This is a genomic window from Streptomyces sp. TAA486 (assembly GCF_000426165.1).
Window position 1 is genome coordinate 171,857 of sequence record NZ_KE384503.1, and the last position, 55,872, is coordinate 227,728.

General features: G+C 68.6%; 57 protein-coding genes and 2 pseudogenes (2 of these 59 only partly in view). 35 read left to right on the forward strand and 24 right to left on the reverse strand.

What is annotated here, in order from left to right:
• Together I004_RS36755 and I004_RS0128530 are read right to left on the reverse strand one after the other, a co-directional pair.
• A protein-coding gene (locus tag I004_RS36755) for a hydantoinase B/oxoprolinase family protein (protein WP_051345550.1) crosses the window boundary here: on the reverse strand, positions 1-466 show its 5' portion. Its footprint begins 3,296 nt before the window's first position; only the first 466 of its 3,762 coding nucleotides appear in the window; the start codon lies at positions 464-466; its stop codon lies beyond the left edge, outside the window.
• A gap of 21 nt (positions 467-487) precedes the next feature.
• The gene (locus I004_RS0128530) at positions 488-1,000 is read right to left on the reverse strand and encodes a flavodoxin domain-containing protein (protein WP_028438265.1); all 513 of its coding nucleotides are present in this window, start codon (positions 998-1,000) and stop codon (positions 488-490) included.
• A 363-nt stretch (positions 1,001-1,363) separates the two neighbouring features.
• Between I004_RS0128530 and kdpF the strand changes: the two genes are divergently transcribed.
• The 6 genes from kdpF to I004_RS0128565 all read left to right on the forward strand — a co-directional run bounded on the left by kdpF (position 1,364) and on the right by I004_RS0128565 (position 9,375).
• Positions 1,364-1,453, forward strand: coding sequence for a K(+)-transporting ATPase subunit F (gene kdpF / locus I004_RS39255; RefSeq protein ID WP_037978219.1), 90 nt, complete (start codon positions 1,364-1,366; stop codon positions 1,451-1,453).
• A 2-nt stretch (positions 1,454-1,455) separates the two neighbouring features.
• A complete protein-coding gene (gene kdpA / locus I004_RS0128545) occupies positions 1,456-3,117 on the forward strand; it encodes a potassium-transporting ATPase subunit KdpA (RefSeq protein ID WP_028438266.1) in 1,662 nt (553 codons plus the stop codon).
• Positions 3,118-3,230: 113 nt separating this feature from the next.
• Positions 3,231-5,318 carry a potassium-transporting ATPase subunit KdpB gene (kdpB, locus tag I004_RS0128550; protein ID WP_028438267.1) on the forward strand — a complete coding sequence of 696 codons (2,088 nt, stop codon included), beginning with the start codon at positions 3,231-3,233 and terminating at the stop codon, positions 5,316-5,318.
• Complete coding sequence (gene kdpC / locus I004_RS0128555) at positions 5,315-5,920, forward strand: potassium-transporting ATPase subunit KdpC (protein WP_028438268.1); 606 nt, start codon at positions 5,315-5,317, stop codon at positions 5,918-5,920. The genes kdpB and kdpC overlap by 4 nt, the downstream gene beginning before the upstream one ends.
• Before the next feature lie 96 nt (positions 5,921-6,016).
• Positions 6,017-8,647, forward strand: coding sequence for a sensor histidine kinase (locus I004_RS0128560; RefSeq protein WP_028438269.1), 2,631 nt, complete (start codon positions 6,017-6,019; stop codon positions 8,645-8,647).
• Positions 8,648-8,697: 50 nt separating this feature from the next.
• Entirely contained in the window at positions 8,698-9,375 is a 678-nt protein-coding gene (locus I004_RS0128565; protein ID WP_028438270.1) for a response regulator, read from the forward strand.
• Positions 9,376-9,560: 185 nt separating this feature from the next.
• On the opposite strand, the gene I004_RS0128570 is transcribed toward I004_RS0128565, so the two are convergent.
• From I004_RS0128570 to I004_RS0128585, 4 genes are all read right to left on the reverse strand, one after another.
• Positions 9,561-10,376: an ABC transporter permease gene (locus I004_RS0128570; protein WP_028438271.1), complete on the reverse strand. Its 816-nt coding sequence runs from the start codon at positions 10,374-10,376 to the stop codon at positions 9,561-9,563.
• Between the two features lie 49 nt (positions 10,377-10,425).
• Positions 10,426-11,442 carry an ATP-binding cassette domain-containing protein gene (locus tag I004_RS0128575; protein WP_028438272.1) on the reverse strand — a complete coding sequence of 339 codons (1,017 nt, stop codon included), beginning with the start codon at positions 11,440-11,442 and terminating at the stop codon, positions 10,426-10,428.
• Positions 11,443-11,510: 68 nt separating this feature from the next.
• A complete protein-coding gene (locus tag I004_RS0128580; RefSeq protein ID WP_028438273.1) occupies positions 11,511-12,356 on the reverse strand; it encodes a DUF4097 family beta strand repeat-containing protein in 846 nt (281 codons plus the stop codon).
• Positions 12,357-12,454: 98 nt separating this feature from the next.
• Positions 12,455-12,970, reverse strand: a complete 516-nt coding sequence (locus tag I004_RS0128585; protein ID WP_028438274.1) for a toxin-antitoxin system HicB family antitoxin — start codon at positions 12,968-12,970, stop codon at positions 12,455-12,457.
• Between the two features lie 600 nt (positions 12,971-13,570).
• On the opposite strand from I004_RS0128585, the gene I004_RS0128590 reads away from it, so the two are divergent.
• Positions 13,571-14,491 carry a type II CAAX endopeptidase family protein gene (locus I004_RS0128590; protein ID WP_078511894.1) on the forward strand — a complete coding sequence of 307 codons (921 nt, stop codon included), beginning with the start codon at positions 13,571-13,573 and terminating at the stop codon, positions 14,489-14,491.
• A gap of 107 nt (positions 14,492-14,598) precedes the next feature.
• Here the strand turns inward: I004_RS0128590 and I004_RS0128595 are convergent, their stop codons facing one another.
• Positions 14,599-15,699, reverse strand: a complete 1,101-nt coding sequence (locus I004_RS0128595) for a hypothetical protein (RefSeq protein ID WP_158677137.1) — start codon at positions 15,697-15,699, stop codon at positions 14,599-14,601.
• A 306-nt stretch (positions 15,700-16,005) separates the two neighbouring features.
• Here I004_RS0128595 and I004_RS0128600 point away from each other — a divergent pair, with 306 nt between their 5' ends.
• On the forward strand, positions 16,006-16,659 hold the full coding sequence (locus I004_RS0128600; protein WP_028438277.1) for a class I SAM-dependent methyltransferase: 654 nt from the start codon (positions 16,006-16,008) through the stop codon (positions 16,657-16,659).
• A 138-nt stretch (positions 16,660-16,797) separates the two neighbouring features.
• Here I004_RS0128600 and I004_RS0128605 read toward each other — a convergent pair whose 3' ends face one another.
• The 4 genes from I004_RS0128605 to I004_RS37805 all read right to left on the reverse strand — a co-directional run bounded on the left by I004_RS0128605 (position 16,798) and on the right by I004_RS37805 (position 19,396).
• Positions 16,798-17,502, reverse strand: coding sequence for a DUF1775 domain-containing protein (locus I004_RS0128605; RefSeq protein WP_028438278.1), 705 nt, complete (start codon positions 17,500-17,502; stop codon positions 16,798-16,800).
• A gap of 54 nt (positions 17,503-17,556) precedes the next feature.
• Complete coding sequence (locus tag I004_RS36765) at positions 17,557-18,276, reverse strand: hypothetical protein (RefSeq protein WP_051345552.1); 720 nt, start codon at positions 18,274-18,276, stop codon at positions 17,557-17,559.
• A gap of 101 nt (positions 18,277-18,377) precedes the next feature.
• A complete protein-coding gene (locus I004_RS0128615; RefSeq protein ID WP_051345553.1) occupies positions 18,378-18,653 on the reverse strand; it encodes a hypothetical protein in 276 nt (91 codons plus the stop codon).
• A 176-nt stretch (positions 18,654-18,829) separates the two neighbouring features.
• A complete protein-coding gene (locus tag I004_RS37805; protein ID WP_051345554.1) occupies positions 18,830-19,396 on the reverse strand; it encodes an MTB12 C-terminal domain-containing protein in 567 nt (188 codons plus the stop codon).
• 616 nt (positions 19,397-20,012) lie between these two features.
• Here I004_RS37805 and I004_RS0128625 point away from each other — a divergent pair.
• Entirely contained in the window at positions 20,013-20,738 is a 726-nt protein-coding gene (locus I004_RS0128625; protein WP_028438280.1) for a spermidine synthase, read from the forward strand.
• Between the two features lie 30 nt (positions 20,739-20,768).
• Here the strand turns inward: I004_RS0128625 and I004_RS36775 are convergent, their stop codons facing one another.
• Complete coding sequence (locus I004_RS36775; protein ID WP_028438281.1) at positions 20,769-20,954, reverse strand: hypothetical protein; 186 nt, start codon at positions 20,952-20,954, stop codon at positions 20,769-20,771.
• A 417-nt stretch (positions 20,955-21,371) separates the two neighbouring features.
• On the opposite strand from I004_RS36775, the gene I004_RS36780 reads away from it, so the two are divergent.
• The 7 genes from I004_RS36780 (at position 21,372) to I004_RS36785 (ending at position 28,018) form a co-directional block, all read left to right on the forward strand.
• Positions 21,372-22,655 carry a cation:proton antiporter domain-containing protein gene (locus I004_RS36780; RefSeq protein ID WP_051345555.1) on the forward strand — a complete coding sequence of 428 codons (1,284 nt, stop codon included), beginning with the start codon at positions 21,372-21,374 and terminating at the stop codon, positions 22,653-22,655.
• Positions 22,642-23,127, forward strand: coding sequence for a CBS domain-containing protein (locus tag I004_RS0128640; protein WP_028438282.1), 486 nt, complete (start codon positions 22,642-22,644; stop codon positions 23,125-23,127). Before I004_RS36780 ends, I004_RS0128640 begins: the two co-directional genes overlap by 14 nt.
• On the forward strand, positions 23,124-24,428 hold the full coding sequence (locus I004_RS0128645) for an ArsB/NhaD family transporter (RefSeq protein ID WP_028438283.1): 1,305 nt from the start codon (positions 23,124-23,126) through the stop codon (positions 24,426-24,428). The genes I004_RS0128640 and I004_RS0128645 overlap by 4 nt, the downstream gene beginning before the upstream one ends.
• Before the next feature lie 12 nt (positions 24,429-24,440).
• Positions 24,441-24,902, forward strand: coding sequence for a DUF3040 domain-containing protein (locus tag I004_RS40580; protein ID WP_078511895.1), 462 nt, complete (start codon positions 24,441-24,443; stop codon positions 24,900-24,902).
• Positions 24,903-25,181: 279 nt separating this feature from the next.
• Positions 25,182-25,691: a hypothetical protein gene (locus I004_RS0128650; RefSeq protein WP_158677139.1), complete on the forward strand. Its 510-nt coding sequence runs from the start codon at positions 25,182-25,184 to the stop codon at positions 25,689-25,691.
• A 123-nt stretch (positions 25,692-25,814) separates the two neighbouring features.
• The gene (locus tag I004_RS0128655; protein ID WP_486580556.1) at positions 25,815-27,332 is read left to right on the forward strand and encodes an FAD-dependent monooxygenase; all 1,518 of its coding nucleotides are present in this window, start codon (positions 25,815-25,817) and stop codon (positions 27,330-27,332) included.
• 47 nt (positions 27,333-27,379) lie between these two features.
• On the forward strand, positions 27,380-28,018 hold the full coding sequence (locus I004_RS36785) for an acyl-CoA-like ligand-binding transcription factor (RefSeq protein ID WP_051345557.1): 639 nt from the start codon (positions 27,380-27,382) through the stop codon (positions 28,016-28,018).
• A gap of 133 nt (positions 28,019-28,151) precedes the next feature.
• Here I004_RS36785 and I004_RS38685 read toward each other — a convergent pair whose 3' ends face one another.
• Complete coding sequence (locus I004_RS38685) at positions 28,152-28,571, reverse strand: ATP-binding protein (RefSeq protein WP_028438286.1); 420 nt, start codon at positions 28,569-28,571, stop codon at positions 28,152-28,154.
• 1,082 nt (positions 28,572-29,653) lie between these two features.
• Here I004_RS38685 and I004_RS0128670 point away from each other — a divergent pair.
• Together I004_RS0128670 and I004_RS0128675 are read left to right on the forward strand one after the other, a co-directional pair.
• The gene (locus I004_RS0128670) at positions 29,654-30,001 is read left to right on the forward strand and encodes a MerR family transcriptional regulator (protein ID WP_028438287.1); all 348 of its coding nucleotides are present in this window, start codon (positions 29,654-29,656) and stop codon (positions 29,999-30,001) included.
• A 200-nt stretch (positions 30,002-30,201) separates the two neighbouring features.
• Positions 30,202-30,399, forward strand: coding sequence for a hypothetical protein (locus I004_RS0128675; RefSeq protein WP_158677140.1), 198 nt, complete (start codon positions 30,202-30,204; stop codon positions 30,397-30,399).
• Between the two features lie 948 nt (positions 30,400-31,347).
• On the opposite strand, the gene I004_RS0128680 is transcribed toward I004_RS0128675, so the two are convergent.
• The 3 genes from I004_RS0128680 to I004_RS0128690 all read right to left on the reverse strand — a co-directional run bounded on the left by I004_RS0128680 (position 31,348) and on the right by I004_RS0128690 (position 35,733).
• Positions 31,348-33,378: a hypothetical protein gene (locus I004_RS0128680; RefSeq protein WP_028438289.1), complete on the reverse strand. Its 2,031-nt coding sequence runs from the start codon at positions 33,376-33,378 to the stop codon at positions 31,348-31,350.
• A 40-nt stretch (positions 33,379-33,418) separates the two neighbouring features.
• The gene (locus I004_RS0128685) at positions 33,419-34,660 is read right to left on the reverse strand and encodes a carboxylate--amine ligase (protein ID WP_028438290.1); all 1,242 of its coding nucleotides are present in this window, start codon (positions 34,658-34,660) and stop codon (positions 33,419-33,421) included.
• Between the two features lie 182 nt (positions 34,661-34,842).
• Entirely contained in the window at positions 34,843-35,733 is an 891-nt protein-coding gene (locus I004_RS0128690) for a universal stress protein (protein ID WP_051345559.1), read from the reverse strand.
• Between the two features lie 511 nt (positions 35,734-36,244).
• Here I004_RS0128690 and I004_RS0128695 point away from each other — a divergent pair.
• The 5 genes from I004_RS0128695 to I004_RS0128715 all read left to right on the forward strand — a co-directional run bounded on the left by I004_RS0128695 (position 36,245) and on the right by I004_RS0128715 (position 40,325).
• On the forward strand, positions 36,245-37,117 hold the full coding sequence (locus I004_RS0128695) for a universal stress protein (RefSeq protein ID WP_486580642.1): 873 nt from the start codon (positions 36,245-36,247) through the stop codon (positions 37,115-37,117).
• A gap of 115 nt (positions 37,118-37,232) precedes the next feature.
• On the forward strand, positions 37,233-38,084 hold the full coding sequence (locus I004_RS0128700) for a universal stress protein (protein WP_028438293.1): 852 nt from the start codon (positions 37,233-37,235) through the stop codon (positions 38,082-38,084).
• Positions 38,085-38,276: 192 nt separating this feature from the next.
• A complete protein-coding gene (locus I004_RS0128705; protein WP_028438294.1) occupies positions 38,277-38,789 on the forward strand; it encodes a flavodoxin domain-containing protein in 513 nt (170 codons plus the stop codon).
• A 104-nt stretch (positions 38,790-38,893) separates the two neighbouring features.
• Positions 38,894-39,496: a CBS domain-containing protein gene (locus I004_RS0128710; protein WP_028438295.1), complete on the forward strand. Its 603-nt coding sequence runs from the start codon at positions 38,894-38,896 to the stop codon at positions 39,494-39,496.
• Positions 39,497-39,650: 154 nt separating this feature from the next.
• Entirely contained in the window at positions 39,651-40,325 is a 675-nt protein-coding gene (locus I004_RS0128715) for a CBS domain-containing protein (protein ID WP_028438296.1), read from the forward strand.
• A gap of 139 nt (positions 40,326-40,464) precedes the next feature.
• Here the strand turns inward: I004_RS0128715 and I004_RS36790 are convergent, their stop codons facing one another.
• Positions 40,465-41,040: a hydrogenase maturation protease gene (locus tag I004_RS36790; RefSeq protein ID WP_051345560.1), complete on the reverse strand. Its 576-nt coding sequence runs from the start codon at positions 41,038-41,040 to the stop codon at positions 40,465-40,467.
• A 177-nt stretch (positions 41,041-41,217) separates the two neighbouring features.
• Between I004_RS36790 and I004_RS0128725 the strand changes: the two genes are divergently transcribed.
• The 5 genes from I004_RS0128725 to I004_RS0128745 are packed head-to-tail and all read left to right on the forward strand — an operon-like array spanning position 41,218 to position 45,904.
• Positions 41,218-42,393 (forward strand): 4Fe-4S dicluster domain-containing protein, encoded by a 1,176-nt coding sequence (locus I004_RS0128725; RefSeq protein ID WP_037978359.1) that lies wholly within the window; start codon positions 41,218-41,220, stop codon positions 42,391-42,393.
• On the forward strand, positions 42,390-42,878 hold the full coding sequence (locus I004_RS0128730) for a cyclic nucleotide-binding domain-containing protein (RefSeq protein ID WP_028438298.1): 489 nt from the start codon (positions 42,390-42,392) through the stop codon (positions 42,876-42,878). Before I004_RS0128725 ends, I004_RS0128730 begins: the two co-directional genes overlap by 4 nt.
• Complete coding sequence (locus tag I004_RS0128735; protein WP_486580561.1) at positions 42,872-43,717, forward strand: FAD/NAD(P)-binding protein; 846 nt, start codon at positions 42,872-42,874, stop codon at positions 43,715-43,717. The genes I004_RS0128730 and I004_RS0128735 overlap by 7 nt, the downstream gene beginning before the upstream one ends.
• A 1-nt stretch (position 43,718) precedes the next feature.
• Positions 43,719-44,522 carry an NADH-quinone oxidoreductase subunit B family protein gene (locus I004_RS36795; RefSeq protein ID WP_037978224.1) on the forward strand — a complete coding sequence of 268 codons (804 nt, stop codon included), beginning with the start codon at positions 43,719-43,721 and terminating at the stop codon, positions 44,520-44,522.
• A complete protein-coding gene (locus I004_RS0128745; protein ID WP_028438300.1) occupies positions 44,519-45,904 on the forward strand; it encodes a nickel-dependent hydrogenase large subunit in 1,386 nt (461 codons plus the stop codon). The genes I004_RS36795 and I004_RS0128745 overlap by 4 nt, the downstream gene beginning before the upstream one ends.
• A 90-nt stretch (positions 45,905-45,994) precedes the next feature.
• Here the strand turns inward: I004_RS0128745 and I004_RS38690 are convergent.
• A pseudogene (locus I004_RS38690) lies at positions 45,995-46,126 on the reverse strand (rhodanese-like domain-containing protein); the annotation flags it as partial.
• A gap of 97 nt (positions 46,127-46,223) precedes the next feature.
• On the opposite strand from I004_RS38690, the gene I004_RS0128750 reads away from it, so the two are divergent.
• The 5 genes from I004_RS0128750 to I004_RS0128770 all read left to right on the forward strand — a co-directional run bounded on the left by I004_RS0128750 (position 46,224) and on the right by I004_RS0128770 (position 50,477).
• Positions 46,224-46,502, forward strand: coding sequence for a metal-sensitive transcriptional regulator (locus tag I004_RS0128750; RefSeq protein WP_028438301.1), 279 nt, complete (start codon positions 46,224-46,226; stop codon positions 46,500-46,502).
• Positions 46,503-46,727: 225 nt separating this feature from the next.
• On the forward strand, positions 46,728-47,051 hold the full coding sequence (locus I004_RS0128755) for a rhodanese-like domain-containing protein (RefSeq protein ID WP_028438302.1): 324 nt from the start codon (positions 46,728-46,730) through the stop codon (positions 47,049-47,051).
• Positions 47,048-48,472 carry an MBL fold metallo-hydrolase gene (locus tag I004_RS0128760; protein WP_028438303.1) on the forward strand — a complete coding sequence of 475 codons (1,425 nt, stop codon included), beginning with the start codon at positions 47,048-47,050 and terminating at the stop codon, positions 48,470-48,472. The genes I004_RS0128755 and I004_RS0128760 overlap by 4 nt, the downstream gene beginning before the upstream one ends.
• 122 nt (positions 48,473-48,594) lie before the next feature.
• The gene (locus tag I004_RS0128765; protein ID WP_199779481.1) at positions 48,595-49,386 is read left to right on the forward strand and encodes a sulfite exporter TauE/SafE family protein; all 792 of its coding nucleotides are present in this window, start codon (positions 48,595-48,597) and stop codon (positions 49,384-49,386) included.
• A gap of 212 nt (positions 49,387-49,598) precedes the next feature.
• Complete coding sequence (locus I004_RS0128770) at positions 49,599-50,477, forward strand: potassium channel family protein (protein WP_028438305.1); 879 nt, start codon at positions 49,599-49,601, stop codon at positions 50,475-50,477.
• Between the two features lie 162 nt (positions 50,478-50,639).
• On the opposite strand, the gene I004_RS0128775 is transcribed toward I004_RS0128770, so the two are convergent.
• The gene (locus I004_RS0128775) at positions 50,640-51,065 is read right to left on the reverse strand and encodes an arsenate reductase ArsC (RefSeq protein ID WP_028438306.1); all 426 of its coding nucleotides are present in this window, start codon (positions 51,063-51,065) and stop codon (positions 50,640-50,642) included.
• A gap of 20 nt (positions 51,066-51,085) precedes the next feature.
• Positions 51,086-51,724, reverse strand: a complete 639-nt coding sequence (locus I004_RS0128780) for a low molecular weight phosphatase family protein (RefSeq protein ID WP_028438307.1) — start codon at positions 51,722-51,724, stop codon at positions 51,086-51,088.
• 74 nt (positions 51,725-51,798) lie between these two features.
• Here I004_RS0128780 and I004_RS0128785 point away from each other — a divergent pair, with 74 nt between their 5' ends.
• Positions 51,799-52,113 (forward strand): metalloregulator ArsR/SmtB family transcription factor, encoded by a 315-nt coding sequence (locus I004_RS0128785; RefSeq protein ID WP_028438308.1) that lies wholly within the window; start codon positions 51,799-51,801, stop codon positions 52,111-52,113.
• Positions 52,110-53,225 (forward strand): ACR3 family arsenite efflux transporter, encoded by a 1,116-nt coding sequence (arsB, locus tag I004_RS0128790; RefSeq protein ID WP_028438309.1) that lies wholly within the window; start codon positions 52,110-52,112, stop codon positions 53,223-53,225. Before I004_RS0128785 ends, arsB begins: the two co-directional genes overlap by 4 nt.
• Before the next feature lie 28 nt (positions 53,226-53,253).
• Here the strand turns inward: arsB and I004_RS40585 are convergent, their stop codons facing one another.
• The 4 genes and pseudogenes from I004_RS40585 to I004_RS36805 all read right to left on the reverse strand — a co-directional run.
• On the reverse strand, positions 53,254-53,730 hold the full coding sequence (locus I004_RS40585) for a GNAT family N-acetyltransferase (RefSeq protein ID WP_037978364.1): 477 nt from the start codon (positions 53,728-53,730) through the stop codon (positions 53,254-53,256).
• 111 nt (positions 53,731-53,841) lie between these two features.
• Positions 53,842-54,513, reverse strand: a pseudogene (locus tag I004_RS40590) (methyltransferase domain-containing protein); the annotation flags it as partial.
• A 12-nt stretch (positions 54,514-54,525) separates the two neighbouring features.
• Positions 54,526-54,864, reverse strand: a complete 339-nt coding sequence (locus I004_RS0128805; protein ID WP_028438310.1) for a metalloregulator ArsR/SmtB family transcription factor — start codon at positions 54,862-54,864, stop codon at positions 54,526-54,528.
• Positions 54,865-55,095: 231 nt separating this feature from the next.
• Positions 55,096-55,872 carry the 3' portion of a hypothetical protein gene (locus tag I004_RS36805; protein WP_028438311.1) on the reverse strand. 273 nt of this gene lie beyond the right edge of the window, so only the last 777 of its 1,050 coding nucleotides appear in the window; its start codon lies beyond the right edge, outside the window; it ends in the stop codon at positions 55,096-55,098.

Genomic DNA, 55,872 nt, shown 5'->3' on the forward strand with positions numbered 1-55,872 from the left:
GTCGCAGCTCGGGCGCGAGCGCGTCGAGATCCGGGGCGCGCAGGACCGTGCCGTCCGCGGTGATGCGTTCGTCGACCTCGATCACCCGCTGGTAAAGGGCCCGGGGGAGCGTGATCGCCCTGTCGAAGATGCGGGGACGGTTCTGGTAGCCGATGCGCAACGCGTCGCCGAAGCCCCGTGTGACGACCAGGGCCGTGCGCTCGCCCTTGCGTTCCAGCAGGGCGTTGGTGGCGACGGTGGTTCCCATCCGCACCGCTTCGACCCGGCCGCCGGGCACGCTCGCGCCCTCCTCCCGGCCGAGCAGCGTGCTGATCCCTGCCACGGCGGGGTCGTCGTAGCGGTCGGGGTTCTCCGAGAGCAGCTTGTGCGTCAGCAGGGTGCCGTCGGGGCGCCTGGCCACGATGTCCGTGAAGGTGCCGCCCCGGTCGACCCAGAACTGCCACCGTCCTCCGGCGCCGTCCGTCACGTCCGTTCCGTGTCCCACGCGTCAGACCCGGGCTCGCTCCGAGCGGAGTCGGGCAGCGATGTCGCCGCCCCAGGCGCTCACTTCCTGCTGGTCGCGAAGGTCGCCTCCCGGTCCCTCTCCGAGGATCCGACCGGCGAGGACGCCGCGCGCCCCGTCCGTGAGCCGGCCGCCGAACGTACGGTGCTCCTCCGCCCCGAGCCTCCTCGCGATCCGCGCCACGCGCCGCGGAGGCGGTATCGGCTCGTCCCTGCCGGAGGTGCTGCGACGCCCGCTGCTGAAGAGCCACACGGGCATGCGCAGCAGCTGACGCCGGTGAAGCGCGGCGAATCGCTTCGCGTCGTGGCGCCACCGTCCGACGTACACCGCGGAGCCCAGTACCACCGCGTCGTAGCGGGTCAGGTCGTGCGCCTTCTCCGCGGCGGTGATGTCCGCCTCCAGCCCTCGGTCGCGCAGCGTCTCGCCGATCCACGCGGCGATCTCGGCCGTGGACCGGTTCCTGCTGCTGTAGGCGACGAGTACGCGGAGCAGAGACATCGAGTCACCCCATCGTTGGTGCTCTCTCCCCAGGGTCGGCCCTTCCGGCACGGTGTGCCAGGCCCGGTGGGCCCTGTAGGGGGCGGGCCGAAGGTCCCTGTCGGTCCGCGGTGGCCGCGTCCGGCCCCGCGACGTCAGGGCGACGTCAGGGCGACGTCAAGATCGCCCGTTGGGGCGTCAGAGGTTCGTCAAGGGCGGCCGCGCCGGGTCCCACGGGGAGTTTCCTCATGCGTGAGCTCGCGACCGCGGGCATCAACGGTCCGAGTTTCCCGGGAGCAAGCGAATGGCCGATCTGGCTTTCGTCGTCACCGTCGTCGCGGTGTTCGCGCTGGTGGTTCTGGTCGCCGGAGGGGTGGCGAAGCTGTGAGCGCCGAGAGCATCGCCGGTCTCGTCCTGGCCGTCCTGGTGCTGGGCTACCTGATCGTCTCGCTGATCTTCCCGGAGAGGTTCTGACGATGAACCAGACCCTCGCGGTCGTACTCCAGGTCACGGCACTGATCGCGGCGCTGGTACTCGTGCACAGGCCCCTGGGCGACCACATGGCCCGCGTCTACACCTCCACCCGCCACCTCCGCGTGGAACGGTGGATCTACCGCGCGATCGGCGCGAACCCCTCCGCCGAGCAGCGCTGGCCCGCCTATCTGCGAGGCGTCCTCGCCTTCTCGGCGGTCTCCGTCCTCTTCCTGTACCTGCTCCAGCGGCTTCAGAACCACCTGCCGCTGTCGCTGGGCTTCCAGCCGATCCCGCCCGACCAGGCCTTCAACACCGCGGCCTCCTTCGTCACGAACACCAACTGGCAGTCCTACTCCGGCGAAGCGGCCATGGGGCACCTGGTGCAGACGGGTGGGCTGGCGGTGCAGAACTTCGTGTCCGCCGCCGTCGGCATGGCCGTCGCCATGGCGCTGGTGCGGGGCTTCGCACACTCGCGTACGGGCGAACTGGGCAACTTCTGGGCCGACTTGGTGCGCGGCACCGTACGCATCCTGCTGCCGGTGGCGACGCTGGCGGCGGTCGCACTCGTCGCGGCCGGAGCGGTGCAGAACTTCGCGTCGCCGCACGAGATCACCACGGTGACGGGTGCCACCCAGCACCTGCCCGGCGGCGCGGTGGCCTCCCAGGAGGCGATCAAGGAGCTCGGCACCAACGGCGGGGGCTTCTTCAACGCCAACTCCGCCCACCCGTACGAGAATCCGGACGCGCTCACGAACCTCTTCGAGATCTTCCTGCTGCTGGTCGTCCCGTTCTCGCTGCCGCGCACTTTCGGCAGGCTCGTCGGCAGCGTCAAGCAGGGGTACGCGATCGTCGCCGCGATGGGGGTGATCTGGCTCGGAGCGGTGATCGCGGTGACGGTGCTGGAGTCCGCCCATCCCGGCGGCGCGGCGCAGGCGGCCGGCGGAGCGACGGAGGGCAAGGAGACCCGCTTCGGCGTCGGCGCGTCCTCGCTGTTCGCGGTCTCCACGACCATGACGTCGACGGGCGCGGTCGACGCGGCCCATTCGTCGTTCTCCGCGCTCGGCGGCGGGGTGCTGCTGCTCGGCATGATGCTCGGCGAAGTGGCGCCCGGCGGCGTCGGTTCGGGCCTGTACGGGATGCTGATCATCGCGGTGATCGCCGTCTTCATCGCCGGGCTCATGGTGGGACGGACGCCCGAATACCTGGGGAAGAAGATCCGCCACAGGGAGATGAAACTCGCCGCCTGCTACATCCTGATCACCCCGGCGCTGGTGCTGGCGTTCACCGGCACGGCCCTGGCGCTGCAGACCCCGCAGAACTCGATCCTCAACTCCGGGCCGCACGGCTTCTCCGAAGTGCTGTACGCGTACACCTCCGCGGCCAACAACAACGGCAGCGCCTTCGCCGGACTGACCGCGGACACGCAGTGGTTCAACACGACTCTCGGTCTGACGATGCTGCTCGGGCGGTTCCTGCCGATGGTGTTCGTACTCGCCCTGGCGGGATCGCTCGCCGGCCAGCGGCCGGTCCCGGCGAGCGCGGGAACACTGAAGACGCAGAAGCCGCTCTTCGCCGGGTTGCTGGTGGGCGCGGTGCTCATCGTCGCCGGGCTGACCTTCTTCCCCGCCCTCGCCCTGGGCCCGCTGGCGGAAGGGCTGTCATGACCATACGCACCGGACGTACCGGCAACATCCCCGCACCTTCAGGTCCTCGTCCCCGTCCCCCTCAACGTCCACTTCCCCGTCCCGGGACACCAGCAGCGGAGGGCACCACCCCCATGTCTTCGGCCGGAACCGCCCCACACCCGGCGGCCTCGCAGAACACACCGCCCGGCATGTTCGATCCCGGGCAGCTGGTGACGTCGCTGCCGGACGCCGTGCGGAAACTGGACCCGCGCCTGATGATCAAGTCGCCCGTCATGTTCGTCGTCGAGATCGGCTCGGTGCTGACCACGGTGCTGGCGATCGTGGATCCCGGCTGGTTCGCATGGTCGATCGCCGTATGGCTGTGGCTGACCGTGATCTTCGCCAACCTCGCCGAAGCCGTCGCCGAGGGACGCGGCAAGGCCCAGGCCGACACACTGCGCCGCGCAAGGACCGGCACCATGGCCCGCCGCCTCGCCGACGACGCCACCGAGCACAGCGTCCCCGGCAGCGAGCTGCGCGTCGGCGACGTGGTGCTCTGCGAGGCCGGTGACACCATCCCAGGCGACGGCGATGTCATCGAGGGCGTCGCCAGCGTCGACGAATCGGCCATCACCGGTGAATCCGCGCCGGTGATCCGCGAGTCCGGCGGCGACCGCTCGGCTGTCACGGGCGGCACGAGGGTGCTCTCCGACCGCATCAAGGTCAGGATCACCACGAAGCCCGGTGAGACGTTCCTGGACCGGATGATCGGTCTCGTCGAGGGCGCGGCCCGTCAGAAGACGCCGAACGAGATCGCGTTGAACATCCTGCTCGCGTCGCTGACGATCGTCTTCCTGCTGGCCACGGTCACGCTCCAGCCGTTCGCGGTGTACGCGGGCGCCGAGCAGTCCACGACCGTGCTCACCGCGCTGCTCGTCTGTCTGATCCCGACGACGATCGGCGCACTGCTCTCGGCCATCGGCATCGCCGGCATGGACCGGCTCGTGCAGCGCAACGTCCTCGCGATGTCGGGCCGGGCCGTCGAGGCGGCCGGCGACGTCACGACGCTGCTGCTGGACAAGACCGGGACGATCACGCTGGGGAACCGCGAGGCGGCGGCCTTCGTGCCGCTCGGGAACGCCGACCCCGGCGAACTCGCCGACGCCGCGCAGCTCTCCTCGCTCGCCGACGAGACCCCCGAGGGCCGCTCCATCGTCGTCCTGGCCAAGGAGAAGCACGGCCTCCGCGCCCGGGACGAGGGCGAGTTGGGCAACGCGCAGTTCGTCCCGTTCAGCGCGCAGACCCGAATGAGCGGCGTCGACGTCGCGGAGAACGGCAGCGCCTACCGCGTACGCAAGGGAGCCACCGAAGCCGTGACGGTGTGGGTGACCGAGCGCGGCGGCACGGTCCCGGAGGACGCCCGCAACGAGGTGGAGGCCATCTCCACCTCCGGCGGGACCCCGCTGCTCGTGGCCGTCGAGGACGGCCGTGGCGCCCGCGTCCTCGGCGTGATCCACCTCAAGGACGTCGTCAAGCACGGCATGCGCGAGCGCTTCGCCGAACTGCGCAGCATGGGCATCCGAACGGTGATGATCACCGGTGACAACCCGCTCACCGCCAAGGCCATCGCCGACGAGGCCGGGGTGGACGACTTCCTCGCGGAGGCGACCCCCGAGGACAAGATGGCCCTGATCAGGCGGGAGCAGGGGGACGGGAAGCTCGTCGCGATGACCGGTGACGGCACCAACGACGCCCCGGCGCTGGCTCAGGCCGACGTGGGCGTCGCGATGAACACCGGCACCTCGGCCGCCAAGGAGGCCGGGAACATGGTCGACCTGGAGTCCAACCCGACGAAGCTGATCGAGATCGTCGAGATCGGCAAGCAACTGCTGATCACGCGCGGCGCGCTGACGACCTTCTCCATCGCCAACGACGTGGCCAAGTACTTCGCGATCATTCCCGCGATGTTCGTGACGGCCTACCCGGGGCTGGAGGCGCTGAACATCATGCGCCTGACCAGTCCGCAGTCCGCGATCCTCTCCGCGGTCGTCTTCAACGCACTCGTGATCGTCGCGCTGGTGCCGCTCGCGCTGAGAGGGGTGCGCTACCGGCCGATGAGCGCCGACGGAATGCTGCGCCGCAACCTCGGCATATACGGCCTCGGCGGGCTGATCGTCCCCTTCATCGGCATCAAGGTCATCGACTTGCTCATCTCGCTCCTCCCGGGGGTCGGATCATGAACGCGTCCATCCGCAACGGCTCACGTCTCGCATGGGCGGCGCTGAGGGCGCTGCTCGTACTCACCCTCGTCACCGGCGTCCTGTACCCGCTGGTGGTGACGGGCGTCGCCCAGGCCGCCTTCCCCGGCCAGGCCGACGGCTCCATCGTCCGCAGCGGCGGCAAGGACGTGGGGTCCTCGCTGATCGGCCAGACCTGGAACGGCAAGGACGGCAAGCCCGCACCGCAGTGGTTCCAGCCCCGGCCCTCCGCCGGTGACTACGACGCGCTCGCCTCCGGGGCCTCCAATCTGGCGGCCACAAGTCCGCAACTGCGCAAGGACGTCGAGGCCCGCACGGCGCGGATCGCCGACTTCAACGGGGTACCGCGCTCGGCCGTGCCGACGGACGCGGTCACTGCCAGCGGATCGGGCCTCGACCCGGACATCTCGCCCGCGTACGCCAGGATCCAGACCGACCGGGTCGCCGAGGCCCGTCACCTCGACCCGGCCGAGGTCCGCGGCCTGGTCGACCGGCACACCGAGGGCCGCGTCGCCGGCTTCCTGGGCGAGCCGACGGTCGACGTCCTGGAACTGAACCTCGCCCTGCGCGACCTGCGCGGCTGAACCCGACCGAACCACCGACCTCAGCGGCGGCCGTGACCCGTACTCCGTGATCATCCGGCCGCCGTGACCCCCACCCACGTGGAAGACAATGGAGCCATGGCCCGCGGCAAACTGCGCATCTACCTGGGAGCCGCCCCCGGTGTCGGCAAGACCTACGACATGCTCTCGGAGGCGCACCGCCGTCTGGAGAGGGGCACGGACGTCGTCGTGGGCTTCGTCGAATGCCACGGGCGCCCGCGTACCGAGGTGCTGCTCCACGGCCTGGAAGTCGTCCCGCGCCGTGAGGCGACCCACCGCGGGGCGGACTTCACGGAGATGGACCTCGACGCCGTGCTCGCCCGCGAGCCCGCCGTCGCCCTCGTCGACGAGCTGGCCCACACGAACGTCCCCGGCTCCCGGAACGAGAAGCGCTGGCAGGACATCGAGGAGCTGCTCGAGGCGGGAATCACCGTGATCTCCACCGTCAACATCCAGCACCTGGAGTCCCTCACCGACGTCGTGGAGTCCATCACCGGGGTGCGGCAGCGCGAGACGGTGCCCGACGGGGTCGTCCGCCGTGCCGACCAGATCGAGCTGGTGGACATGTCACCGCAGGCGCTGCGCAGGCGCCTGGCGCACGGCAACGTCTACGCGGCGGACAAGATCGACGCCGCCCTGTCGAACTACTTCCGCCCCGGCAACCTCACCGCACTGCGCGAACTCGCCCTGCTGTGGACGGCGGACAGGGTCGACGAGTACCTCCAGCAGTACCGCGCCGAGAAGGGCATCTCCTCGCCATGGCCCGCCCGCGAACGCATCCTGGTGGGCCTCACCGGCGGCCCCGAGGGCCGCACCCTGATCCGGCGGGCGACCCGTATCGCGGCGAAGGGCTCCGGCAGTGAGATCCTCGCCGTCTACATCTCCCGCAGCGACGGGCTGACTTCGGCCTCGCCGGAGGAACTCGCCGTCCAGCGCACCCTCGTCGAGGATCTCGGGGGCACCTTCCACACCGTCGTCGGCGATGACGTCCCCGACGCGCTGCTCGCATTCGCCCGGGGAGTCAACGCCACGCAGATCGTGCTCGGCACCAGCCGGCGGAAGGCCTGGCAGTACGTGCTCGGTCCCGGGGTGGGAGCAACCGTCGCGCGCGAGTCCGACCCCGACATCGACGTGCACATCGTCACGCACGAACACGCCGCCAGGGGCCGGGGGCTGCCCGCCGCACGCGGGACGCGTCTCGGGCGCAGCCGCCTCGTCGCCGGCTGGCTGACCGGCACGGCAGGGCCCGCCCTGCTCACGCTGCTGATCACCGCCGTGGGACCGGGGCTCGGCCTCGCGAACGAGATGCTGCTCTTCCTCACGCTGACCGTCACCGCGGCCCTGCTGGGCGGGCTGCTCCCCGCCCTCGCCTCCGCCGTCGTCGGGTCGCTGCTGCTGAACTACTTCTTCACCGCCCCCGTCCACACCTGGACCATCTCCGACCCGAAGAACATCCTCGCCATCGTGATCTTCGTGGTGGTGGGCGTCGCGGTGGCCTCCGTGGTCGATCTGGCAGCCCGCCGCACCCACCAGGCGGCACGGCTCCGCTCGGAGGCCGAGATCCTCAGTCACCTCACGGGCAGTGTGCTGCGCGGGGCGGTTCCCGCGGAGCGAGAGGTACGAGAGGAAGCTCCCTCCGCAAAGGAGCGACGAGTCGGTACCTCGCCGACGGTGGAGGGGGAAGGATCGGAGCTGGCCGTCCTGCTGGAACGCGTCCGTGAGACCTTCGGCATGGAGTCCGCCGCCCTGCTGGAACGCACCGGCGGGCGGGGCGGCTGGAGATGCGCCGGAAGCGTCGGGCCCGACCCGGCGGAGCAGCCCGACGATGCCGATGTGGACGTCCCCGCCGGGGACAGCACGGCACTTGCCTTGCGGGGCAGGGTGCTGCCCGCCGAGGACCGCCGCGTCCTCGGGGCGTTCGCCGCACAGGCCACCGCCGTCCTGGAACGCCGGCGGCTGATCGCCGAGGCGGAACGGGCCCGCCGGCTGGAGGAGACCGACCGCATCCGCACCGCCCTGCTCGCGGCGGTCTCGCACGATCTGCGCACACCGCTCGCCGCCGTCAAGGCATCGGTGTCCTCGCTGCGTTCCGACGACGTCGCCTGGTCCGAGGCGGACGAGGCCGAACTCCTCGCCGCCATCGAGGAGGGCGCCGACCGGCTCGACCACCTCATCGGCAACCTGCTGGACATGAGCAGACTCCAGACCGGTGCCGTCACCCCGCTCATGCGCGAGACCGACCTCGACGAAGTCGTACCGCTCGCGCTCAGGGGCGTGCCCGAATCCGCGGTGAGGCTGGACATCCCCGAGACCCTGCCGATGGTCACCGCCGACAGAGGGCTCCTGGAGCGCGTCGTCGCCAACGTCGTCGAGAACGCCGTCAAGTACAGCCCCCGTGACAGGCAGGTGCTGTTGTCCGCCAGCACGTTCGGCGACACCGTCGAGCTGCGCACCATCGACCGCGGCCCCGGCGTGCCCGACACGGAAAAGGAACGCATCTTCGAGCCGTTCCAGCGCCGGGGCGACGTCCCGCGCGGCGACGGCGTCGGCCTCGGACTCGCCGTCGCCCGCGGCTTCGCCGAGGCCATGGGCAGCTCGCTCACCGCGGAGGACACCCCGAGCGGCGGCCTGACCATGGTGCTCACCCTGGCGACCGCTCCCGGCAGGCCACCTGCCCGGCCCGACCTTCCCGCGGGAGTCACCTCATGACGCGATCCACGCGACCCCAGGCAGACACGCCACGGCCCGAGGGGGGACGGATGCCGCGGGTCCTCGTCGTCGACGACGAACCTCAGCTCGTACGGGCCCTCACGATCAACCTGCGCGCCCGCAAGTACCGCGTGGACTCCGCCCACGACGGTGCCACCGCCCTTCAACTCGCCGCCGCCGGGCACCCCGACGTGGTCATCCTCGACCTCGGGCTGCCCGACATCGACGGCATCGACGTCATCAAGGGCCTGCGCGGCTGGACGCGGGTGCCGATCATCGTGCTGTCCGCGCGCCACACCTCCGACGAGAAGGTGGACGCCCTCGACGCAGGCGCCGACGACTACGTCACCAAGCCCTTCGGCATGGACGAACTCCTCGCGCGCCTGCGCGCCGCCGTCCGCAGGGCGACCCCGGCCGACGAGGAGGACGTGGTCGTCGAGACCGAGACCCTGAGCGTCGACCTCGCGGCCAAGAAGGTCAGGCGCGACGGCAGCGACATCCGGCTCACGCCCACCGAATGGCACGTACTCGAAGTCCTCGTACGCAACTCCGGGCGCCTGGTGACCCAGAGGCAGCTGCTGCGGGACGTGTGGGGCCCCACGTACGAGACGGAGACCAACTATCTGCGTGTCTACATGGCGCAGTTGCGCCGCAAACTCGAACAGGACCCGGCGCACCCGCGGCACCTGATCACCGAGGCCGGCATGGGCTACCGCTTCGAGCGGTAGCCGGGCCCCGAGTCCTGCCGGCGCGCCGGACGAGGCCAGCCCCCCACCGGCGTTCCGCCCGCACCGTGACCACGTCACGGCAGGCGGAGAACGCCGACGGGCGGCGTGCCCCGACGCGGTGCCGGAGTACGCCGCCCCTGGAACGGGACGGGCTTGCGGGCACGCGGCCCGCAGGCCCGAGTCCCCTACTTCGGGTCGCGGTTGAACAGCGACTGGGACCAGACGTGGCCGAGGACGGCCAGCCCCACGCACCAGGCCACGGCCAGCCACCCGTTGTGGCCGATCTCGCTGCCGAGCAGCAGGCCGCGCAGGGTCTCGATGGCCGGGGTGAAGGGCTGGTACTCGGCGACCGGCTGGAACCAGCCCGGCATCGCGTCGACCGGGACGAACGTGCTGGAGATGAGCGGCAGGAAGATCAGCGGCATCGCGTTGTTGCTGGCCGCCTCGGCGCTCGGACTGGACAGGCCCATCCCGACCGCGATCCAGGTGAGCGCCAGGGAGAACAGCACAAGCAGCCCGAGCGCCGCGATCCACTCCAGGACCGTGGCGTCCGTGGACCGGAAGCCGATGGCCGCCGCGACGGCCCCGACGAGGACCACGCTCATCACGCACTGCAGCACACTGCCGACGACGTGCCCGATGAGCACCGACCCGCGGTGGACCGCCATCGTGCGGAAGCGGGCGATGATGCCCTCGTTCATGTCCATCGCGACGGACACCGCGCTGCCGATCGTGGTGCTGCCGATTGTCATCAGCAGCAGGCCCGGGACGAGGTAGGCGATGTACTCGGACCGGTCCGCCCCGCCGCCGCCGATCCCCGCGCTCATGGTGTCTCCGAAGATGTAGACGAAGAGCAGCAGCATCACCGGCGTGAGCAGCAGGTTGAGCGTCAGGGACGGATAGCGGCGCACGTGCAGCAGTTTGCGGCGCAGCATCGTGGACGAGTCGCGCACGGCGAGGGAGATCCGGCTCGGGCGGGCGGGAGCCAGAGAAGTACTCATGGGCGCAGTCCATTCCTTGGAAGGGTGGCGGGGGGCGACGGCTGGGAGCTCATCGGACAGCCTCCTTCGGCTGGTCGGTCCGGTCGGTTCGGCTGGGCTCTCCGGCACCGGTGAGGGCGAAGAACACGTCGTCGAGGTCGGGCGTGTGCACGGTCAGCTCGTCCGCGTCGATGCCGGCGGAGTCGAGCCGGTCGAGGACGGAGCGCAGCTCGCGCTGGCTGCCGTCGCTGAGGATCTGCAGCGACAGCGCCTCGTCGTCCCGGCCGGCCTGGTCCAGGGCGGAAGCGGCCGACCGGTACGCCGCCGGATCGGAGAACCGGAGCCGGACGTGCCCGCCGGGGATCAGCCGCTTCAGCTCGTCGGCGCTCCCCTCGGCCACGATCCTGCCGTCGTTCAGCACCGCGATCCGGTCGGCGAGTTCGTCGGCCTCGTCCAGGTACTGCGTGGTGAGGAAGACGGTGACGCCGTCGGAGACGAGCTCGCGGATGATCTGCCACATGGTGTGACGGCTTCGCGGGTCGAGGCCGGTGGTCGGCTCGTCGAGGAAGATGATCTGCGGCTCGCCGACCAAGGTCATGGCGATGTCCAGGCGCCGCTTCATGCCACCGGAGTAGCTCTGGGCGGGCTTCTTGGCGGCGTCGACGAGGTCGAACCGCTCGAGCAGCTCGGCGGTGACCCGCCGCCCCTCGCGCTTGGACAGGTGGTGCAGGTCCGCCATGAGGAGCATGTTCTCCTCGCCGGTGATCAGCCCGTCAACGGCGGAGAACTGCCCGGTGACACCGATCGCGGCGCGCACCCCGCCCGGTGACGTGGCGACGTCGTGGCCCGCGACCTGGGCCTGCCCGCCGTCGGCGGTGATGAGCGTGGAAAGGATCTTCACGGCGGTGGTCTTGCCGGCGCCGTTGGGCCCGAGCAGCGCGAACACGGACCCGGCAGGGATACGCAGATCGATGCCGTCGAGGACGGTCTCGTCGCCGTACGACTTGCGCAGACCGATGGCGGAGACGGCGGCCGGCGTCGGGTGACGGCCCTTGCTCTTATACGTGGGCATGACAGATGAAGCCATGGAATCCTCCCGTGAGAAGGCAGCTGAAGTGGTTGGCGGAGTAGACGAGTTGAGGCCGTCTTCCGGCGTCAGGCCCTCGCGCGGCGGATGTCGATGTTGCCGTGCCGGGTGCGGGCGCGGACCTCGACGGTGTCGTCGGTCTTCTCCGGGGTCTCGGACGCCGTGAGCGTGTTGCGCACCTGCCCGGAGCCCGAGCTGACGTCGAGCCAGGCGGCGGTGCCCTCGCGGACGCCGATGTCGATGGCTCCGTAGGCGGTCTCCAAATGGACTGTGCCGCGGGCCACTTCGTCCACCCGCAGGGTGCCGTGTGCGGTGGTGGCGGCGACGGAGTCCTCGGCCCGGCGGATCTGGATGTCGCCGTTGGCGCCGCTCACGCGAAGCTCTCCGGTCGCTGCGCCCACGGTCGTGGTGCCGTGCGAGTTCTTCAGTACGGCCGGGCCGTCGACGAGGCCGACGCGCATGCTGCCGGAACTGGTGGTGATCTCGGCCAGGCCCTCGACCCGTTCCACGGTGATGGAGCCGTGCGACGCGGTCAGTTGCAGCGGACCGGTCGTGTCGAGGCGTACGTCGCCGGACGAGGTCTTCACGCGGACCGCTCCGAGCCGGCCCTCGCCGAGCACCTGGACCCAGGCGCCGGTCATGTCGACGCGTGAACCCGTGGGCAGTTCGACGGTCACGTCGACGGTGCCGGTGCGGCCGAACAGATAGCGCTGCCTGGGCGTTCTGACGGTCAGTACGCCGCTCGCGCAGGTGACCTCGGTCTGTTCGGCCGTGCGCACGTCCTGGTCCTTGGCGGGGTCGCGGGGCCGCACCTCCACGACGGTGTCGATGCGGTCGCCCGCGCTGAACTGGAGGGAACCGGCCTCCACGTGCGCCGTGGCCGAGATCGGTTCGGGAGTGTCGAAAGTAGGCATAGCTGTCCCGTCCTCTTGGGTCTCCATGACGTCCCCGCTGGTGGGACGTGGTGTGGGTGCTGCGTTGTTCAGGTGCTGCGGTGCGGGCGGGCGCGCAGTCAGCGCACCCAACCCGTGAAGCTCTGTCCGATGCTCTGGGTCTTCTCCGTCGCACGGGGCCGCGTGCCGCCGTCGACCGCGGCCGACACGGCCCGCACCAGCCACGCGTTGACCGACAGGCCCTCGCGTGTGGCGGCCTCCTCGGCTCGGGCCTTGAGCTGGGCGGGGAGACGGAGGTTGACGCGGGCGGTGCCGCCCTCGTCGCTGTCGGCGGGTCCCGAGGTCTTGTGCGGTTCGACGGGCCCGGCCGGCTCCGCCGGGCCACTGTCGGCGGGCGGTGGCGTCACCACGAAGTCGGGGTCCAGGCCGCGCAGCCGTACGTCGACCGATCCGGGCGCGAGCTCGCGGGTGATCTCGCCCATCGCGGCGGAGAGCACATTGAGCATGGTCAGACGAGTCGCCGACTCCAGGGGAGCGGTGAGCCGATCGGCCAGCTCGCGGGCCTCGTCACCGCCGGCTTCGGCGGCCACCGCGAGTTCACGGCGGAGGGTGTCGACATACGGGGTGAGATCCATGACGTCATAATGGCACCATTATGGCGCCATGTGCAAGCGCGGACGGCACCCGATGCGGAGCGAGCTCGAAGGGAGCTGGCCTGAACTGGGAAAATGCGGCGAGATCGAGTCGCACCACAGTGGCGCCATGGGCGTTCATGCGCCTCTCCGGGAGACGGATTGCACCCCGGCGGCACCGTTGTGGTGCCACTTGGCGTCGCGCGGCGCCACCTCGGCATCACCTGGCACCAATTGATGCCATGCGGGCGCCATCAGAGGTGGCCTGACCCGCCTCGCACTCCGCCAGAGGCCCGCGGAGCCCGTACTCAAGACCGGCGGTCCCCGGTCCGCGAGCAGCAGTGGAGTAGCAATTACTCAGGCGTGACAACCGGTGCCGCCACAAGAATCCTCCGAGTCGCACGGACACCCGTGCGCACAGGCCTCGCGCCGACCGGCGAGGCGTTGCCCGAGGCTCCCCCTCTGCACACGGCGCGGGGCGGGCCCCTGCCCTCTGCGCAGATGTGCTGAAGCCCCAATCCAAGCTGTCGCGTCGATGGCCGGTCGAGGAGATTGCCGAGTCGCAATCGACGACCACCTGTCCCGGAACTCGGAAAGGAAGACATGAACAGCGCAACTCGATCGGTGGGGGCCGGATTCACCCGCCCGAACCCGCTGCTGGACGGCATGCAGACGGCTGCCCGGCCCACTGGTCCGGCCCTCTCCATCGTCATGGGCCTTGTCATCTTCGGCGTGGGATCAGTGCTCCTGGCGTCCGTGATCGTGGCGCTGGAGGGCACCACCCAACAGGGGGGCTTCCGGGAGACGTTGCTCGCGCTCCTCGGCGGCTTTCTTCCGCCCCTGCTGCTCCTCCTTGTCTGGGTGCGGTGGAAGGAAGGGCGCAGTCCGGCCACACTGGGCTTCCAGACATCTCGTGCCGGCAGGTCGATCGGCTTCGGTGCCGGACTCGCACTGGTGATGTTCTCGCTGCCGGTGTTCCTGAATGTGGTCTCGGGTCACATGCACTTCGCGATGCACGACGGCGCGTGGGTTCGATGGCCCCAACTGGGCGCGGTCCTGGTTCTCCTGCTCGCGTTCACCGTCCAGGGCAGCACGGAGGAGATATTCACCCGGGGCTACCTGTTGCAGGCGGTGAACCGGAAATGGGGGCTGGGATCGGCGATGGTGACGCAGACCGTCTTCTTCAGCGCCATGCACCTCGCCAATCCTGCAGCGCTGCGCCCGCTTCCCCTCGTCAATCTGGCACTGGTCGCTGTGTTCCTGGGCTTCTGGGCCGTCAGGGAAGGCGGCCTCGTGGCCGTGTGCGCCTGGCATGCGGTGTGGAACTGGACACAGGGCAATGTGTTCGGCATTCGCGTGTCGGGGAACGAGCTGCAGAACTCGCTGCTGACCGTCAAGGAATCGTCGGACGCGAGCGCGTTGCTCACCGGTGGCGGTTCCGGAGTCGAGGGCTCGGTCCTCGTCACTCTGGTGCTGTCCATCGGAATCATCTTCGCCTGTCGCGCCTGGCGCCGGCGTCCTTGAGATCCGCTCCGGGCTTCGACACCGCCACCCTCGGCCCCACCTGAGCCGAGGGTGGCGGGCTCACCGGATCGGGGGTCCGACCCGGCGCAGAAGCACCGTCAGTCCTTCTACGCCGCGACGGGTTCGGGTGCCCGCCGCGTCGCTTCGGCCCACCGCCTCAGGCTCTCTTCCAAGTCGCTGACGATCGGGCGGAAGAACTCGCTGCGCGCATCGCGATCAGTCATCGTGCTCACCACGAAGTTCGTCGCCCCGAAGCCGGCGAGAAGTGCGGCACACCGCAGCAGAGCCTGCGGGACACCGGGGATGACCGAGGCGCTGGGCTCGGCCCCCACCCACGTCTCCGCGGTCTGCGGATCGACGGCGACGACACCCAGGACGGTGAAGAAGGCGAAGATGACAACACCGACGACTGTGGCCTGGACGAGCTGACGGGTCGCCAGGACAGTCAGCACGTTGCGCACCTGCCGCCTGCTGAGATTCACGTCTTCCAAGGCGTCGAGTTCGTCCCGCAGGTGGCTCGCGCCGGCCGCCGTGGCGACCAGGGCGAACAGGCACAGGACCAGCACGGTGCGCAGCCAGGTGAGATGGGCGCCGAGCTGCCACATCTCTCCTGCGAAGAAGCCGAGGAAGGTGACGAAGAGCATGGCGGGGAGAGCCCGGCCATGAAGCCGCCCTGAGTTCCTGAGATCGCGCAAGGACTGCATGAAGGCGATCCGGATGAGGGCGACGACACCGAACTGCACTCCGGCATAACTGACTGCCAGCCAGATGATTGCGGCAGCTGTGGAGAGGACGCCGACCAGGAATGCGGCAATCCCCGGGGAGATGCCGCCGACCTCGTTGCTCGTGTCGACCCACACCTCCCGGTCGGCCGCATAATGCAGCAGAACGACCGCTCCGGGCAGAGCGAGGAAAAGCATCGTGATCCCGGGAACCACGCCTCGGGGGAGTTCCCACATGTGTTTGCGGAGCTTCCCGCACAACACCCAGACGGTGATGCCTGCCGTCAGACCGGCGGCACAGGACAACACCCCCAAGTAGCGCCCGTCCCTGGTGATGACGACCGTCGCGAACGCAGCGAAGAAGGCAAGTGAGGGCAGCATCCGGGGAACCACGTGAGTTCGTGCGGTCCAGCCGGGCACCAATTGCGGAAGCCCGTTGCGTATCAGAAGTCGCTCGATCCACACCGAGCCCCCGTGCATATTCATGCGGGCCATTAAGCACGAGTCCCGTGAAAGCACGGATGAGTAATCTCTACTCAAGACGCGGGCGTACACGCCGTCGGAGGATCACCCGCCGCCCAGTCCCCGCCGGACCGGGCACGCACACCCGAGCCGACACCCGGGACGAGAAGCCGCGGCCCGTCGAGTCGGCGCCAGAGGACGGCGCCATACTCGGTGCTCGTTGCCTGCCGTGGGAGCGGTGACGAGTCCCGTGCCGTCGCCGGGAACAGGCGGCGAAGCAGGCTGCTGCCCGGCGCCGGGGTGTCAGTGGCTGCTGGCAGGGTCGGGCTCATGACTGAACGAGCTGCTTCGATCATCGCCTACTGGGAGGCCGCTGCATCGTCGTTCGACGAGGAGCCGGACCACGGGTTACGTGCCGACCGCACACGCACAGCGTGGGAACGGTCGCTGAGCTCCTGGATGCCGTCCGCTCCGCGGGATGTTGTCGACATCGGCTGCGGGACAGGGTCGCTGTCATTGCTGCTGGCCCAGGCAGGACATCGGGTGACCGGGGTGGACCTTGCTCCGCGCATGATCGAGCAGGCTCGGACGAAGGTGGCGGCCGCCGGGCTCCCGGGGCGATTCCTGGTCGGGGATGCCATGGCGCTGCCGACCGGGGATCAGCAGTTCGATGTGGTGCTGTCACGGCATCTGATCTGGACCGTGCCGGATCCGGAGGCAGCATTGCGCGACTGGATCGCTCGCGTGCGCCGTGGCGGACGGCTGTTGTTGGTGGAGGGGCGGTGGCGTGAGGCCGGCAGCCCCATGACGTATGTGGATGGTGCGGAGTCGCTGCCTTGGAACGGCGGTGTCAGCGCGGACGATCTCACTGCCGTGGTGCGTCCGCTCGTTCGCAGTCTGCGGGTCGAGTCGCTCAGCGACGACGCCGATCTGTGGGGCAGGTCGGTGACCGATGAACGGTATGCCTTGGTGGCCGACGTGTGATCGCGCCGGCACGGTTCCGACCGCCGGGAACACCAGCTCAGGGTTGTCCCGTCTTCGACCGTGAACGCGCGGCGGACGGGCCCCGCGTGGGGTACGGAACGAACTCGGTCCCGATCCCGAACCCCACGCGGATTGCTGCTACTTGCCGGAGTTGGCACCGCGGCGCATCAGCAGCACCCCTGCTGCGCTGAGGGCGGCGAGGACGCCCGCCACGATGATGAACCAGACCGCCATGGGGAGTCCGTCGTCTTCCTTCGGGGCCGCCGCATCGTTGGCCTGCTCGCCGGGAGACGGCTCAGCACCGTCGTCACCGGAGGACTCCGGGGCCGCCGGTGAGGCGCCGGCTTCGGCCGGTTCCAGCTTTAGCACAGGCGCGGGCGTCTCCGGTTCGGCCTTGCCTTCCTGCGGCACCTCGATCCACCGGTCGGTGCGCCCGTCGCCATAGCTCTGCAGTGTCTTGAACGCCAGTTCCTCGGCATCCGGCAACTGAGCTATCGAGATCGAGTGGTTCGCGTTCTCCCCTACTTCGACCTGGGGGCCTTCGACGGTGTATCCGTCGCCGGAGGTCTTGAACTTCCAGCCGTCGGGGCCGTCCTTGTAGGTGACGTCCTCCGCGTCGATGCCTTCGGGCAGTGTCACGTCGAGCTTGGTGATGCCCGCGCTGTCGGACTCCGATTCGGCTTCGAAGGTGACGGTGACGTCCTTCGCGAGCGCCCGGGCGCCTTCGGACTCGACTTCGACATGCGCGGCAGCCGGCCCTGCGGTGACTGTCACGAGCGCCACGGTGGCCGCCGCGACGATGCCCACGCGGCTGGCGCGGGTACGTAGAGCTGTTCGGGACATGAGTGATGCTCCCAGCATGTGGTGGAAGGGGGCGGCGTCGGCCGCCCCGCGGGTTCAGGCGATCCCGAACCCCGGCGGAGGACCGCGGCGTACCACCACATCCGCGAGCACCGAGGTCGTCGGCGGCGAGCGTTCCCCGCACATGCTCGGCCGGGGGACCGACTTCGGGCCCCACCGGGCCGGAGACCAGCCCCACGCCGAGAACACCCTCCCGATGGGGGCCACGAGCAGCGCCACCGCGCTCGCCCCGCTCGTCGTCAAGGACCAGCACGCCGCGTCGGCGCGGTGCATCACGACGGCGATGACCAGCGCGATCAGTACGTGCGCCACCGTCATCGTCAGCGAGTGCTGAAGCCGGAAGTGCCACACGCCGTGCGCCCCGAGCAGCCCACCGTCGGCGACGGGCGTGGACGCCGCACCGTGGCCGCCAAAGTCGTGACTGTGGCCGTGGCCGGACATCGCCACGGCGGAGTGTGTGACATGGAACCCGCCCAGCACTTCGTGCAGTCCGGCCTGCGCAGCCAGGCACCCGACGGTGATTGCCCCCAGGGAACGCCGGCGCCTCACTCCGAACAGCCCCGCGACGAACAGCAGTCCGGCTGCCGCCCCGACCCTCGCCGAGGACACCGACTGCCCGGTGAGCAGATGGTGGGCCCCCACGCCGAGGGCCAAACTGATCAGTGCGAACAGGCCCGCACGTACAGCGGCCAGCGGAGCGCCGGTCAGCAGGTCAAGGGCCTGCTGACCGGCATTCCCCCGGCGCGTGCGTGGCATGGTCGCTCATCATCGGCCATGACCCCTGGTACAGGAAGGTGAACTGAAGGGCCCGTCAATCAGGTCGTCGGGCAGCAGCTGCCCGATCAGCGGCTCCGGAGTCAGCGAGTCACCGCGAACATCAACGCGACGACAAGGATCGCCAGGGCTCCGAGAGTGGCGCCGATGAGGGAGGGGCCGAAGTTCGTTGCCACTCCTTGTTCACTGCGCCTTACACCTATCGCGCCGAGGACGAGGGCCAGCGGACCGGTGACCGCGGCGACCAGATCGCCGATGACCGGGACGAAGGAGAAGAGCAAAGCGACCACGCCCAAGGAAAGGGAGATGTCCCCGGGGCGGTTCGGACGCGAGGTCTCAGGCATTCCGTCGGGCGCCATGCGGTCCTCTGACCTGCACTCTCCGGCATCGCCGAAAGTGCGGGGAAGTCGAAGCCAAGGGAGCCCGAGTGTAGGTCACCGCTCATGATCATGTGATGGGAGCGGGGCTGCACGATGCCGGGCCCCTCGGTCTCTTCGCTCAGCGGCCCGACCCGTCACGACCGTGGGACGGTCGTTCACTCACACGACCCCGAGCGGGGCACGTCCTTGCCGAAGTCGGCGAGCGTGCACATGGTCTGCAGCGAGACCTTCCAGGTGCCGTCCTGCCGGACCGCCGTTCCCTTCTCGGCCGACCTCACCTCTTCGCCGTCCCTGATCAGGGCGTAGGTGACGTGTGCTTCCGTGGCCGAGTCATAGCTCGCCTCTTCGATGCGTGAGCGGAGCTGCTCGGCGCCCTCATCGTGAGCGAACGCCTCGATCATGAGCGCCTGCGTCTCCCCGTCCTCGACCACGGCAATCTTCTCCTCCACGGTCCGTTCCGGGGAGAAGAGCGACTCCCAGTTCTTGGTGATCTGCGCGGTGGCGCGTGCCGTGTCCTCGGGGGCGGTGGCCCTCGCTGACGACGCCGACGGTGAAGAGCTTCTGGTGGCGCCCTTCGTGGAAGCAGACGGCGCCGACGTGCGGGATGAGGGCGATGAGGTCGGCTTCTTCGCGGGCTTCTCCTCGCCGGAGCAGCCCGCGCCGAGGGCAAGCGCCACGGCGAGGGCCACAGCGCCCGCGCTGCGCGGGATCGAGTGGGTCATGGCACTCCCTCGCAGGATCATCTGGGGAGAGACGTACCCGTTGCCTCCGCCGACGAACAAACGCGTGACACAAGAGGAAGCGGCGCCCGCTTGCGAGTCGCCGCCGGCTCAGAGGCTCTCGCCGCGCGCGGGCACCGGCCGGCACCGTTCACGGAGTTCGTACTTGACGCAGCCGTACGGCCGTTGTAGGACCTGCTGTCCGAACTCCGCAACGCATCAAGCTCAGTTGACGCGGCCGTCGCCGACTCCCGCAAGAGCCAGTGCCCCACTGCCCGGACCGTCCTCCGGATCGTCGGCTCGCCCCCGCCGACCGCAGAAAGGACCCGCAACAGGGTCGGCACTCTGCGCTCACCGACAGGCGCTCCCGTAACACCCACCACCGGCTCCCGTGTGATCAACTCCGGTCACCGCACCTGAAGCGCACCAAGCAGATGCCTGCCATGTACCAGCCGTCTGCCGACGGTTCATCCACGGGCTGCTGGCATCGTGGAGCTACGGCCCCAGCGATGCTCCACTTCGCCGTCATACGTGGCGGCGGCAGGCGCTCTCCCTTCGCCCGGGAGGCAGAGGTTGCCGGACGCACCGAACAACACCACGACAACAGTTAAGGGATTCCATGAGCGCGCGTTTCGAAGAGCTCGACTGGCGCCCGACGCCCATGGGCGAAATCACTCTGCGGCGCCGTAGGGATCCCGCCTCGGGCACCGACCTCTACGAGGTCAAACTCGGCGACGACTTCCTCATGTCGAGCCTGTTCACCGCCGGGGAGATCGCACTCGCCGAACTCGGGCTGGCATGGGTGGCCCAGGAAGGTCTCGATGTCCTCGTTGGCGGACTCGGGCTCGGGTACACCGCTGAGGCCGTCTTGAGGGACGGGCGCGTTCGGTCGCTGACCGTTCTCGAGGCCCTCGGAGAGGTGATCGAGTGGCATGAGCGGCACCTGGTGCCGCTGGGGGCCCGGCTGACCTCCGATGCACGCTGCCGTCTGGTCGCCGGAGACTTCTTCTCCATGTCGCAGAGCCTGGGCGGTCTCGATCCCGACATGCCGGGACGCCGCTTCCATGCCGTTTTGGTGGACATCGACCACTCACCCGGACACGTCCTGCACCCCCGTCACGCAAGCTTCTACCAGCCGGCGGGCTTGCGCGCTCTGGCAGAGCGACTCCATGCCGGCGGCGTGTTCGCGCTCTGGTCGAATGACCCACCGGAGGAGAGTTTCACCTCGGCACTGGCAGAGGTCTTCGCCGAGTCCACCGCGCACGTCGTCACCTTTGACAACCCCCTGCGCGGCGGCTCCTCCACCAACACCGTCTACGTGGCACGCACACAGCCCACTGGATGAGCAACCGATGAGCCCACGCAGGGCGATTCCTCACGCGTAGACATCGTCGATGGCCGCGGGTACGCGTTCCCTTACGGCATCGGCGGCAGTCGCGCCGATGAGCACGTAGTACGCGAGTCCTTCGGCCAGGGCGACGAGCGCCGCAGCGGCCTGGTCGGGCTCCTGGTCCGCAGGGATGCGCCCGGCCTCCTGATCACGGCGCAGGAGCGAGGCCATCTACTCGTGAAACGGGCGTATGCCTCCCGCATCCGTGCCGCGATCGGCTCCTCCACCAGTCCAGCATGCCCGCGTACGCGTACTTCCGAGATGCGCACTTTGAAGTAGCAGTCACGGAGCAATCCTCTCTGGGCGTGCTGTTCGAATAGCACGCCCAGAGAGGCCATGGGTGACTCCCGGTGGAGCAAGGTGCTCATCGACAGCGAGCCGCGCCCGTCACTCGCACTCGTGGTGTGCTGCCGAGTCGTGATTCAACAAGGCCGGCGCATCCCAAGATCTGCCGCGGTCCTTGGGGGTCACCGTGGCCTCCGTGGCCTGTCGCGGGTCGCTGGATGCCGTGTAAGGTTCTGACCTGGAGTGCCGGGAAGCCTGGTCGGCGATCAAGAGACAGCTCTCTCTTCCGATCGGTGGCTTCCCGTGGTGCTCGTAGTGGTCTTCGGCGCGGCGCTTCTTGTCGCGGTGCTGTTCTCAGGCCTGGCAGCCCGATCGATTCTCTCCACCTCTTTGTTGTTCCTCGTCGGCGGAGCCCTGGTCGGCGACGGCTTTCTCGGGTGGATCCACATCACGCCGGACAGCGATGTCGTCGCGGTGACCGCGGATCTGGCCCTGTTCGCGGTGCTGTTCACCGACGGCATGCACGTCTCGTTCCCGAGTCTCCGTGGCGCATGGCGTTCGCCGGCCAGGGCTCTGGTGCTGGGCATGCCGTTGGCCTTCGTCGGCGTGGCGTTGGTGGCGCACTTCCTGGCCGGTCTGGACTGGACGACATCGTTCCTGGTGGGGGCGGTGCTGTCGCCCACCGACCCTGTCTTCGCCTCCGCGATCGTAGGCCGCAAGGAAGTCCCGGCTCGTCTGCGGCAGTTGCTGAACGTGGAAAGCGGCACCAACGACGGCCTGGCGCTGCCCGTCGTCCTGGTACTCATCGCCGCAGCGGGTCCGTCGTCGCACACCGCTACGGCTTCACTGGACGCGGTTGTCCTGGAGTTGGTGGCCGGCCTGGCACTGGGCGCCCTGCTCCCGCTGGCGGTCCACTGGATCACCCGTGTTCCCCTCCTCGGAGCCGAGCCCAAGCTGCAGCCACTGCTGCCGCTGTCGGTGGGCGTGATCCTTTACGCGGCCTGCCACCTGACGCACGCGAACCCCTACCTGGCGGCGTTCTGCGCGGGTGCCGTGCTGGCGTCGGTCTCCCCGGAGGGCAAGCAGGCCTTCGAACCGCTGGGCGAAGCGTTCGCGGAATTGGCCAAGTTCGGCGCCCTGCTCGTCTTCGGCGCCCTGCTCACCCCCCAGCTCTTCGACGGACTCTCCTGGGGCGGTTACGCGGCCGTCGTGCTGACGATCCTGCTCGTCCGACCCGCATCGTTGTTGCTGTCGCTGATCGGCACGCACTTCGACAGACGGGAGAGGCTGACCGCCGCCTGGTTCGGGCCCAAGGGCTTCGCCTCGGTCGTCTACGGGCTGCTGGTGCTGCAGTCCGGCGTCCCGCACGGCCAGGACGTCTTCACGCTGGTGGCGGTGTGCATCGCCTTCTCGATCATTGCCCACAGCAGCACCGACGTTCCGATCGCCCGCCTCTTCCGCGTCGAGGAACTGGTCGGCATCCCGGACGAGGGGGATACGGGAAGGCATCAGCAAACCTCCGCGTCCGGTCGGAATGCCGCGGAGCACGGCGGAATGGTGAAGGGGAGCGACAATGCGCGCACGTGAACTGGCCGAGGAATACCCCTCCGTGACCCTCGGCAGCGACATCCTGGAGGCAGCGCGGCTGCTTGCGGGACGTCGGCTACCGGGGCTCCTGGTGGTCGATGACCAGGATCAACCGCAGGCGGTGCTGCCCGCCTCGCAGTTGGTGAAGCTGCTCGTACCCGGCTATGTGATCGAGGACCCGGCCTTGGCCAGGGTCGTTGATGAGGAGCATGCCGACCGGCTGTGCCAGGCCCTGGCCGGCAGGCCCGTCTCCGACGCACTTCCCCCGGAGCGTGAACGGCACAAGCCGCCGACGGCGGACGCGGAGGACACCGCGCTCGAAGTAGCCGCCCTCATGGCGCACGAGCGCAGCCCCTTGGTCGCAGTCATGGAAAGGCCCCCCGACGGATCCCATGCCCGGGGTGCGCCGCCCCGGATGCTCGGCGTGATCACAGCACCCCACCTGCTCGACCGACTGCTGGGAGAGACGTGAACGACTGGCACAGCTGGGCAGCGATCGCGGCCTTCGTGGGCGCGTACGTCCTCATCGTCACCGAGCGGATCCACCGCACGGCCGCAGCCCTGGGCGGGGCAGCGGTCATGCTCGCGATCGGCGCCACCGACGACAAGGCCGCCTTCTACAGCGAACGCTCCGGCATCGACTGGAACGTCATCTTCCTGCTGCTGGGCATGATGGCCATCGTCGGCGTACTCCGGCAGACCGGCGTCTTCGAATACCTGGCGATCTGGTCGGTCAAGCGGGCCCACGGCCGGCCCTTCCGGGTGATGGCGATGCTGGTCGTGATCACCGCTGCCGCCTCGGCCTTGCTGGACAACGTCACCACGGTGCTTCTGATCGCCCCCGTCACGCTGCTGGTGTGTGAGCGGCTCGGGCTGCGGTCCGCCCCGTTTCTGATCGCCGAGGTCCTCGCCTCCAACATCGGCGGCGCAGGCACGCTCGTCGGTGACCCCCCGAACATCATCATCGCCAGCCGCGGGGGGCTCACCTTCAACGACTTCCTCGTGCACATGCTGCCCATCGCCGTGGTACTCACGGCTGTCCTGGTCCTGATGTGCCGGATCATGTTCCGCCGGGTCTTCGTGTACGACGAGGAACGCACCAAGGAGGTCATGGCCCTCGAGGAGCGCGAGGCCATCCATGACCCTCGGCTCCTGGTCCAGTCGCTCATCGTCCTCGTGCTGGTCGTTGCCGGGTTCGTGCTGCATCCGGTGCTGCATTTCGAGCCGAGCGTTGTCGCTCTGCTCGGTGCAGGGCTGCTGATCGCCATTTCCACAGCCGAGACCGGCACGGTGCTGAAGGAAGTGGAGTGGCCCACGCTGGCCTTCTTCGCCGGCCTGTTCGTCATGGTCGGCGCGCTGATCGAGACCGGTGTGATCGGCGAACTGTCCAAGTCCCTGGCGACGGCCACCGGAGGAGAGCCGCTGCTGGCCTCGATGCTCCTGCTGTTCGGTTCGGCCGCCTTGTCGGGCATCGTCGACAACATTCCGTACGTGGCGACGATGGCGCCGATCACCGCCGACCTCGTCCACGACATGGGCGGGAGCGGCGACGGGAAGCACGTCCTGTGGTGGGCCCTGGCTCTGGGTGCCGACCTGGGCGGCAACGCCACCGCGATCGGCGCATCCGCCAACGTCGTCGTCCTCGGGATCGCCGAGTCCAACCGGCAGCCCATCTCCTTCTGGCAGTTCACCAAGTACGGCCTGGTCGTCACCGCCGTGACCGTCACCCTGGCAGCCGGCTACGTCTGGCTGCGCTACTTCGCCCTGGCCTGACGACACGAAGCGATGCCCTCACGGTCTTGTCCGGAACCGCTACCGCGTGACGGTCCTTGCCTCCATCTCTCGACGGGAGCACCATGGCACCGCCCAGTCGCACTCTCCCGGTCCCTACCCAGGTGGCCGTGGAGTGGCAGTGCGACGCAGAGCGGGCCGTCGACGCGTCCAAGCGGAGTGGCTGTGCTGTCGAAGCGCGAGAGAGAACAGCTTGCGGCGATGGATGCTGCCCTCACGGCCCGTGATCCGCGATGGACCAAGCAGTTCACCGACACTCCGCCAGGCCCCCGGACTTGGAGCAGCGTGCCGGCACGGCCGACGATGCTGCTCTTGCTGGGCCTCGTGTCCGTCGGGATCGTGAGCGCCAGCCCGGTAGTGGACACCATCGTCATCATCGCCTTGATCACGATTCCAGCAGCAGCGCTGCTCGTTGTGGCCCGACGAGACGCAAAGCCCCCATCCCCGGCGCCTTGACGCACACAGGCGCGGGACGGCACGACCACGATCCTGGGCGGGCTCTGCGGACGCGCGTGAGTGCTGCCTCACCCACACGACCTTGACGGAACCTCAAGGTCACAAGCGGTTTCCCCTACCTCACGCCGCGCGTGCACGCGCCACGATGCGGAAGCCTACGGCGGCCGAAGACTGCCGGGAGACGGCAATGCGAGGCGCCGCCCCGAAGCCGAGACTGCATCAGGGACAACCCGCTGTGACGTCGGGTGAAGCGGCCCGTGGCAGCGAAACAGGGGTGACATGTCCGGTTCCCGTTCTCACGAGCGACCCGGCGTCGGCCCGTCGATGCTCTGGGCGCAGGCAACGGACCACGGCCATAGCGAGGACCGGCTGATCGACCCAGCGCCACTGGCCCGCCTCATCGAAGCCTGGTCGCGATCCGATGGCGAGCCGCTCGAAGTCATCGCGCGGGAGATGGTCCAGGACGCCAACGACGGGCCCGTCCACCTCGTGCGCCTGGTCGCCGCGATGGAAGCCAGTGCCCGGGCGACGGGCGGCACGCTCTCGCGTGTCACCGATACACCGGCCGTGACAGACGTCTGCGGAGGCGTGCTCCACCACCTGATCGAAGTCCTCCGGGCAAGCGGCCTGCGCGCTGCCACCACTGCAGCCGGCCAAGTGGATATCGAGTCCCGGCTGCTGGCCGTAAAAGCCCTGCAGACCTTTTGGCAGGCCCCGCACCGCGCACTATGCGAACCCCTCCACGACGTCCAAGTCCTCCAGCCGTCTCGGACATTGTGGCGTTCCTGAGTGCCTGGGGCTGCGCACCGCCGCCGGCCGAGCGGGCGCTCTACGGCCGATCGTTTGGCATCCCCTGTCGCCGCGGTTAGAGTTAGGGACTAACAGATGTTAGTCCCTAACACAGGAGTCGACGTGAATGCTCCGACCGTGATCGTGGCGGGGGCGGGTCCGACGGGACTCGCGCTGGCGTGCGGCCTTGCCGCAGCAGGAGTGTCGGTCCGGGTGATCGACAGAGCCGAGGCACCGGCGAGGACATCCCGGGCGCTGGGACTGCAGCCAAGAGGCACTGAAGTCCTCGACCGCCTGGGCGCGTTGGAAGACCTGCCGGAGAGTTCGATCCACATCAGGCAGGTGATCACTCATGTCTACGGCCGTCCCGTCGCCCGGCTGAAAGTCGGGAACCCCACAAAGCTGGTGACCCGCCCGGGCCTGCTCATCTCCCAGAGCGAAGTGGAGGCCCGACTCAGGCGACATCTGCACGCACTGGGCGTGGAGGTGGAATGGGGGCAGGAGCTGACCACCGCCGAGCAGGACGCCGACGGCGTCACCGCCGAGGTCGCCGGTGGCCCGGTTCGTGCGCAGTGGCTCGTGGGGTGCGACGGCGCGCACAGCCGCGTACGACGGGTAGCCGGGATCGACTTCCCCGGCGTCGCCGTCATCGAACGCTTCCTCCTGGCGGACATACGAGCAGACCTTCCACTTCCCCGGGACGCCGCGTCGGTGTGGCTGCGCGGCGAGCAGATGTGCGGGGTCTTCCCCCTGCCCGGGAACACCTGGCGGGTGATGGCCCCGGCCCCCGCCGGCACCAGCCCCGAGCTCGACCCCGAGGAGCTGCTGAAGGTACTCACCGGGGTACTGCGAGCGGAGGCAAGGCTCGAATCGGTGCCGGTCCAGGAAGCCCTGTGGACCTCCACTTTCCGTATTCACCGCCGGCTGGCGTCCACCTACCGTCAGGGGCGCATCCTCCTGGCCGGCGACGCTGCCCACATTCACAGCCCTCTGGGAGGTCAGGGCCTGAACACGGGTCTGGGCGATGCGGAGAATCTGGCGTGGAAACTCGCCCTGGTGGCCTGGGGGCAGGCCGAGGAGAGTCTGCTGGAGACCTACCAGGCCGAACGCCGTCCCGTCGCACGGGAGGTGCTGGAGTCCACGAGCGCCATGACCCGCGTGGTGACCGGCCAGAGTGCGCCGGCCCGGGCCTTGCGCGATCACCTCCTCGTACCTCTCATGAACCGGCCCACAGTGCAGCGACTGATCTGGGAGCAGGCCTCGCAGCTGAAGATCAGCTACCGCGGCGGCCCCCTCGCGCCCCGCTCCCAGCACCCTTGGACGGTCCGCGGCCCACAGCCCGGCGACCGGGTCCCCGACCTGGACTGCTCGAAGGACGACGGGAGCAAGACCAGGCTGCACGCCGAACTCGGCGCCCACTGGGCACTGTTGATGCCCCCTACGGGAGCAGCAGACTCTCTCGCGCTCACCCACCGGCGACTCGGAGGCACCGACAAGATCGCCGCTCTCACGCCCTCCAAGCCCCTCGGACCGCACGTGATGCTCGTCCGGCCCGATGCCCATCTCGCCTGGCGCGGCACCTCCGTGACCGCACTGAACAAGTGGCTCACAAAAGCCCTGGGCGGCGACCATGCCTTGTGACTCCGACAGCCGACTGCGATGTTGTCCCGAACTGAGGGAGAAGAGCCATGACTTCGCCTGCCGAGGGCACGCCGCCGGCATCTCGGGGTCTGCGTGAACGCAAGAAGGCGCAGACCCGCCGGAACATCCAGGAACACGCACTCCGGCTCATCCTCGACCAGGGCTACGACAACACCACGGTCGAAGAGATCGCCACGGCCGCAGGCGTCTCCCACATGACCTTCTTCCGCTACTTCCCCACCAAGGAATCCGTCGTCGAATCAGACGACTACGACCCCCTGATCGCGCAGCTCATCGAAGACCGGCCGCCGGAGGAAGACACCCTCACCGCTCTCCACCACGCCCTGAGCCTGGGCCTGGCGAGGATCTACGAGGCAGACAAAGAAGCACTCCTCGTCCGCACACGGCTCGTGCTGACCACGCCGGCACTCCGTGCCCGCCAATGGCAGAACCAGCACGCCACCGAACAGCTCTTCACCGACGCCCTGACGGCACGACAGCCGACCGCAGACCCCTTGCGGACCCGCGTCCTGGCCGCAGCCTCATTGGCCGCGCTGACCACCGCGCTCACCGTATGGGTGGACGGCGAAGGCAGCCGGCACCTGCCGACACTCGTCGACGAGGCCTTCGACGCCCTGCAGGCAACCGATACCCGACCCCGGCAACAGCGTGAAAGGGAACGCTGAGACGACCGGTGCCGATCACTGCACGTCGTTCAGCTCCCCGAACCTCACAAGCCCCGTGTCCTCCAGGACGGTGATGTGGTCAAGGACGATTGTGTTGGCCCTCTGCCGTGGTGCGGTCAGCCTGCTTCGTTCTTCACCTGATGACGACCTCGATGGTCTTTCCGCCTTGCGGCTCACGGCGCACCGTGACCTCACGAGCGAGGTGGTGCACCAAAGGCCAGCCGAAACCGCCGGCCCGCTCAAGGTCCTTGTCCGTACCGGTGGACCGTGAGTGAGGAAGCACAGGACTGGGGTCGGTCACTCGAACGTGCAGGTTTCCCGCTGCCCCGCTCACGCGGAAGCCGCTGAGTCCGCCCGCGTGCCGGTACGCGTTGGTCACCAACTCGGAAACCACGAGGAGCACGTTGTCGACGGTTTCTGGAGTGACTGGTGGGCGCAGACCGGAAAGGTAACCGCGGACGATGCTGCGCGCCTGACGACTGCTTTGGGGATGCATGCTGGAAACGGGACGCCGGTGAGTTTCCGCGCTGAGCTGATCAATCATCACGCTCATCCCAGGCTGGTTGGTGGACTGTTCGTGCGGATGCTCTTGCCCTCGCCGCGAGCGGAATAACGCGGGGCTTCTGCATCTCTCGATACGGCACCCGGATGCACGCGAAACGGCTGCCGAGGCCATCCGCTTTGACTGCGCCTGCGAAGAGACGAGTTCGTGTCCGGCTGGACTGGTGCAGGCCAGGGGGTGCGTCTCCGCAGACCGCAGGGAGCTCAGCGAGCCAATGGCAACTCGGCTTGATCGTGCGGCCTCCAGGTGACACACACGACCGTGGTGGCGGCGCCGTTCGCGAAGAGTGGCCGTTCACGCAACCCGATGCCCGGCTGCTGCGTGAGGGCGATGCCGCGCACATCGCGGGTGTCGGCGGGCAACGCTGGGCGACGGTTGCAGGTCGACGGTGCAGAACCGCCGGGCTGCGGCAAAGGCTGGCGAGCTCCTCGTGCACCCGGGTGTTCTGAGCAGGCCACGGCTCCATGAGGTTCCCCGAGCCGCGGAGGGTCGCGGGCTCCCTTACCTGGACCGCCCCGGACCGGTGACGGCAGCGACCGGTGCAGACTTCCGCCATGCGCAGACACGAGAATCAAGGGTGCCCGGGCTGGAGAAAATCTGTAGTGGCGGATGTAGACATGGAGAGGTGATGGGGGTAGATTGCTTCTCGTACTCGCAGAGATCAGAAGGGCGGGGCAGGTGACGAACTGCCTCGTATGCAGGTCAAGCAAGTAGTGGACCGGCGGTCGAGTGGTGAGGCTGCATGGTGAAGGCTCCACCACTGGCTGCCGGGCCAAGCGACTCCAGGGGTCGCACGCAGTTCTGCAAGATCGAGCAATGCACGACAGATCAGTAGAGAAGGAGGAGAAACGCGCCATCAGGATCGCCCGGGCAGGAAGTCCGCCCGGGTACCGCAGGCCCCGGATTGGAAGGTGGTCCCCGGTCACGCAGCTGCGATCCCCGCACCCGTCCCTCCGGACGGTGGTGCGGAAAACGGAATCCGGTGCACATAGCCGGTAGATGGTGTTGATCCCCTCGGGGCCCTGGTGCCGCACGGTGCCAGGGCCCCTCGACGCGTCTCCCGAGAGGTGCCAGTGGCCGCAGACAATCCCTCCACCCCGTCGAGCAACCTCGACGACGACGATTACCCCGCCTACACCATGGGGCGGGCCGCCGAAATGCTCGGCACCACGCCCGCCTTCCTGCGAGCCATCGGCGAGGCACACTTGATCGTGCCGCTCCGTTCGGACGGTGGGCACCGCCGCTACTCCCGCTACCAACTGAGGCTCGCCGCACGCGCCCGCGAACTGGTCGACCAGGGAACCTCCGTTGAGGCTGCCTGCCGCATCATCATCCTTGAAGACCAGCTCGAGGAAGCCAAGCGCATCAACGAACAGCTGCGCACCCCGGAGGCCTCCCCGGAATCGAAAGCCGACGCCTGAGACAGGCAGACCGATCCGGCTGCCTAGCGGGTCATCAGGGGGTCGCCCGTCCCGGAAACCAGAGGACGGGGCGTCACACCGTCAGCACGACCGGCTGAATTGCCACAGGTCACGACGACTTCGGCGGCGCACAACCAGCGCCGGCCTGTGCGTGTTCGGCCATGCCGCGGGAAAGCGGAAGCACTTGGAGGTGCTTCCGCATGACGGCAGACTCAATGCCCCTCCGGTGCACGACCTGCAACGGTTCCGGTGACGGCCAGACCGTCATGAACGGCCACGGCAGCTACGTCGAGGCGTGCCGCCTGTGCGAGGGGTCGGGACGAATGACCAGACGCGACAAGTCCGCCGACGATTCTCTCGACCCTGAGCAAGCCGGAGGGGACAACGGCCATCCCTGAAAAAGTCGGTCTGCTGCACATCTGGATGAGGAGCGGGCATCCGAGATCCACGAGAGGCTCTCCTGACGCCCCACTTCCGCGTCCGCATCCATCATGAGCCTCACTGCCGGCGTGCAGCTCCTGCGGGAAAACCGGATCGTTCGGGGTGAGCGGCCACCCCAGCTGCTCATCGAACTGGGATGGCCTCGCCTATCTGCAAGCCCGGGCGTGCAGACAACGTGCAAGGGTTTCTTGCCACGATCCGGTGGCGTATGCGGAGACGCGGACACGACCTCACATGAGATCTCCCTGGCCGGAGCCCCTCTCACTGGAGGGGTAGCGCCTGCACCAACTGGCTTGGCACGCGGCCGGGATGAGACGAATGAGTACTCGGAAGAGCGGCAGAAGAACGCCGTGTCTCGTCGTGGGACAGAGGCGGAGCGGCCGGCAGACTCGGCGGTCATACGGCCACCCCGGTCCGGAGCATGTGCCGGGGTGGCTGTCACGTCTTCATGAGGCGTCCCGGCACTGCAATGGCACGTGCAGCCGCAGAGGCGATGAAAGCGGCAGGGCGAGGCAACCGAAGCGCAAAACGATGATCAGTCGTCCGGTCCCCTCGCACGAGCAGCACGTTTCAACGTAGGTGCCCCTGCCGGTCATGACGGTCTGGCCGTCGCCGCTGCCGAGGCATGCGGGACAACGGACCGGAGTGGAGCCGTGACTCATGAGCGAACACCTCCTATCCCCCCGCGGTGGGTGTTCAACGACTGCGCGGCAACACTGGTTACGGCATGCACCGCGTCCGGTCGCCTTGTGCCCCAGCCATGAGGAACCTCGGCGTACAGGAAGGTCAACGGCCGCCGTAACACGCGCGCGGCGTCACGTGGTACGACTCCGGCGTCGGTGTGGACGGCGTGCCCTCGAAGCTCCCCTCGTGCAACCGCCACGACCCATGGCTACGCAGTGGCCTCACAGGCTCGTGGGCCTTTCGAGAGCTTGCAGCGTCCCCGCGGGTAGCCGGTCGTTGCCCCAACTGCGCTCGATGTAGCCGATGATCCGCGCGACGTCTTCCGCGGGCACCCGCTCCGGTTCGCCGCGCTCGAGCGGGTCGGCGTGGAAGATGTAGAGCCGCGAGGCGAACTGGTCGAACGGCAGTGAGGCCTCGCCGAACCGCTCGCCGTTGCCCGCGGTGGAGACGACGACACCGTCGCCCCAATCCTGGCCGCTGTCGTTGTTCGGGTTGAAGAAATACACCCGCATGACGTCCTGTGGATCCGGCGCGACCCGCAGGATCGTGATCGCGTGCCAGCCGACGTAGCGGGCCGCGCTGTCGGTGACGGCCACGCCGGCCGGCTGCGGGTGGATCAGCGGCTGCTCGCCGTTGTAGGACGGGTGGTAGCTGGCGTGGAACTGCCGCAGGAACTCGTCGAGGTCGACCAGGTTCCCGGTCGCGACGTCGACGTTGATGTGGAACCCACGGGCCGCCCACCAGCCGTGAAACTCGGGGTTGACCCACCGGTGCGGGTCCCCTGGCCGCGCGGCGCAGCGACGCCCCATCTCGGCGTAGATCCGGTCCAAGTGGGGCACCACGAGCAGCGACACGGGGTCCAGGTCCATCGGCAGCGTGCTCGCGACTCCGGTCGCGCTGTCCTTCGACGAGATCGGCTGACCCTCGAAGTGCATGAGGATCTCGTCGTCGCGGGCCGCCCAGACCACCATTTGCAGCAGGTAGTCCGGGTCGTTGGAGGACCACATCGACAGCGCGCGGGCGGACTGGCAGGTGGGGTTGTCGCCCTGACCGACGCCGAGCGGCTGGCCCAGCATGGAGAGCACCCCCGCGACCAGCCGCGCCTGCGGCCCTGGCACCTCGCCGAAAACCGTCGTCAACCGCTCCCGCGCGACCGGGGAGAGCTCAAGCGACAGCTGGCGCCACAGCGCGGGCACCACGGGCGGCTCGTAGAGGATGCCGCGATCGAGCAGCAGCGCCAGCCCGTAGATGCTTTGCGCAGTCTGCGGGTGCACGGCCACCTCGATCAGCCGGTGCACCAGTTGGCTGTAGCGCAGCAGGCAGTTCCGGCCGGTGTCGGACAGCCCGAGCGCCTCACCGATGAGGTAGTCGCTCTCGCGCAGAAGGAACCGGAGCAGCTCCGCGTGGTACGGCGACACCAGGCCGGTGTCGTGCATCGCCCGCGCGAACCCCGTCGCCTCGTACTGCAGGCCGCCGGCGTCCATCGCCTCGAGCCGGGAGCGGAAGACGTCGATGCCCGGGTCCTCCCGGCACGCCTCGGTGGTCCCGAACAGGCTCGTGATGAGCCGGTCGATGCCATGCCCTGACGAATCGCCAAGAGCGACGTCCGGGTCGTTGCGGTAGGTCGCGATCCGGGTGATCAGGGACTGCACCGCCTCGACCTGGATCGGACGCTGGCGCAGGATCCGCCAGATCTCGTCGACCAGGTTGTCCAGGACGCTGTCGTAACCGATCTCGTCGGCGAGGTGGTGGAACAGGTCCCGGATAAGCTGTGCGGTCCGGCCCTGCTGGGTTCGCTCCGCCTCGCTGGGCGGGGTGAAGAGCAGCTCCAGGTTCATTGCCAGTACCTGGGACAGGAACTGGCGGGCGTCCTCGGCGGGCAACGTCGGGTGCGCGAAGTCGCCGCGGGCGACGGCGAGAATCCGCAGCTCGCTGGTCGCCTCCATGACGACGGTGTCCGCGTCTCCGCTGTGCAGTCCCGGGCTGACCAGCGACGGGATGAGGATCTCCGGTGACGCCCAGTCCGTCTCCTGGAAAAGCCCGGCTTCCTCAAGGGCCTGTGCCCTGGCCTGGACGGCCGCGGCGCCGCCTGGCTGCATGAGCACCCGCCGCAAGGCTTCCAGGACCCGCCGCAGCTTCGTGTGCTTGCCGAAGTCGCGGGTTTCGGCCATGGCCTGGATGGCGTCGTCGAGTGAGGTCACGCGCTTGTCCAGCGTCGAGGCCTCACCGCTGACGTCGACGGTCGGTTTCAAAGGGTTTCCCTCGGGTTGGTCTCCTGCGTCCACGGGGCCGTCAGACGTAGAAGTCGAGCTCTTCCTGCTTCTTCAACAGGTCGCGCATCCGGTACGGGTCTTCACCGAAGAAGTACAGCAGGCCCCAGTGGGTGCCGAACGCGGTCCTCTTGGTGACAGTCTCCTCCAGCGGCCTCGAGAGGTCGTGCGACTCGTAGTAGTCGTCGTCCTCGGTCTCCTCCGGGATCTCCAGGTCGCTGACGACGCGGCGGCGCGGGTAGACGCCGAAGCAGCCGGCGACCCCTGACGCGTCGACGACCTCGCGCGGGAAGAAGGCTTCGATCTCTTCCTCGGTGGTCTTCGGGTCGAAGGCCAGCACGAGCCCATGGTAGGCGTTGAACCCGTATGCCCGCTCCAGCAGTTCGAACACCTTGAAGCCCGGCGGCCGGTAGGCGACCTCGCCGAAGTACATCTCGCCGTCACTGGTGACGAAATACTCCGGGTGCACGAAGCCGAACTCGATGTCGAACGTCTTGATGAGCTTCTCGATCTGCGCCGTGATCTGCGGGCGGTACTGCTCCAGTTCCGGGGTTGCCGGCACGAACACCGAGTATCCCAGCGTGACGTATTCGGAGATGTTGAGGAACTTGATCTTCCCGTTGTGCACCCACGCCTCGACCGCGAACTCCCAGCCATCGAGGTGGGATTCCATGAGAACCGGGAACTCCTCTTCCGGAATCGTGTCCACCTCGTCCGGGGTACGGATGACGCGGTGCCCGAGGCATCCTGCCTTGTCGAACGCCTTGAGATGGATCGGGTCGTTCGGGTCGCCGTCCAGCTTGAGCAGGGTCTGATTGACGCGCTTGAGGAAGCGGATCACGTCGTCCCGGTCGTGGGCCTCCTCGAAAATTCCGACCCGGATGCCGCCGAGTTGCGCGCGGCGCTTCATCAGCGCCTTGTCCCGCAGCAGCAGGGCCTGACCGTACAAGCGCGGGTTGTCCAGCAGAACGGAGTTGATCGCCCCTGCCCATTCAACCGTTTCCTCGAACAGCGGGATCGCGACGTCGACACCCTCATTCTTAAGAGTCTCGGCGATCTCCATGGAGCGGTCGTTGAGCCGTTCGAAATTCCACGGCACGTAGGGGATGTCGTGGTCGACGCAGTACTCCTCGGCCCACTCCGGCGCCACGACGACGTATCGCCGGTCGAACCGGTCGAGGGCTTCGACCGCATTGAGACTCCAGCCAAGAAGCGCTACATAGCCTTTGTCCGGGTTCCTGGTGGCCGGTTCGCCCTGTGGCATTTGACAGTTTCTCCTTCGGCGCGTGCGCTCATCGGCGGTCTGGCTGCCGCTTACCCGACGATCCGCAGCGCAAGCTGCAAAAGTTCTCCGGAGTGACGGCCCGCCTGAGGGTTCCCGCATCAGGGGCCGTGCCCGCCAGGCCCGGACGTGGTCCTGGCCGACAGGCGTACTCCGTGAACGACCTACCGGTGGGCGACGACCGCGAGCGGAGTCCTCACGTGATGTATGGCTGCATGGGCGACGTGACCCAGGTGAGTACCCGCCCTCGCGTGACGGATGCGCCGTCCTACGACCAGCAGCGACGCTTCGGATGCGGCGTCGATGAGCAAGTCGGAGGGTCGGCACAGGACAGCTCGGTGGCTCAGGGGGACCTCGGGGAACTTGTCATGCCAAGGGCGTAGGGCGTCTGTGAGTTCCATGTTCGTCTGGTACTGCAGCTCATCCGTCGTTTCCATGCCGACTGGATACGTCGGGGCCGCTCCGAAGACCGGCGGCAGCTGCCAGGCATGGAAGACGCGCAGGGGCACGGCATGACGGCCGGCGGCCTCGAAGGCGAACTCGAGGAGCTCATCGCAAGGACGGCCGAGGTCGAGGCCGACGACCACTGGTCGCGCCGGCACAGGCGAGGGACCTCCCGTCGTGCTGTCCTCACCTTCTGCCTCTCCCGCGGGTGCCCGGATCAGGACGACCGGGCAGGTGGCGTGAGCCACTGTGGCCAACGCCGTGGAGCCCACCACGAACCCGGCCAGACTGCTGAGGCCTCGCGACCCCAGCACCAGGAGGTCGGTCTTCCTCGAGATGTCGCAGAGCACGTCGGAGGGGCTGCCCGCAACCACCCTTCCCGCTGTGGAGAGCTCCGGGAATCTGCGTGCGAGGTCTTGAGCGGCTTCCTCAGTGATCGCATGGGACCACCGCATGGCCTCATGAAGATCAAGACTCATCGAGTCCTCATCCTCCACCCGGACCAAGTGCAGCGGGACCTTCCGGTTCGAGGCTTCGCTCGCCGCCCATTCCGCAGCGGCGCGACTTGCAGGGGTACCGTCCAGCCCCGAGGTGACCGATGCCGACATCATTCTCTCCTCGGCTCCGCGCAGTGCCTTCCATTGCCAGCATGCTGCGTGGTCGTTCCGGTGGTCTTGAGTCCGAAGACCGGGAATGCGGGACCAACGGCCCAGCCCGTACGAGTGACGCGATCATGACGGTCCGGGCACGGATGTCATGATCGCGTCCACGACAGCACGGCAAGGTGGCCTCCAGGACAAGATCGGGAACCGTCCGCCACCTCTCGAGCCTGAGACCCCGACCGATCAGGGGCAGGGCCGAGACCCCGGTCGACCTGCCCCGTGTGGCCGGGCCGCGCTTGCCGTCGCCGCCGTAGGCGCCTGCTCCGCGTGAAGAATCCTCCCGGTTGCACACCCTCACAGCGACCCACACCGTGGACAGCGGACCGATTCCCTCGGCTTCTGCAGCGCGCAAGGAATGCACGAGGCACAGCGACCCGCAGCTACACGTGCGGGCCGAAGAGAGGCCGGCGGCAGGGACGCTCAAGGCCCGAGAGGAGCCGTGGTGGAACTGAGCAACGCTGTGGTCGCCGGTGTCGACGGTTCCCCTTCTGGTTTCTCAGCCGTGGAACAAGCCTCGGAGGAAGCGGCCCTGCACGGAGTCGGGCTGCACATCGTGCATGTGTTGACCTTGCCTCCTCTTCCGGCCGCGGGCGCAGAAGCGTGCGTAGCAGTGAGAGATGCGCTGCAAGAGGAGGCGGAGGGCTACCTGGCCGAGGCCGAGTCGCGTGCTCGGGCCGCCGCACCCGGTATCGAGGTCAGCAGCGCCGTCATGGCCGGCGAAGTGCTTCGAGTGCTGGTCGATCTGTCGCGCTCCGCGTCACTGGTCGCCGTCGGCAGCAGGGGGCTGGGCAGGTTCACCGGGCTGTTGCTGGGGTCCGTCGCATTGCACCTGGCAGCTCACGCACAATGTCCGGTCCTCGTTCACCGCGGTACGCCCAACCGTTCAGGTCCGGTCGTGGTGGCTGTCGACGGCTCTCCCGAGAACTCTTCGGCGATCGCGTTCGCGTTCGCCGAAGCCTCGCTCGGCGAAACGGATCTCATCGCCGCCCACGTCTGGTCGGAGTTCTCCGTGCCCCCCACACCTCCGCCGGACAAGTCTCTGGCCTACGCCAAGAGACCCGGTGAGCTGGAGAACGAGGAGCAGGCCCTGCTGGCGGAAGCACTGTCCGGAATGCGCGAGAAGTATCCGGACGTATCGGTGGAGCGTCGCACGTTGCATGGCCGTACCCGTCAGGAGCTCATCGATGTCAGCAGGGACGCGCGGCTGATGGTGCTGGGTGCGCGGGGAAGGGGCGGGTTCGCCGGCATGCTGCTCGGATCCGTCAGCCAGGCGTTGCTGCACCACGCGCAGTGCCCCGTCGTCGTGGCACGGAACGAGAACGTCGGCAGCTGAGCCCCCGCACTCGCATGGCGAAGGGCCCACGGGAGTGCTCTCCTGGAACTGCAAATTCCGGCCACGCCCCAGTGGCCGTCCCGGCCTGCGACCGTGACCGAGAGGGTGAGGACGGGTGGAGCAGCGCGTCGTGGTCGGTGTGGACGGGTCGGATCCCGGTTGGCGAGCCGTGGACTGGGCGGCAGACGAGGCAGCGCTGCATGGATGGGCCCTGCACATCGTGCACGCCACCCGGTGGGAGCGGTACGAGAACTTTGCCAGTGTCGGCCTGGATCGTCCCTCCGCTCGCGTCCTGGCCGAGAACATCGTGGCCACGGGTGAGCGTCGCGCGGCACTACGCCAGCGGGACATCAAGGTGACCGGGGAGACACGGGTCATGGACGCCGTCGAAGCGCTCGTATGGGAGAGCCGCTCGGCCGCGGTCGTGGCGGTCGGAACCCGCGGACACGGAGCGCTGTCGGGTGCCCTTCTCGGTTCGGTGAGTCTGGGCGTCGCCGGCCGGGCAGTCTGCCCCACTGTCGTGGTACGCGGTCCGGACTCCGACGTTTCTGAGGATCGGGGCACCGTGATGCTGGGCGTGGACGACTCGGTCGGTTCGCCGGCGGTCTCCTTCGCGTTCAGGGAGGCGGCAGCGCGAGGTTGCGGCCTCCACGCCGTCCACGCTTGGCGACTCCCCAACGATGTGGACGCCGACAGCCCGAGCGGTGAAGCGATCGTCAGTGAGGTCGACAAGCAGGTCACAGGGCTGCTGCAGGAGGAGATGTCCCGGTACCGCGAGGTGGCCGTGCGTCAGGAGTCCGTGGAAGGGCCGCCTCAGCACGTACTCGTACAGGCAGCCGCACAGGCAGATCTGCTGGTGGTGGGAGCACACGGACGCCACGGAAGGGTCGGCCTCGAACTCGGGCTGATCAGCCACGCCGTGCTTCACCAAGCACCATGCCCCGTCGCAGTCGTGCCCCACGACTAGCTGTAGGAGGCCATGAGGTTGGTGACGCCTGCGTGGAGTCGGGAGGCCGGGCCGAAGAGCACCAGTGGCCCGAAAGACCTCCCGGTTCCGTACCGTGCTCGCTTGGGGACCGGGAGCGGTTCACCCATGCGGCACACCCCGGATCTTGAGAAGCTGGATATTTAGGGTGATTTATACGTAAGGGACGTCGCGATGTCTGCACTCCGCGTACTGGTCACGTACAGCAGCAAGAACCGCTCCACCGCCGAAATCGCCTCCTGGATCGGTGAGGCTCTGCGTGACCAGGGTCTGCTCGCGGATGTCGCGGCCACCGAGGAGGTTCAGGACGTCACCCGCTACGACGCCGTCGTGCTGGGCTCCGCCGTCTACATCGGCCGCTGGCGCCGCGGTGCGAGCAGATTCGCCCATCACCACCGGCATCGACTCGATCGAGTGCCCGTGTGGCTCTTCAGCAGCGGTCCACTCGACACTTCCGCAACGGAAGGCGAGCTCCCGGCTCCGCCCCAGGTCGCACGCCTTGCCAAGAGACTCGGGGCCGAGGAGCACCGCACATTCGGTGGCCGGCTCACGGACGGTGCCAGCGGAATGCTGGCGGGCCAGATGCTCAAGGAGGAGATGGGCGGTGACTTCCGGAACCAGCAGCAGGTACGTGCCTGGGGCGCCGACATCGCCGCCCGGCTGCGCTCGGAGAAGGAGCCGATATGACACGCGAGACCGGCAGCCGTGCCGTGGCCTTCAGCGCGCAGACCTGCCGCGCCCATCAGCAGGACCTCCCGCCAGGAACCTCACTGCACGATGTCGGCGACGTCATGACGCGGACCGTCCTGGCAGTCGACCGGCAGGCGACCTTCAAGGACATCACCCAGAACATGCAGGAATGGCTCGTCAGCGCCGTACCGGTGCTTGAGGCCGACGGACGCGTCATCGGCGTCGTCTCGGAAGCCGACCTGCTGGTCAAGGAGGAGTACCGCGACGACGTCCCGCACCTGAACGAACCTCCCGAACGCATGGATCAGCTGCGCAAGGCAGGCGCGCGGACCGCAGGTGACTTGATGACCACGCCGGCTGTGTGCGTCCACGAGGACGCCCCGCTCAGGGAGGCCGCCCGCATCATGGCGCGAAGGCGTGTGAAGCGCCTCCCGGTGGTGGACGGGGAGGGGAGGCTGGCCGGCATCGTCAGCCGGGTCGATCTGCTGAAGGTCTTCCTGCGGACGGACGAAGACATCACCGGGGAGATCAGGCGCGAGGTGATCGACACGCTGCCGGGCGACACTTCCCGACTACGCGTCCAGGTGGAGAAGGGGGTGGTCACGGTCACCGGGGTACTGGCCGACTCATCCCTCGTACCGGTCGCGGCGCGGCTCATCCGTTCGGTCGAAGGTGTCGTGGACGTACGGTTCGATCTTGGATGACACCTGCTGCGGCCAGCCCCAACCTGCGCACGAGCGGGACACCCACAGGGGCGCCAGGCCCGACGCACGGCGCTCCTGTGGCGACCTCAGCGCGCGCAGCGGATGGTGAGGGGAGAACCAGCAGCGCTGCCGGGCAACGCGAGGGAGACGGCTGATGCAACACCGGACCGTCCACGATCTGATGACCCGCGCCGTGGTGCGCGTCCACCGCGATACCGGATTCAAGAAGATCGCCGAGATCCTGGCCGAGCACGACATCACAGCTCTCCCCGTGGTCGACGACGACGAACACCCGGTCGGTGTCGTCTCCGAGGCCGACCTGCTGGGAAAGCAGGCCGGGCAACCCGACCCCTCAGGGCTGATGCCCTCCCGGGAACCCCGGCCTGGCAGCCGGGCCCCCAGCGAGGCGAGCAGAGCCGACGAGCTCATGACGAGCCCTCCCGTCGTCGCCCGCCCCGAGTGGAACGTCGTGGAGGCAGCGCGCGTGATGGCGGACAAGCAGGTCAAGAGACTGCCTGTCGTGAACGAGGCCGACCGCCTCGTCGGGATCCTCAGCCGTACGGATCTGGTTCGCGTCTTCCTGCGCAGCGACGAGGCCGTCCTCGATGAGATCACCCGCGACGTACTGGAACGGACCCTCGGCCTGGCCGCCAGACAACTCGCCGTCGAGGTGCGGGACGGCTGCGTGACGCTGCGCGGGGAAGTGGCTCCGGTCCACCTCGTTCCCGTCGTGGAGCGCCTGTGTCAGAGCGTGGACGGCGTGGTCAAGGTACGAAGCCACCTGACGGGCCGGTCCGAGACAACGCCTGGTACGGCCGTGCTGTCGTGAAAGGCGTACGGACCACGCGGAAGCCTCCCGCCGAGCGGTTTGCCGAGGCCGTTCGATGACGACAGCGTCCAGGCCCCGGTTGCCGGCTGCGCTCCCCTCCCGGGGATACGAACGGATGATGCGGCACGGCATCGAGGCCTCAGGCAGATGTCTGCTGTCCCGCAGCCCCGCGAACCCTCCTGTCGATGGAGGGATCGCCGGCACTGCCTGCCGCAAAGTCGTTCCGGGCGATCTCGGCGGCGACGCGGCCGGCCGCCTCGTCCACCGCGGCCGCCACATCGGGCGACAGTCCGTTTCCCACACCCGTGTCGGCGGCCTCGACGGTGTAGACGACAAGCCTGGCGGGCAGCCGGCCCAGCGCGTGGGCCAGCGCCACCGCTTCCGCGAGGCCCAGGCCGTGCGAGCTGGCGGGCAGAGGTCCGTGCTGAAGCTCCGTGTCGGCAAGGTCGAATCGGCGCACGGTGCCCGGACGTCCCAGTCCCACGCTCTGCGCGGCGTCCACCACGACCGCCGAAGCGGCGCGCTCCCAGATCCCGATCAACCGGGTCACGTCTCCGTCGCAGGTGACCAGGGCAGGGAAGTCGGAGAACCGGCGGTCCCCGGCCCACATGGCCGCCAGGCGGTCCAGAACGGCCGGCCCCACCCCGTCGTCGCGCCGGTATGGACATCCGATCCCGATGACGACGGCATCCGGTGACACGGTCCGCTGTTCCATGTCCGCATCCTTCGTCCGGGGGCCAGGCGGCGCCGAGTGTCCTGGTCCGCTGATTCGGATCTCGTACGGGGCAAAACCCGGGGCTGTCCGGACCACGGCGGTCGCCCGGCCCGGGTCACGTTCCGTGGCTGACTTCATACTGACCGCAATGACGGTGAGGTGCTGGGAGGCGGCGGCGTGGCAGACAGCGGACCGGCGGTGACGGACAGCCCGCAGGCTGCTGCGGTCATCGAGAAGGAAGGGCTGGACGCACTGATCGCTGTGCTGTCACGGAGCGGACGGACCGTCATCGGACCGGTTGTACGTGACGGCGCCATCGTGCTGGAGGAGATCGCGGACGGTGCCGAACTGCCGTTCGGGTGGGGCGTCGAACTCGAAGCCGGCCGCTATCGACTGAAGCGCCGGGAGGACGAAGCCGCCTTCTCACACAGCGCCGGACCTCAGTCGTGGAAGAAGTTCCTGCACCCCCAGCGGGAGCGGGAATGGCAGGCCGACCGTGGGCCGGACGGTGAGTGGGTGGTCGCGGAGGAGACCGGACCGCAGCCGTCCTACGCCTTCCTCGGCGTCCGTCCCTGTGACCTGAGGGCGATCGCCATCCAGGATCGCGTCCTCACCGGCGGCCCGCGCGCCGACAGCCGCTACCGGGCACGCCGCCGCCGCGCCTTCCTGGTGGTCGTGGAGTGCACGGAGCCGGGTGCGACGTGCTTCTGCACCTCGATGGGAACCGGCCCGGCCACCGGCCCTGGGTACGACCTTGCGCTGACCGAAGTCGTCGACGCAGACGGTCACCGCTTCCTGGCCCGGGCCGGCAGTCCTGAGGGCGAGGAGGTGCTGGCCGAACTGCCCTCTCGCACGGCGGATTCGGACACGAGCGCCGCCGCCCGGACGCTGGTGGCCGAGGCAGCGGAGAACATGGGGCGCTCCATGCCGACGGTCGACCTGCGCGTGCTGATGCGGGACACCCTGGACGCGGAGCGCTGGAACGATGTCACGGCTCGCTGTCTGACCTGCGGCAACTGCACCATGGTCTGCCCGACGTGCTTCTGCACCACGGCAGAGGACGTCACCGACCTCACCGGCGATCATGTCGAGAGGTGGCGGCGCTGGGAGTCCTGCTACGACATCGAGTTCACGCATCTTCCCTCGGGACCGGTGAGAGGCTCCGCAGGCAGCCGCTACCGGCAGTGGCTCACCCACAAGATCGGTACCTGGCATGACCAGTTCGGCAGTTCGGGGTGCGTGGGCTGCGGCCGGTGCATCGTCTGGTGCCCGACAGGCATCGACATCACCGAGGAGGTCCACGCTCTCCATCAGGAGCGCGAGGCCCGGCCAGTCCCGGAGGAAGAGCGATGACCGTCGCGCCGGGCGGTTTCCTCGACGCCCTGCCCGCTGTTCACCGGGGCTGGTTGCTGGGCTTCGGACACGAGGTGATGTTCGCGGCGGGCACTGCGCTGTTCGACGAGGGCGACGTCGCCGACCGGTTCTGGATCATCCGTAGCGGAAGCGTCGCCCTCGACGTGCACGTTCCCGGCCGCGGCGCGGTCGTGGTCGAGACACTCGGAAAGGGTGAACTCCTCGGCTGGTCCTGGCTGTTCGAGCCCTACCGCTGGCACCTGGGAGCGTCCACGCGTAGCGCGGTGCATGCTTACGAGTTCGAAGCGGCACGGGTGCGGGCCGCGATGGAGGACGATCCCGCTGCGGGTCTGGCTCTGTTCCGGTGTATCGGCGACCAGGTGATCGGCCGGCGGCTCCGGGCGGCGCGGACGCGTCTGCTCGACCTGTACGGCCCGCCCGCGGGGCAGCCAGCCGGGCACGAGTCGAGCGAGCGGGCATGGTGATGCCGCTCCCGGGCGCCGGAACGGCACCGGCCGCCGCCGCACCCCTTCCGTACCGGGTGGTCAGCCGCGCCCGGGAAACCCCGGACGCTGCGACCCTCACCCTGGAACCGCTGCGTGAAGCGCTTCCGTCGTTCCATCCCGGCCAGTTCGCGATGGTCTACGGCTTCCCGGTCGGCGACATCCCCCTGTCGGTGAGCCGCCTGGACGGACACCGGCTGAGTCACACCGTGCGGGCAGTGGGCGCGGTCTCACGGGCACTGAAGGAGACCTCACCCGGTTCGGCCGTGGGGGTGCGCGGCCCCTTCGGCACGGGCTGGGACCTGATGGCCGCCGCCGGACGCGACGTGGTCCTGATCGCCGGTGGAATCGGGCTTGCACCGCTGCGCCCGCTGATCATGGCGATTCTCGCTGAGCCGCACCGGTATGGGCGGGTGGCCGTGCTCATCGGAGCACGCACGCCGGTGGACCTGCTCTACGTGCCTGAGGCCGAGGCCTGGCGGGCGGCCGGGGTCGGGGTGCACGTCACCGTTGACCGCCCGGACGAAGGATGGCAAGGCGACGTCGGCGTGGTGACGAACCTGCTGCCGCGGGCTTCCTTCGCCCCGTCGGGCACAGTGGCCTTCCTCTGCGGGCCCGAGGTGATGATGCGGGCCGTCGCACGGGAGCTGACCTCCTACGGGGTCCCGGCGGACCGCGTGCACGTCTCCCTGGAGCGCACCATGCACTGCGGAACGGGACACTGCGGCCACTGCCAGCTCGGCCCGCTCCTGCTGTGCCGCGACGGCCCCGTCGTCTCCTGGGCGACCGCCGAACCCCTCCTGGCCGTCCGGGAGTTGTGACATGACGACGACGATCGAGCCGCAGCAGGACGACAGCCGTCCGCGACTGGCCGTATGGAAGTTCGCCTCCTGCGACGGCTGCCAGCTGACCCTGCTCGACTGCGAGGACGAGCTGCTCGACATCGCCGGCAAAGTGAAGATCGCCTACTTTCTGGAGGCGTCCAGCGACGCCGGCTCCGGTCCGTACGACCTGTCCCTGGTCGAAGGCTCGGTCACCACCCGCGAGGACGCCGAACGGATCCAGCACGTACGGAGCATCTCCCGACGCCTTGTGACCATCGGGGCCTGCGCGACCGCGGGCGGCGTGCAGGCCCTCCGCAACTACGCGGACGTGGCCGAGTTCCGCGCCGCCGTCTACGCACACCCCGACTACATCGCCACCCTCGCCACATCCACGCCCATCAGCTCCCACGTCCCCGTGGACCTGGAACTCCAGGGATGCCCCATCGACCGCGGGCAGCTGCTCGAGGTCATCACCGCGTTCCTGGCCGGCCGCACCCCGGACGTACCCGCCCACAGCGTCTGCTTCGAGTGCAAGCGGCGCGGCAACGTATGCGTGACCGTGGCCCACGGGACGCCGTGTCTCGGCCCGGTGACCCACGCCGGGTGCGGCGCGCTGTGTCCGACGTACGGGCGCGGATGCTACGGCTGCTTCGGACCGTCGTACTCCACGAACTTTGACGCCTTCGTCCCGTTGTTGCACCGCGACGGCATGGACACCCTCGACGTGGTGCGCGTGCTGCGAACCTTCAACACCGCGGCCCCCCGGTTCGACACTGCTTCGCGCATGGAGTCGGAAGGGTGACCGCGCAGGAACCGGGCGTACGCAGGGAGATCCAGCTCGGCGCCCTGGCACGCGTGGAGGGCGAAGGCTCGGTGCGGCTGCTGTTGCGCGGAGGACGAGTCGCCGACGTACAGCTCGACATCTTCGAACCGCCCCGCTTCTTCGAGGCCTTCCTGCGCGGCCGCTCGTACACCGAACCCCCTGACCTCACCTCACGGGTGTGCGGCATCTGTCCCGTCGCCTACCAGATGAGTGCCTGCCGGGCAGTGGAAGACGCCTGCGGGACCGTCGTGGACGGCCAACTCACCGCCCTGCGACGCCTGCTGTACTGCGGTGAATGGATCGAGAGCCAGACCATGCACATCTACCTGCTGCACGCCCCGGACTTCTTCGGCGTCGACAACGTCGTGGAGCTGGCCGGAGTGGCACGGGAGGACGTCGAGCGCGGGCTGCGCCTGAAACAGGCCGGGAACTCGATCATGGAACTGCTCGGCGGCCGTGCCATCCACCCCGTGAACACCCGACTCGGCGGCTTCTACCGCGTGCCCTCCGTGGGGGAGCTGCAGCCTCTCGCACAGCAGCTGCGACGTGCTCTCGACGATGCGGCGGCAACCCTGCACTGGGTCTCGCGCTTCGACTTCCCGGACGCCGGGTGCGACCACGACCTGCTCGCGCTGGCCGAGCCCGGCACGTACGCCATCGAGACCGGCACTCCCACGGTGATGCCCGCCCCGAGCAGCGCAGGACTGCCCGCCGACAGCACCCAGCCGCTGCCCACCCGCTCCTTCCCCGCCAGCTCCTTCGGAGAGCACGTGGTCGAGCACCAGGTGCCGCACTCCACCGCACTCCACGCCCGCCTCGACGGACGCCGCTATCTCACCGGCTCCCTAGCCCGGTACGCGGTGAGCGGACGCTGGCTGCCGCCCGAGGTGCGCAAGGCGGCACAGGAGGCCGGGCTCGGGGATCCGCGAAACGGTGTGGTGTGCCGTAATCCCTACCGCAGCATCGTCGTCCGCGCCGTCGAGGTGCTGTACGCGGTGACTGAAGCGCTACGCCTCGTCGACGCGTACGAGCCCCCGCCCAGGCCGTACGTCGAGGTGGCGCCCCGCCCGGCCACCGGGAGCGGAGCCACGGAGGCGCCCCGTGGACTCCTCTACCACCGCTACACGCTGGACGGCGACGGTACGGTCACCCACGCTTCCCTGATCCCTCCCACGTCACAGAACCAGGGCGCGATCGAGGCGGACCTGCATGCCGCGGCAGCGGCTCGTCTGCGTGAAGGACCGGCCACCGACGCCGAGTTGGCCCATCTCTGTGAACGCGTCGTACGCAACCACGACCCGTGCATCTCGTGTTCGGCCCACTTCCTCCGGCTCACCGTCGACCACGACGGTTGGCGGTGACGCGGACCCACGTCGCTGCCGCGTGAGGGCGTTCAGGGTGGCACGGAGCTCGGACGGCTGTGTCCTGTTGGCGACTTGCTGCAGTGCGGGCACGGCGGAGGAGAGATGGGCAAGGGGGATGTTGTGGGCACCGGGCAGGTGGCCGCAGGCATACTCGCCGGGGGTTCGCACATCGATCACCGCGTAGTCGCCTGCGCGTGATGCTGCCTCAGCGGGTTCCAGGGCTGCGGTGGTGGGCGTCGGAGTCCTTTCGCGATGGTCCGACCGGTATTCCCCGACGAGCGTACAATACCCCTAGGGGTATCAACGAGGAGGCGTAGTGGAGCTGAACATGGCCGCCGGCGAACTCAAGTCGGCACTCAACCGTCTGCGACGGGCCCAGGGGCAGCTCGCCGGCGTCATCAAGATGATCGAAGAGGGACGGGACTGCGAGGACGTCGTCACTCAGCTTGCTGCGGTCTCCCGCGCCCTTGACCGGGCCGGCTTCTCGATCATCGCCACCGGGCTCCAGCACTGCCTGACGGAAGAGCCGCAGCAGGCAGAGGACCGGGACAGGCTTCGTGCGCGGCTGGAAAAGCTGTTCTTGTCCTTGGCCTGAGCGCCGGCTCTCGCGTATCGCTCCTTTCCGTCCCACTGAGCCCACGACTCCGTCCTGCGCGTAGCGACTTCAGCATGCCCATCTCCCACACCCCCTCGTGGAATAAATACCCGGGGGGGTATTGTCCTCCGATGAGGAAGCCGTCAGGCAGTTCCGCCTGCCGGGATTGCGGCTGCGGCTTGCGCTCACCGAAGACTGATTCGCTCAGTGGAGGAGGCTCGCTGTATGGCCCGCACGGTGCACGAAGTGACCGTCGAGGAGCTCGAAGCGACACGAGAAGCCGGCCCCGTGCGGGTGATCGATGTCCGCTCGCCCGAGGAGTACGCGACAGGCCATGTGCCGGGTGCGGTGAACGTGCCGCTGGAGGACCTGCTGGCCGCTCCCGCTGCTTCAGCGCCCGAAGGAGCGCACGTGGTGTGTCAGACCGGCCGCCGCAGCGCCGAAGCTGTCCGCGCGCTCGAGGAGGCAGGAGTTCCCGCCTTTTCCGTCGCAGGCGGAACGACCGCGTGGATCGACTCCGGCCGCACGATCGAAGGAGGAACGCGGTGACTGACACAGCGACGCCACATGCTGCGGAATCCCTGGCGGGCGGTCTGACGGTGTCGACCGTGGCGACCTCCTCTCTCGGTGACCGCAGCTACCTGGCCGGCGACGGCACTGTGGCCGTGGTGATCGACCCGCAGCGGGACGTCGACCGGGTGATCGCGGAGGCCGGGCGTCTGGGAGTGCGGATCGGCGCGGTTCTGGAGACGCACGTGCACAACGACTACGTCTCCGGCGGTCTTGAACTGGCGCGACTGACCGGTGCCGAATACGGCGTTGCAGAAGCCGACCAGGCGCCCTTCGCGCACCGCCCCCTTCGGGAAGGCGACGTTCTCGAGCTGTCGGGTCGCATGCGTGTGCGCGTGATCGCCACTCCTGGACACACGTTCCACCACCTCTCGTACGTGCTGGAAGGCGGAGCCGGACCGGTCGGTGCGTTCACCGGAGGCTCGCTGCTGCTGGGCACCACTGGGCGCACAGATCTGCTGGGCCCCGAGCACAGCCGGGAACTCGCGCGGCGCCAGCACGCCTCTGTCCACAAGCTCGCCCGGGCCCTCCCCGAAGGCGCCCGCATCTGGCCGACCCACGGGTTCGGCAGCTTCTGCTCGGCGAGTCCGGCTTCCGGATACACCGCGGACATCGGTGAGCAGCGCCGGGTGAACCCGGCTCTGACGCTGGCGGAGGACGAGTTCGTCGAGCAGACCCTGTCCGGTCTGGACGCCTACCCCGCCTACTACGCACACATGGGCGTGAGGAATGCGGGCGGGCCCGAGCCCTTGGACCTGCGGCCTCCGGCCACGGCGTCCCGGGAGGAGCTGTCACGGCGTCTGAGCGCGGGCGATTGGGTGATCGATCTGCGCAACCGCAAGGCCTACGCCGCCTCCCACCTCGCAGGCATCGTCAGCCTCGGCCTCGACGGCCCCATGGTCACCTGGCTGGGCTGGATGATCGACTGGGGCGCGCCTGTGACCCTCGTGGGCGAAACCAGCGAACAGGTCGCGGAAGCACAGCGAGAACTCGCCCGTATCGGCATCGACGCACTCGCCGGCGCCGCTACCGGTCAGCCCGCCGATCTCGCCGTCGATTCTGCGCAACTGCGCGAGACTCCCAGGGCCACCTTCGAAGACCTGGCCGCGGTCCAGCAGGGCGGCCTCGACGGCCTGCCGGAGGCAGGTGTGGTGCTGGATGTGCGCACTCACAACGAGTTCCGCTCCGCACACGTGGAGGGCGCTGTCCACATCCCGCTGTACGAACTCAAGGACCGGCTGGCCGAGATTCCCGACGGCACCGTCTGGGTGCACTGCGGAAGCGGATACCGGGCCACCGCTGCCGCATCGGTGCTGGAGCAAGCGGGCCACGCGGCGGTCATCGTCGACGACGCCTTCGACGCCGCTGAGCCGGCGGGCATCTCCATGGCGAAGAGCTAGGGCGTCACAGCCTCAAGGCCGGGACGGTGTGAACCGTCCCGGCCTCACACACAGGCGCCCCCGCACCCCCGGCGAAACCCACCCGAAGGGTCTCGCATCCGTGCTCTCGTTCACTGACAGAGGTGATCAGTATCCTCGCCGCGCTCTTCGGTGCCGTCATCGGACTGGCACTCGGTCTGCTCGGCGCCGGCGGGTCGATTCTGGCGGTGCCCGCATTCGTCTACGGCGTCGGGCAGCCACTGCAAGCGGCCATCCCCGCCTCCCTCGCTGTGGTGGCAGTCTCCTCACTCGGCGGCGTGATGCCGCAAGAGCGACGCCGCGACGTCCAATGGCGTATCGCCGGTGTCTTCGGCGCCGCCGGAATCCCCGCCACGTTCGCAGGTGCCGCGCTGGGCCGCCTACTGCCGCAACGCTGGCTGTTCGTCGCGTTCGCTGTACTCATGACTGTGGTGGCGGTCCGGATGTTGCGTGGCTCTGACGAACCCGTCGGCGCCTGCCGCACCCACGACGGGGGCATCAACTGGCGCAGCTGCCTTCCCAAGTCGCTCCTCGCCGGCCTCGGCGTCGGCCTGCTGACCGGACTGTTCGGCGTCGGCGGCGGCTTCATCATCGTTCCCGCTCTCAGCCTCCTGCTGGGTCTGGGTCCCCAGCAGGCAGTTGCCACGTCCCTGGCAGTGGTCTTCATCAACTCCGCGTCCGGGCTCGCCGCGCACGCGAGAGCCCTGACGAGCATGGACTGCACCGTGCTGCTGCTCTTCGCCGGCACATCCTTGGCCGTCTCCCTCGCCGCCGCCCGCCTCGCCCCCCGCCTCCCCGGAACAACCATCCGTCGCTGGTTCGCCTATGCAGTCCTGGCCGTCGCCGCAGGCGTCGCCACCACCGCGCTCTTCCTCCCCTCGGCTCTGGCCACGTGACCCAGACCGGCAAAGCACGTCCGAACCCGTACGCCTCGCCGAGCGGCACGACCTGGGTACGACGTCACGATGAGGCCGGGACCGAGACCTGGACCGTGTCATGATCGGCAGGCGGCCCGTCCACGTACCCGCCCGCTCGGCAGCGCACTGAGCGATCCTCGCGGCCGGGGCTCGGCGAACACTCCACGTAGGCCCCAGGTGGGAGAAACGGCATGGGTTGGTTGATCTCGCTGACCGGAGTCGCCCTCATCCTGACGGCCCTGCGCGACCTGTTCCATACGCTCTGGCATCCGACACGCAGAGGGGGAGTCAGCCGTGTCGTCATGACCGCGTTGTGGCGGCTCTCCCACTCTTTCCCCGCCCGCAGACGTGTGGCCGAACTCGTCGGACCACTCGCGCTGGTGACCGTGGTCGCCATGTGGGCATTCACCATCGCCCTGGGGTGGGCACTCGTCTATCTGCCCCACATGCCGGAGGAGTTCACCTTCGCGGCGGGTCTGGAGCCGGGCGAACACACCGGCATTCTCGATTCTCTCTACCTGTCCCTTGCCACGGTGACCACATTGGGCCTGGGAGACATCGCACCGAATGCGGGCTGGCTACGGGTCGTCGCACCGTTGGAAGCGCTGGTCGGTTTCGCCTTGCTCACGGCGGCCGTCTCCTGGGTACTGGAGATCTACCCCGCTCTCACCCGCAGACGGAGCCTGGCACTGCGACTGGCCATACTGCGTCGAGTCAAGCCGTCGCCACAGCAGCTGCAAAGCTCCGCGAGTGCGATTCTCCTGGAGAGCCTCGCCGCTGAAGTCGCGCGTATCCGGGTCGACTTCACTCAATACGCCGAGGCCTACTACTTCTACGACGGCGACGAAGACCTGTCACTGGCGGCCATGATCGGCTACAGCGAGGCCCTCGCCAGGCGAGGGCTGGCGAGTGACCGGGAGGATGTACGAATGGCCGCCGCCGTCCTGGGCCACGCTCTGGACGATCTGGCGGTCACCTTGGATGAGCGCTTCCTCCACGCGGGTGGTACCCCGACGGAGGTCTTCGCCACGTACGCGAGCGATCACGACCGGCTCCCCGGCCGGTCATGAGCCCCCACACATGTGTTAAGTCCCTGCCGTTCCACGTCCGCGATGCCCCGGCAAGCGGATGTGCCCGAGTGAAGGAACTCACGCACCCGGAGAAAGCATCGCGCCATTCTCGGCCTGCAGGCAGGGCGAGCATTCCAGCAAGCCAACTGACGATCCGAGGGGTCACTGTCGGCCCGAGCTGCCCTCAAGGTGGATCTCGGCAATGAGTGACTCGATGCGGGTCCTGATCTGGTCCCTAATGGGCCGGACGGCTTCGATGCCTTTGCCGGCGGGGTCATCGAGTTCCCAGTCCAGGTACTTCTTGCCGGGGAAGACCGGGCAGGCGTCTCCGCAGCCCATGGTGATGACGTAGTCGGAGGCCTGTACCGCGTCGGTGGTCAGCACCTTGGGTGTGCTGTCGGAGATGTCGATGCCCACCTCTTTCATGGCGTCAACGGCGGCAGGGTTGACGTGTTCGGCGGGCAAGGAGCCGGCAGAGCGGACTTCGACCTGCTCACCTGCGAGGTGGGAGAGGAAGCCGGCTGCCATCTGGGAGCGTCCGGCGTTGTGCACGCAGACGAACAGCACGGACGCGGTGGGAGTGGGCATCAGTTCTCGTCCTAGGGAGTTCAAGCGGTTGCGGGTAGAGAGTTGAGCAACTCGCTGACGTGGGCGTCGATGTCGTCCCGGATGCGACGCACGACAGCGAGCGGGGCTCCGTCGGGATCGGGAACGGGCCAGTCCAGGTAGCGGTGGCCCTCGATGACGGGGCAAGCGTCGCCGCAGCCCATGGTGATGACGATGTCGGCTGCATTGATCACTTCGTCCGTCAGCGGCTTGGGGTAGGTGTCGCCGAGGTCGATGCCGGCCTCGAGGAGGACCTGGGTCACCTCGGTCTGCACGTCGAGGGACGGGGTGGTGCCGGCTGAGGAGACGACGACGCCGCCGTCTGCCCGTGCTGCCAGGAGTGCCGCTGCCATCTGGGAACGACCGGCGTTGCCGCTGCAGACGAACAGCACTCGAAGGGGCCGCGTCGGGGGTGCCTTCGCGATGTCGGCGAGTGCGTCGAGTCGCTCCGTGGCGAGGCGCTCGGCGAGCACGATCAAGTGGTTCCGGACGCGGGCCTGTGCGGCGAGCCGGGTGTAGGAGTCCGCGAGCAGACGCTGCACCGTCTCGACCGAGCAGGTGCCCTGGTGACGTGCGGCCAGGCGGGCAGCACTTGAGGCGAGACGTTCATCGGGCAGGAGCGGGGAGAGCGAGGCGGTCATCGGACCCCCTTCGTGAGATTCCACGAATCAGCGGACGCTGGTGTCAGCACTGACTGATGTGAGAGTATCAGCCCATGATGACGTCAGTCGACACTGACCTGATCCGGGTTCTGGCGGACCCCCTCAGGCTTCGGATCGTGACCCTGCTGGCCCACGAGACCCTCTGCACGACGCACCTGGTGGAAGAGACCGGTGCCCGTCAGACCAACCTCTCCAACCACCTCAAGGTGCTGCGGGACGCCGGGGTCGTGGACACCGAGCCATGCGGCCGCTTCACGTACTACAAGCTCCGGCCCGACGTCATCGAGGCGGTGGCCGGCTCCTTCTCGAACCTGGCTGCCGCCGCCCGTGCCACTGCTGCAACCGACAAGAAGAGGGCCTGTCCGTGACCCGCACCGAACCGACCACCGCAACGACCCCGGAGCCTGAATCCGGGGTCGTTGCCGGACTGTCCACGCTGGACCGCTTCCTCGCGGTGTGGATCCTCCTCGCGATGGGCCTGGGCCTGGGGCTGGGGCGCATGGTCCCCGGACTGGACGACGCCCTGAGCAAGGTGGAGATCGGCGGCATCTCGCTGCCCATCGCCGTCGGGCTGCTGATCATGATGTATCCGGTGCTGGCCAAGGTCCGCTACGACAAGCTGGACGCGGTCACCGGCGACCGGAAGCTCATGGTCTCCTCGCTGGTCATCAACTGGATCCTGGGACCGGCTGTGATGTTCGCACTGGCCTGGATCTTCCTCCCGGACCTGCCCGAGTACCGCACCGGCCTGATCATCGTCGGCCTCGCGCGCTGCATCGCGATGGTCATCATCTGGAACGACCTGGCCTGCGGCGACCGCGAGGCTGCGGCCGTCCTCGTCGCACTCAACTCCTTCTTCCAGGTCCTGGCCTTCGGCCTGCTCGGCTGGCTCTACCTCGACCTGCTGCCCGGCTGGCTCGGCCTCGCAGGCGCAGAGCAGCTGGACATCTCCATGTGGAAGATCGCCTGGAACGTCGTCATCTTCCTCGGCATCCCGCTGCTCGCCGGGTTCCTCACCCGCCGCCTCGGCGAGAAGAAGCTGGGCCGCGAGTCCTACGAGAACCGGTTCCTGCCGAAGATCGGCCCGTTCGCCCTGTACGGGCTGCTGTTCACCATCGTCATCCTCTTCGCCCTGCAGGGGAAGACGATCACCTCGCAGCCGCTGGACGTCGCCCGCATCGCGCTGCCGTTGCTGGCGTACTTCGCGCTGATGTGGTTCGGCACGTTCGCGCTCGGCAAGGGCCTCGGCATTCCCTACGACCGCACCGCGACCCTGGCCTTCACCGCCGCGGGCAACAACTTCGAACTCGCCATCGCCGTGGCCATCGCCACCTTCGGCGTCACCTCCGGCCAGGCCCTCTCCGGCGTCGTCGGTCCGCTGATCGAGGTACCGGTCCTGGTGGCTTTGGTGTACGTATCGCTGGCCTGGCGCCGGAAGTTCGCCGTCCACGCGCTGACTCCACAGACTCAGAAGAACTGACCTGGGTCCTCCGCACGTCAGGCCCCGCTCAGTCGATTGCGGGGCTTCGGCGTTCGACGAGGACGACGTCGCGCCATGTGCCGTGGTGCCGGCCGACGCGTTCGCGGGTGCCGATGACGCGGAAGCCGGCGCTGCGGTGGAGGGCCAGGCTGGCGGTGTTCTCGGGGAAGATGCCGGACTGGACGGTCCAGATACCCGCAGTCTCGGTCGAGGCGACCAGCGCGTCCAGCAGTGCACGTGCGATGCCACGACCCCGTGCAGTGGGACGCACGTAGACCGAGTGCTCGACCACTCCTGCGTACACCTGCCGTGGTGAAGTCGGGGCGACCGCGGCCCAACCCAGCGTCTCGCCTGTCGCGTCACCGACGGCCACGTAGCGGTGCAGGGGCAGCTTCGCCGCGTCGAATGCCTCCCAGGAGGGGGCAGCGACCTCGAACGTCGCGTCCCCCTCATCGATTCCCACCTGATAAAGCGCCAGCACCGCGTCGGCATCCCGGGGACGCATGCGCCGCAGGACGACACCTTCGGGGGCGGCGGGCTTGCGCGCCTTCACGATCGCCGAATACACACCCACTCCCGCGTCCGTGGTCGGTGTGATGTCGATGTGGGTGAAGCCGGCGGCCAGGAGCAGCTCCCTGTACTCCTCGGCTGTGAGCGTGGTGGCGCAGCCGGTGACCCGCTCGGCCTCCACGCGCTGAGCAGGTGTCAGTCCGGGGTGAGCGAGTACGTCGCTGACGCCGAAGTGACCGCCGGGCCTGAGCACGCGGTAGGCCTCGGCGAGCACTTGGGGCTTGTCGGCGGACAGGTTGATGACGCAGTTGGAGATGACCGCGTCCACCTGCGCTTCCGGCAGCGGGATTTCCTCGATCCTGCCGTGCAGGAACTCCACGTTCTCCACGCCCGCCTCGTGTGCGTTGCTGCGGGCGAGGGAGACCATCCCGGCTGTGGCATCGAGGCCGTAGGCCTTGCCGTCGGGTGCGACGCGGCGTGCCGAGAGCAGTACGTCGATGCCGCCGCCGGAGCCCAAGTCCAGGACCGTGTCGCCGGGAGCCAGCGGGGCAACAGCGACGGGGTTGCCGCAGCCGAGGCTGGCCCTGACAGCGCCTTCGGGCAGGTCCGCGGTCTGCGCGTATCCGGCAGCGCCGAAGCACCCTTCATCGAAGGCTTCCTCACCGCAGTCGACGATCCGCTCTCCAGATGCGGCGGCGCGAGCGAGGGCTCCGTAGCGGCTGGTTACTTCCTCCAGGCGGTTCTCGGCGGCCGTGGACGGCTGCTGTGGACCGGGCATGACGATTGCTCCTCACTCGTGCCCCGGGGAGGACTGCGCAGGTGCGGGATGTCCCATGACGACGTCGGCCGCGGAGGGGAAGCAGGTCACGCATTCCTCGTTGATGCGGTAGTGGCTCGCGGTACCGACGTTCTCGACGAGGACGAAGCCGACCTCGGCGAGCCGCTTCAGGTGCGCCGAGACGGTGGACTGCCCCACATTCACGGCGTCGACGATCGCGCCGACGCTCATCGGCTGCCCATGGCGGGCCAGCAGCGAGACGATCTGGATCCGGGTCGCGTCGGCCAGCACCTTGAACCAGGAGGCGTACTCCCGGGCGGTGGCGCGGTCAAGGGGCTGAAAATGTTTCATCGTTAATCGACGATAAACGATGAAAGTGCTGTGTCAAACTCCCTGTTCCGCAACGGTGCGACGGTTCCTCGCGGCGAGGGAAGCGCCGGCTGATGACGGTGGGCGAAGAGATGACGAAGGGCGGGACCAGTGAGTGGTCCCGCCCTTCGTCATCATTCACCCGCACTCGCTACGAGCCAAACTCCCCCGCCCGTGCCGGAGTTGACCGGGGTTCGCTGCCACGTGTGTGCGTCAGGAGACTCGCTTGTGCCCTCCGGTGCCCTGGGCGGGCGGGGGTACCGGCGAGCTCGGCGGCGCGATGGTGCCGGCGGGGTTGGTGCATCCGGGGACGCTGCCCGCGGGCGTGCAGTTGTCCGGGGTGTTGCGGATGACCCTGCTGGCGGTGAGCGTGACCTGACTGGGGATCTGGTTGTCGATGCCGCCGCCCATGGTGATGGCGGTGTTGTGAGTGACCAGGCTTCGCACCAGCGTGGCCGCCGTGCCGAGGTTCGAGATGCCGCCGCCCGCCACGGCAATGTTGTCGCTGACTGTGCTTTCTTCGAGGCGCAGGGTGGCGCCGGTCGTCTGCCGGATTCCGCCGCCCCGGATGGCGGTGTTGCCCTTGACCGAGACGTGGTTCAACGACGCGGTACCTCCGATGTTCTCCAGACCGCCGCCGTTGTCGGTGCTTGCCCGGTTCTTGAGCAGGGCACCACCGTTCATCGTCATCGTGCCGCCTGCGTTGTAGATCCCGCCGCCGAAGGTGTCTGCGGTGTTGCGCTCGACGGTGCTGCGGCGGAGGTTGAGCGTCCCGTTGCTGAAGAGGCCACCACCCGAGCTGGCTTGGTTGCTCTTGATGGTCGTGCGGTTCACGTTCAGGGTGCCGTTGTTCGCGATGCCGCCACCGGAGCCGCTGACGGACCGGCCGCCGCTGATGGTGAGTGAGTTGAGGGTGAGGTTGCCGCCGTTCAGGACGTGGAGGACGCGGAAATTCTGCGTGACGTTCGGGGCGCGGCGGATGGTGGTGTC

Bases quoted from the DNA above. Each gene is read 5' to 3' on its own strand.
- I004_RS0128785 (WP_028438308.1), top strand. From the start codon at position 51,799: ATGATGACGTCAGTCGACACTGACCTGATCCGGGTTCTGGCGGACCCC.
- I004_RS36790 (WP_051345560.1), bottom strand. From the start codon at position 41,040: ATGGAACAGCGGACCGTGTCACCGGATGCCGTCGTCATCGGGATCGGA.
- I004_RS0128735 (WP_486580561.1), top strand. From the start codon at position 42,872: ATGGTGATGCCGCTCCCGGGCGCCGGAACGGCACCGGCCGCCGCCGCA.
- kdpB (WP_028438267.1), top strand. From the start codon at position 3,231: ATGTCTTCGGCCGGAACCGCCCCACACCCGGCGGCCTCGCAGAACACA.
- I004_RS0128705 (WP_028438294.1), top strand. From the start codon at position 38,277: ATGTCTGCACTCCGCGTACTGGTCACGTACAGCAGCAAGAACCGCTCC.
- kdpC (WP_028438268.1), top strand. From the start codon at position 5,315: ATGAACGCGTCCATCCGCAACGGCTCACGTCTCGCATGGGCGGCGCTG.
- I004_RS36785 (WP_051345557.1), top strand. From the start codon at position 27,380: ATGACTTCGCCTGCCGAGGGCACGCCGCCGGCATCTCGGGGTCTGCGT.
- I004_RS36765 (WP_051345552.1), bottom strand. From the start codon at position 18,276: ATGCCACGCACGCGCCGGGGGAATGCCGGTCAGCAGGCCCTTGACCTG.
- I004_RS0128755 (WP_028438302.1), top strand. From the start codon at position 46,728: ATGGCCCGCACGGTGCACGAAGTGACCGTCGAGGAGCTCGAAGCGACA.
- I004_RS0128585 (WP_028438274.1), bottom strand. From the start codon at position 12,970: ATGGATCTCACCCCGTATGTCGACACCCTCCGCCGTGAACTCGCGGTG.
- I004_RS0128715 (WP_028438296.1), top strand. From the start codon at position 39,651: ATGCAACACCGGACCGTCCACGATCTGATGACCCGCGCCGTGGTGCGC.
- I004_RS0128775 (WP_028438306.1), bottom strand. From the start codon at position 51,065: ATGCCCACTCCCACCGCGTCCGTGCTGTTCGTCTGCGTGCACAACGCC.
- I004_RS0128650 (WP_158677139.1), top strand. From the start codon at position 25,182: ATGTCCGGTTCCCGTTCTCACGAGCGACCCGGCGTCGGCCCGTCGATG.
- I004_RS0128730 (WP_028438298.1), top strand. From the start codon at position 42,390: ATGACCGTCGCGCCGGGCGGTTTCCTCGACGCCCTGCCCGCTGTTCAC.
- I004_RS0128640 (WP_028438282.1), top strand. From the start codon at position 22,642: ATGCGCGCACGTGAACTGGCCGAGGAATACCCCTCCGTGACCCTCGGC.
- I004_RS40580 (WP_078511895.1), top strand. From the start codon at position 24,441: ATGCCCTCACGGTCTTGTCCGGAACCGCTACCGCGTGACGGTCCTTGC.
- I004_RS0128580 (WP_028438273.1), bottom strand. From the start codon at position 12,356: ATGCCTACTTTCGACACTCCCGAACCGATCTCGGCCACGGCGCACGTG.
- I004_RS0128780 (WP_028438307.1), bottom strand. From the start codon at position 51,724: ATGACCGCCTCGCTCTCCCCGCTCCTGCCCGATGAACGTCTCGCCTCA.
- I004_RS0128675 (WP_158677140.1), top strand. From the start codon at position 30,202: ATGACGGCAGACTCAATGCCCCTCCGGTGCACGACCTGCAACGGTTCC.
- I004_RS0128560 (WP_028438269.1), top strand. From the start codon at position 6,017: ATGGCCCGCGGCAAACTGCGCATCTACCTGGGAGCCGCCCCCGGTGTC.
- kdpA (WP_028438266.1), top strand. From the start codon at position 1,456: ATGAACCAGACCCTCGCGGTCGTACTCCAGGTCACGGCACTGATCGCG.
- I004_RS37805 (WP_051345554.1), bottom strand. From the start codon at position 19,396: ATGACCCACTCGATCCCGCGCAGCGCGGGCGCTGTGGCCCTCGCCGTG.
- I004_RS0128605 (WP_028438278.1), bottom strand. From the start codon at position 17,502: ATGTCCCGAACAGCTCTACGTACCCGCGCCAGCCGCGTGGGCATCGTC.
- I004_RS38685 (WP_028438286.1), bottom strand. From the start codon at position 28,571: ATGAGCGTGATGATTGATCAGCTCAGCGCGGAAACTCACCGGCGTCCC.
- I004_RS0128590 (WP_078511894.1), top strand. From the start codon at position 13,571: ATGAACAGCGCAACTCGATCGGTGGGGGCCGGATTCACCCGCCCGAAC.
- I004_RS0128685 (WP_028438290.1), bottom strand. From the start codon at position 34,660: ATGCCACAGGGCGAACCGGCCACCAGGAACCCGGACAAAGGCTATGTA.
- I004_RS0128575 (WP_028438272.1), bottom strand. From the start codon at position 11,442: ATGGCTTCATCTGTCATGCCCACGTATAAGAGCAAGGGCCGTCACCCG.
- I004_RS0128625 (WP_028438280.1), top strand. From the start codon at position 20,013: ATGAGCGCGCGTTTCGAAGAGCTCGACTGGCGCCCGACGCCCATGGGC.
- I004_RS36795 (WP_037978224.1), top strand. From the start codon at position 43,719: ATGACGACGACGATCGAGCCGCAGCAGGACGACAGCCGTCCGCGACTG.
- I004_RS0128570 (WP_028438271.1), bottom strand. From the start codon at position 10,376: ATGAGTACTTCTCTGGCTCCCGCCCGCCCGAGCCGGATCTCCCTCGCC.
- I004_RS0128595 (WP_158677137.1), bottom strand. From the start codon at position 15,699: ATGAATATGCACGGGGGCTCGGTGTGGATCGAGCGACTTCTGATACGC.
- I004_RS0128565 (WP_028438270.1), top strand. From the start codon at position 8,698: ATGCCGCGGGTCCTCGTCGTCGACGACGAACCTCAGCTCGTACGGGCC.
- I004_RS0128690 (WP_051345559.1), bottom strand. From the start codon at position 35,733: ATGATGTCGGCATCGGTCACCTCGGGGCTGGACGGTACCCCTGCAAGT.
- I004_RS0128770 (WP_028438305.1), top strand. From the start codon at position 49,599: ATGGGTTGGTTGATCTCGCTGACCGGAGTCGCCCTCATCCTGACGGCC.
- I004_RS0128615 (WP_051345553.1), bottom strand. From the start codon at position 18,653: ATGGCGCCCGACGGAATGCCTGAGACCTCGCGTCCGAACCGCCCCGGG.
- I004_RS0128710 (WP_028438295.1), top strand. From the start codon at position 38,894: ATGACGCGGACCGTCCTGGCAGTCGACCGGCAGGCGACCTTCAAGGAC.
- I004_RS0128530 (WP_028438265.1), bottom strand. From the start codon at position 1,000: ATGTCTCTGCTCCGCGTACTCGTCGCCTACAGCAGCAGGAACCGGTCC.
- I004_RS0128805 (WP_028438310.1), bottom strand. From the start codon at position 54,864: ATGAAACATTTTCAGCCCCTTGACCGCGCCACCGCCCGGGAGTACGCC.
- I004_RS0128600 (WP_028438277.1), top strand. From the start codon at position 16,006: ATGACTGAACGAGCTGCTTCGATCATCGCCTACTGGGAGGCCGCTGCA.
- I004_RS40585 (WP_037978364.1), bottom strand. From the start codon at position 53,730: ATGCGTCCCCGGGATGCCGACGCGGTGCTGGCGCTTTATCAGGTGGGA.
- I004_RS36775 (WP_028438281.1), bottom strand. From the start codon at position 20,954: ATGGCCTCGCTCCTGCGCCGTGATCAGGAGGCCGGGCGCATCCCTGCG.